The following is a 57,671-nucleotide window of genomic DNA, read 5'->3' as shown; positions in this document are numbered from 1 at the left end:
AGATTGAGAACAAAAGGCACAATTTTCTTTACACCCACCTATACGAGCACTGACGATGGAGCAAAGGTCTACTCGATCTCCTTGATACACTTCTCTAATTTTAGAGGCATAGGCAGAAAGAAAATAGAGATCAGCCCCTTGAACTCTTTCCAAAGCTAAAGCCTCCTCATAATTTATTTGACCTCCGGCTAAAATTTTTTCACCCAACACTGTTATATAATGATGCATAGAATCTCCTCCCAATTACTTCAATTTTTTTCTAAAACCCTACTGTTTTTTTGTCAAGTAGATGCCTTTGTTAACAGTAAATACTGATCTTTGCTATCATGAAAGCTACTTTACTCTTTGAATTGTTAACATTTATGTATTATTTTGGCTATTAATAGTATAGCTAGAGGCTTTATTATTGTCAACTTTATTTATTTTTTAAGTTAACTAATTTCATAAAAAAATTTCACCTTTATTATCAAAATAAACTACAAAACACTTCACACCTGAATCCTTGGCTTGTAGCAATGAAAAAATGTCACTTTCTCCATTTTTGAAAGTGACATTTCTTAAAAACTACTTTTCTTTATTTTTGTTAGCTGAAGCTATAAAGCTACAATAACCATATCTTATCTAACAGGTTTTAGCAACCTTTTAAAATCCTTCAAGCTAGTAAAGGAATATACATTTCTTCTCTTAAGCTTAAATCTATTATCTCCATGTTGTACATTTCCTTCTTCAACAGTGAAGGCCATGTGATAGCCTAACTCTTTTAAAACATCAATCACCTCTTGATTATAGTGTCCATAGGGGTAGGCAAAATAAGGACTTTGCATCATCTCTAAATTGACTCTTAGATCTTCCCTTACAGCTTCTCTACTTTTTGTTAACAAGTAGCCTTCATCGTCTTCTAAATGATGAAAATCATGGGTATGACAACCATACTCAAAAACATCATTAGACTTTTCTAGTTCCTCCCAACTGGCATACTGTAAAATTTCAGGGTTAAAGGCTACAGTCTCATCAGTAATATAGCTAGAAATGATAAAAATAGCTGCTTTTTGATTATATTTTTTTAATATTGGATAGGCATGTACAATATTGCTCTTATATCCATCATCAAAGGTGATCAATACACTTTTTTCCGGCAGCCTGATTTCATTCTTCAGAAAAAGCTCTAGTTCTTTTAAAGTTATCGTATGAAAACCCTCATTATGTAAATACTTCATATGCTTCTCAAATAATTCTACAGAAATAATCATCCCATTGTCTGGATAAGGATTCTCTTCTTCTGTTAATATATGATGGTAAGTTAGTACCGGTATCTCCCTTGCATAAGTCTTAGATCCTTCACTACTATCAGCATAAACCTCATCTATAGGTAGATCACCCCCGTAGCCTTCTCCCACACCCGTATCTCGATATAAACTTACCCTTGCCACATACCCTAAAACCACAACAATGACTATAGCGAATACAACAGAAACGTATTTTCTCATAATTAATGTCTTCATATATGCCCCCTCTAGAATAAAATATTTTTTACAAATCTGCCTGTAAAGTAGTCTTTTTAAGTTTTCTACTCTTGTAATTCTGTGTAAGATTACCTTTTAAAGAAGTATATAATATGGCTAAAGGCACCACTGTTCCATATACAATAATGACATTTAGTAAAAACCTCCTAGTAATAGAAAGCATCCCTGCATTAGTTAAGAACTTTTCAGATAGAAATATCCCTAGTGGGTGGCTTAAATATACATAATATGAAGCTTTTGCAACCTTTTTTAGGGTTTTATTTAAAATGCTGTTTTGTTTATTGGCTATATGATAAGCTACTACATAGTAGAACATGATTGCAATAAAGCAAAAAATAGTCCATGTTAATTCTATAGTAAAACTTTTTATTGGTTTTCCTAAGCCATAGTATTGGTAGAACTGATAGCCATAATAGCTGCTTATACCAATATATCCTGCTGTAATCAGGTACTGGTACTTCAATAGTTTTTCCCGAAGCATGTCTATATTCATAGCTGCATAACAACCTAAACCAAAGAAAAATACATGCCTCGCAAAGAAACGATCCATATAGGGAAAGCGTACATATTTAATCGTTAACAAACTGATGACGAATAAAGTTCCCAAAACAAAATGCGAAGGAAATTTTTTGAAAGCATATAAAAACACACCAAAAAGCAAATAAAACTGTAAAATCGTCAAAATAAAATATAAATGATAACTCATATCCGCTAACAAAATATTTTCTATAAGAAAGCTCCATGAGAAAACGTAATAGCCTTCATGAATAAAGTATTTATAGTATATAAGTGTCCATACGAAATAAGGAATCAAAGTAATAGAAAGTCTCTTTTTTAAAAAGCTAAAATAATGCAACCTTTTATCCTTGTAACTATAAAATAATGTTAACCCACTTAAAAAAATAAATGTTGGTGTGGTAAACTTAACACTACGATTTAATAAAGAAAATATTTTCATATGAATACTGTCACTTTGCAGTGTAGATACAGGAATAGCAGAGATATGTACCATGACTACTGCTAGACAAGCAATTGCTCTTAATATATTTACTTCATCAATTCGTTTTTTCATGTTACCTCTCCTATCTACCTATGTAATTCAATAAATAACTAAGTATTTTGCCGAAACTTGTAATACAACTAATAATTATACTATAAATATTCACCAAGTGAAAGAGCCAAAAAAGCTGACCATTTTACAGTCAGCTTCGATTAGTTGCTTTTATATCTCTTTCATAGGTGTTAACTTAACACAATTATTGCCAGAATTCTCTCGAACTGTCATTTTGCTAACACTAAGACCCTTCGACTCCGCTTTGCTCCCCTCTGGATGACAAATTATGACTTAAGTTAACACTAGTGATATCTCTATTATAATCCCTCAAAAATAACTCTGTTTTCTATTAAGATTTTTTTAACTTTTTCATAGATAATTTCCTTTGGTTCATTTTCTTCTACATGTATATCTATAGGAGGTGTATCCTCTTCTATATCTCCTATCCATACTAGCTTTAGCTGTCTAAAATCCAACACTTTACTTAATACATTGATATCTTCTGTTTGCAGGTGATCTATAACTGTGATCAGAATATTCCCTGCGTTTAACAGCACATTGGCTACTTCAGCAACATGCTTTAAATGTTCTTTACTACTTTCCTCTTGCATACCTTCTCCGAATCTATGAGACAAACTTTCTGTATCAAGATAATAAACATTTCTTCCCTCCGTAAAAAGTCCTCTTTCAAGATATGCTGCAATAGACTTTTTCTTTAAATCTTTTTTACCAGAGATCATAAGCATCATAGGTTTTTGTGCATATCGACTAGCTCTTTCCTGTCTTGTAACAGCCTCTTCTCTCCATGTTACCTTTTCCTGATGGATTTTTTCATCTAACAATCCCTCTTGACTTTTCAAACTATCTACGATAATTCCACCGCCGGATATTTCGTAGTTGTCGATAAGAACAAATCTAGAGGTTTCTGTTGAATTTTCTGCTTTATCAAAAGCAATGGCTTTCTCTAGCTTAAACACTACTTCTGCTACTTCATGCCTTTGCACATATTGTCTCTCTGTTTTAGATAAAGTAGAGGCATCAAGAACCGTTACTACCTCCTGAAGCTCAGCCTTCACCTTCTGTGTTCCCAGCTTCAAGTAATAATCTCTTTTGTTATTTAAATCTTCTTTCCCCAACCAAAATAGCTTTGTTTTAATTTGGGTGGAGACCTCTGGTGGGTTTTCTCCTGCTATACAGGCTAATTCCCCTCTAGTAATATAAATCTGTTCTTCTAGGGTAAATCCAGTGGCACTGCCGGCTATATCCTCATCCATCTTTGCCGCATGAAATCTCTCTACAGATTTTACTTTTGACTTTTTGCCGCTGGGGTAAAAAATCACTTCATCTTCTACAGTTATTTTACCTGTATCAATGGTTCCTGCTATAATCCTTCTATCGTCTCCATTAGCAGTAAATTTATATATGCCTTGTACAGGCATTCTAAACACTTGATCTTTAACATCCTCTTTGTTTTCTAATCCATCTAGCTTTTCTAATACAGTCCTTCCATGATACCAAGGCATTTTATCAGAGCTTGAGGCGATGTTCTCTCCCATGAAACCACTGATGGGAATAAAGGATTCTGCTTCTACGCCAATTTCTGAAAGAAAGGTTTTGTATTCTTCTACAATCTCCTCATATCTTTCCTGTCGATAATCTACAAGGTCCATTTTATTTATGAGAACAACAACTTGTTTGATTCCTAGCATAGATAGTAGATAACCATGTCTTTTTGAGTTTTCTCTTACCCCTTCCTTGGCATCAATCACCAATAAAGCTGCTTCTGCCCTTGCTGCACCAGTAACCATATTTTTTAAAAATTCAATATGTCCAGGGGCATCTATAATAATATATTTTCTTTTTTGTGTTTTAAAAAACACCCTAGCAGCATCTATTGTAATGCCCTGTGCTTGCTCATCCTTTAAAGCATCTAATAAAAAAGCATACTCAAATGGTTTTGCATTCCTTCTACAAGTTTCCTTTACTTGCTCTAACTTCCCTTGTGGCAATGAATTGGTATCAGCTAAAAGTCTGCCTATAATAGTGCTTTTCCCATGATCTACATGCCCTACAATAACAATATTCATATTTTCATTTATATTTACTTGCTGAGGTTTTACCATTGATAGTTGATTCTTGTTCAAGTTATTGTTCATGATCCATCCCATCCCTTGCTATTATTTCCGCTACGCCACTCATATTTATCCCACATCCATGTTGCATTTACATATATCCAGCTTTCCTTAGCTCTTCTAAACCTCCACCGTCTTCTTTATCCTGTGCCCTACCGCTTCTCTCGGCAATATTAGAAAATTTGCCGGTTCTTAGTTCCTCTACAATTTCTTCTACCGTGCTGGCAGTTGACTCTACTGCCAAAGTACATGGTCCACAGCCCAGTGATCTGTATCTTTTTCCTTCCCCTTGGTCAAAATATAAGGAAACCATCGGAATATTTTCCCGTTGAATATATTCCCAAAGATCTAATTCTGTCCAATCAAGAAGAGGATGTATTCTTACATGTGTACCAGGTGCAAAATCTGTTTTATATTGATTCCAAAACTCTGGAGGTTGTTCCCCGATATTCCAATCATTTGTTTGATTTCTAGGAGAAAAATACCGCTCTTTGGATCTAGAACCTTCTTCATCCGAACGTACTCCAACAATCACCCCTGTAAAGGCGGTGGGATTTTTTTCTCGTTCATACTCACCAGTTTCATGATTTAACCTAAATCTTGGACCAGTACCGTTGAGTGTATCCCTTAGGGCTTCTGTTTTTAACAATTTACAGCACTCTAGTCTTGAACAATTTCCATCTGGGAATGTGTTTTTTGCTTGTAAAGCTTCTATGTTTTGTCCATAAATCATATCAAGCTTCCATTTTTTTGCATAGTTATCTCTGTAGGCAATCATCTCTGGAATCTTATAGTTGGTATCTATATGAATGAGTGGAAAGGGTACATGACCAAAGAAAGCTTTTCTCGCAAGGTGTAGAAGTACAGTACTATCTTTCCCAATAGACCAGAGCATACCTAAGTCCTTGAAATTTGCATAGGCTTCTCTTAAAATATGAATGGACTTGTTTTCAAGTTTCGTTAAATGATCCATTTTCATCCCCCTTTAGTAGGCATTAGAATCTTTCTTGTTTATCTTTATGTGATACTTTTTATGATCAGCGCTTACAATATACCACGCCATGCTATCTCCACAATTTTTGCTGTATAAATGACCACCTTTACCGCCTATATCTGCCGCCAAATAATATTTAATCGCTTCTGCTGAACACTCTTTTAGGCAAGCAGTACATCCCCAACATTCTTTTGGATGTTTTATAGAAGCTTTCTTTTCCTCATCTTCAGCAATCAAGTTGCCAGGACAAATGTTTAAACACTTACCACATGAGATGCATTTGGTTTTATCAATTTGTATGCTCATAACTTTTGTCCCCCCCTACTAGCTGCCTAAATAGAATTTTTACATTGCCATCCTCATAAACTGAATTGATATACTTCATCCAGTTTTTATCATCCTTCTGGGGAAAATCAGTGTTTTCTTGATAACATCTCCATCTGGTTTCCTTTCTGGCTTCTAAATGTTTAATTAATACTTTACAAACATATAGACGGTCAATAATTTCAAATATGGCTAACAAATCATGTAAACTATTTGCCTTTAATCTATCTACTATATGAAAGAGTTCTTCAATGCCTTTAGCGGCGACTTCTAGTTTTGCCTTGCTATACATGTAAGCCTTAGATATGCCTCCAGCATACTCATCCATAATTTTTTGCATAGCCACTTCTATTTCTTCAATACTATGTTGAGATGGAGGATGATTAAAAAAGCAAGAAATATGTTGGATTTTTGCACTTATTTCTTGGTGATCCAACTTAATCATTTCTACATTTTCTATGGTCTTTATAATGGATTTGGCAGCTATTTCACCCTCTACCAGACATCCACTTACATATTTTTTAGGACTTCCACCAGCTACATCTCCCACCGCATAAAGATTTTTCAAAGTGGTTTTTCTATCACCATCTATCCAATAACCGCTGGCGGTATGGCCTCCTACAATATAGGGTTCAGTTCCTTCAATTTCAACATTTTCATGGGAGGGTCCCGTATTCCCCTCTAACCACTTCAAGGTCTGAGCTGGTGCCATGTTCAAATAAGCCTTAAACAACTCCTGCTGCTGTTCTTCAGAAATCCCTTCTGTTTTTAAAAAACAAGGGCCATTGCCCTTAAGGTTTTCCATTACTGTAGCATATAGCCTCATATGGGTTGTGGGTTTTCCATACCTCTCTACATATTCCTCACCTTTTGAATTAATCTGCACTGTCTTGACTCCCTGTGCGATAGTGCCGGTGGGGGCTATAGTATCCTTACACCTCAAGGCAATAAATCTCATTTCAAAGGAGGTCATTTCAGCCCCTGCTCTAATCCCCATAGCGTATCCAGCCCCCGTATTAAATGGACTGTACCACATCTTATGTCTAGAAAAGATTGGATTATTGGGTTTATATAAACCTGAAGCACCTCCAGTGGCACATATGGTTTTTTTTGCATAGATTTCATAAATTTTATTTTCCTTTAAAGAAAATCCTATTGCACCAATTACAGCACCCTCTTTAAGTAAATAATCTACAATGTTTACATTGTTTAAAACAGTAATATTGTCTTGATCTGTCACCGCTGCTGCAAGAAGAGGTTTTATATTTTCGCCGTTGATCTTTATACTTCTTTTTCCTCTTTGTACGTACTGACCATTTTCGTCTTTTAAGATGGGTAGACCTAAATCCTCCAGGTGTTTCGTTACTTTATTCAGCCCTTTTGCTATGCTGTAGACCAAATCTTCACGGATAATTCCTTCTGCATCTTTTTTTACATATGCTACAAAGGATTCAGGCGTCTCATCTTTACCAATATAAGCATTGATGGCATTTACCCCTGCTGCTAAACAACCGCTTCTTTTTATATTGGCTTTATCTGTTATAAGAACTTTTAAGTTAGAATTTTCCCTAAGGGTAAGCCCACTAAAACACCCGGCGGTTCCTCCACCGATGATCAGTACATCGGTTTCTAAGGTTTCAACATCAAATTTCAAGGTCACCACCCCTTGTATATCCATTGGTAACCAAATAGCTGATGATTTTATCAGCACATTCCTCTACACCCTCACCGTCTGTAGAAACCGTAATTTCAGGATGAGTAGGCTTTTCATAGGGAGAGTCTATTCCTGTAAAGTTTTTTATTTCCCCTGCTCTAGCTTTTTTATAAAGTCCCTTTGGATCTCTTTCTTCACAGGTTTTTAAAGAGCAATCAACAAATACTTCTATAAATCTATCTCCCAGTAAACTTCTCACCTGATTTCGATCCTCTATAAATGGAGAAATAAAGGCGGTAAGTGTAATGATCCCTGCATCTATAAAGAGCTTGCTTACCTCTGCAATTCTTCTGATATTTTCTATACGATCTTCTGTAGCAAAACCTAAATCTTTGTTTAACCCGTGCCTTATATTGTCACCATCCAACAAGTAAGTAGCTCTACCAGCTTCAAATAATTTTTTCTCTACAGCATTGGCCACTGTAGATTTACCAGAACCAGATAAACCGGTGAACCAAAGTGCTACAGCTTTTTGCTTTAGTAAAGTTTCTCTGTCTTCTTTTTTTATATTGGTGTGGTGCCAAACAACATTATTACTCATCATTGTAACCTCCTAATAGACTCCAATTATACGCCAGTAGGTTAAAGCAAATACAGTAACCACTGCTATAGATAAAATATTTAGAGCAAAACCTATTTTAAGGGTATCACTGGATTTTATGTATCCAGAAGAAAATGCTATGGCATTAGGCGGTGAACTCATAGGGAACATAAAGGCTAATCCTGAAGGTACTGCCACTAAATATACAGCTAAAGTAGCAGGAAGACCTAGGGCTGTTGTTGTTTTTATCACTACCGGAAGTAAGATGACCACCACCGCCGCATTGGAAACCCCTTCAGTAAGAAAGACACTTATTGAAAAGACCACCAGTATAAACCCTAAAGTAGAAAAATTCATCGTGGAAATATAATTTTGATTGATATACTCTAGCAATCCTGTTTCCTCCAGTGCTTTTCCTAAGGCGATTGCCCCGCCATACATAAAAATCGCACCCCAATTGATTTCTTTTTTTGCATCCTCCCAATCAATAACATTAAGCACAAAGAATAAGGCTGCACTAATGAGGGCTATATTAGCGATTTCAAATCTTTTACTTTGAAAAATCCACATATAAATTGTCCCTACTAATATGATTAGTGCTTTGATCTCTTTAAGCTGGATTTTGCTCATTCTTTCTCCAGTCTCTGAGAAAAAATCCTTTAAAATTTCTGTATCCCTTGTTGAGGCACTTACTTGTTTTATAAGATAGATAGAAACCATCATCATAATTAAATAGATAGGTGGTGCTACCGCAATCATCCATTCTAAAAAACCTATCGTCTCTCCCGTAGCTTCCTCTAAAATCCCTATTGCTAAAGGATTCCTTGCACCACCTAAAAAGGTTACAACACCGCCTAAGACACTGCCCCAAGCCAATGCAAAAAACATATATTTTCCTAATATGGAGTTACTGTCTAACTCTAATTTTTTACTTATAGACATCAATATAGGAAAAAGCATAGCTGCCACCGCATGTGCCGGCATAACATGGGCTAAAAAACCAGACAGTAGAAAAATTGAAAGGGTTAGCCTATGGGGTTGATCTCCAAACCTCGATAAAAAGTAGTAGGCAATTCTTTTATTTAACCCAGAAGTAGAAATTCCCGCTGATATGATAAAGGCACCTATAATAAAAAACAAAGCCTTATTGCCAAAGAAAGAATATATTTGTTCATTGGGCAACACATTAAATGTAGCTAAAAGACCCATCACCATAAGGCTCGTAATAGCAAGGGGAATTACATTGGTTATCCATAAAAAGTTTGCAAGCAAAAATATAATCAATGCCTGATATGCTTGGATAGACATATCTTCGGGAATATTAGGATTTGAAATAAACGTAAAAAACACAATAAAGGCAAACAACAATAAAATTGCATTTTTATATTCTATTAAAAATAGTGTGATTAACGGTCTTCTATCTATATAAAAGTTACTTTTTGTTGTGGTCTTCACCAATACATCCTCCTACAATCCACTGGAATTAAAAGACGCATCTATACTTTTAATCATAAGCTTTTGCCTTAAATTGAAGGTTTCTAAAAGCATCTTCATTTTTATTTTATCCGTTAGAGAATATTCAGTCTGCTCTTGATCTAGCAAAGGCACTGATTTTATTGAGTTCCGAGAAATCTTATTAAATTTCTCGTGGGATTTAATAAAGTTCACTAATTTGGCATCTTCTTTCATTAGTATAGGTAGAATATTTAACCCCAATAGTTCTTCTATCATCTCTTCACTATTTCGTGTATTTGCAAAAACCCACCCTCGAGGAAATAATTCAGTGGCGAAAGTCATGATCTCAATATTTTCTTTGGAGTAATGATTTGGATGATCATCAAAATAGATACCATGCACCCCATAAGAGAAATACTCTTCTATATGTCGTTGATGGTCAGGAATAGCTGATTTTAAAATTACAAAGATATCAAAATGCTTTTTTATCACTTCAACAATCCTTTTTCCACTGGCGTTTCCTATATTTTCTTCAAAGGATAGGACTGCATATTTTGTTTGATATTTTGTAATCTCCTCCTCAATAAAAGTCAGTATGGTTTCTATAGAAGTATTTTCTATTACATGTATTGGGTGCATACTCATCCTCCTCGCCTTAACAACCCATAAATCAGTTTTATTTGAAGCTTTATTTCATCTTCTTTAATCATTAAATAAAGTGGTAGAAAGATACCGTTCTCCAGTATCGGGAATGACCGTTAATACTTTTTTACCCTTACCCAATTCTCTGGCTACCTGAAGGGCAGCATAAAGGTTAGCCCCTGCGGAAATACCCGCCAAAATACCTTCTTTTTTACTAAGGCTTCTAGCAGTTTCAAATGCTGCTTGGTTGCTGACTTTTATGATTTCATCATAGACCTTCACATTTAAGGTTTTTGGGATGAATCCTGCACCAATCCCTTGAATCATATGGGGTCCCGGCTGTCTGCCTGATAATACAGCTGAATCCTCAGGCTCAACACCTACAATTCTTAAACCCTCTATATTCTTCTTAAGTATTTCTCCTACGCCTGTGATGGTTCCACCTGTACCGATTCCTGCTACAAATGCATGCAGGTTCTTGCCAAAGTCCTTCAATATTTCCTGGGAAGTTGTTTTTCTATGGGCCTCTGGGTTGGCTAGATTTTCAAACTGTTGCAGCATAAGATAACCTTTTTCTTCCACCAATTCCATGGCTTTTTCGATAGCACCCTTCATACCTAAGGGTGCTTTTGTTAATATAATTTCTGCTCCATATGCCTTTAGTAATTTTCTTCTTTCCAATGACATAGATTCTGGCATTGTGAGAATCAAATGATAGCCTTTGGTGGCGGCTGTAATTGCCAGACCTATGCCTGTATTACCACTGGTGGGTTCTACGATGGTATCTCCTGGCTTAATTAGACCTTTTTCCTCAGCATCTTCAATCATATTCAAAGCGATTCTATCCTTGACAGAGCCTCCAGGGTTAAACATTTCTAACTTTAAATAAACCTCTGCATCACCATCTACTGCCATATTGTTCAATTTTACTGTAGGTGTATTTCCTATGGTTTGAAGAATATTATCATAAAGCATTTCTAAGTCCCCTCTATTTTTTCTTGACAATAAGCAAGTTATATCCCTCATACTTATCATCTATTTTTATAATTTCATGCCCTTCTTCAGCAAGACTTCTAGGAACATTTGCTATAGGGTCTCCATTGTCTAAATAAAAGCCTATGGTCTCGTTGGATGAAATTTTCGCTATTTCTACCTTTGCCTTAACAAAATTGATGGGGCACTTTACACCCTTTAAGTCCACGATCTTTAATGAAGTATCCGTCGTTAACGCCACTACTCCCTCTGCATCTTCTGCACCTTCTGTTTCCTGCTCTTTAGCCAATGTAATTTCTAACTTTGGATTTAAGGATGCATGCATCTGGCTCACCCTGTGAAGCAGGTATTTTACTTCTTCATAATTTTTTTCTAAGCTGTCTAAATCTCCAAGTTTATAATCTAAAAGGTTCTCTATCAGCTTTTTTATACTTTCTTTTACATAACCTGTATCTATAAAATGAGTGGAAAATTCTTTAAGAATCAATCTATCCTTTGTCGTATCTACACCCTTCAGTATTAGGAGTGCCCTTGCTGCTGACACGCTGGCATGATATAGTTTGATGGATTCCTTTGTCTTTTCAAAGTCACTGATATAGCTCTCGGCGTTGGAAATGTCCAGTTGAATAACATCTAACACACCTGCGCTACATTCTCCCGGCCCTCTGCCTTTAAGAGAAAACTTTTCCTCTGAACCAAAATCATAATATAGCTTAGGATTCTCGGTTTCAGACTCTATGCTGGAAAAACTGTCTATCAGTTTAACTACTGCCTCTTTTTCTTTTTTTACAAAGGCTGTAACCTCTGTTATCCCACTCTCTTTTTTGAGGTTAGCTAACTCATATAAAAAGTCTGGGATCTTTTGGGCTGGAATCATGCCATAGTCCTTACCTAAAACAGCCTTACCTACACCTACAGCTCCCCCAAACAACACAGCGTACATAGGTACTAATCCGTCAGCTACCCTTTTGGCTTTACCATATAAACCAACTTCTCCTTTTTGATGTTGCCCACAAGAGTTTTGGCAACCAGAAATAAAAATTCTTGGAAGCTGTGTTTTTATGGTCTCATCTACCTTTGAAAATCTATCTTTTATAGCGGATAAAAGGTTTTGTGATAAACATAAACCCAGTTTACAGGTGGCAGCACCAGCACATGCAACTGAATTATCAATATCAAATGGAGAAGTAAAGCTGCTTACGATTTCCAGTAACTTTTTTATATCATTTCCTATCAAATCCCTTACAAAAAATCCCTGGGTACTGGTTAATCTTATAGAAGCTTGATATTCTAGGGCATCTATAAAATCAATCACTTTGTCAAGATTTTCAACCTCTAGATTGCCATTTTCAGCATGCACATATAAAGCGTAATGTCCTTCGTCCTTTTGCTGTGTTACAAGAGGATGTGAAATATCATTGGGTTTACCTATCTGTTTAGTCGGAATTTCTTCCTTAAAAAAGACCTCCAGCGGCTTCTCTTCTTTAACTTTTTGTAAAATCTCTTGATATTTGGCTTTAAAGCCTTCTTCACCTAAGCGTTGTAGTATATATCTTATACGAGCCTTATGCTTGTTGCTTCTGTCTCCTTCATTTTCAAACAACTCCTTCATGGCTTGAACATGATACAGCACTTCTGAAGCAGGAATGAAATCTTCTAGCTTAATAGCCACATTAGGACTGCCTCCCAATCCCCCAGCACCGTATACCTCGAAGCCTTTTTCTCCGTCTTCTATTTTTGCAACAAAGCCTAAGTCAGCAATGGTTGCATTTCCCGTATCCTCTGGAGAACTGGAATAAGCCATCTTATATTTCCTAGGTAGATTCAGCATGGTAGGATCTTTAAGGGCATATTCGGTTGTGGCTAGAGCATAAGGTGTCACGTCAAATACATCTTCTTGGGACACACCAGACAAGGGAGATGCACCTACATTCCTTGCAGTATTTCCACCTGTACCTCTTGTAACGATGTCTACTTCTAAAAGTCCCTCCATGATGTCTACCGTATCATCCAGTGTAACCTTATGAAATTGAATATCTTGCCTCGTTGTAAAATGGATATAGCCATGTGCATGTTTCTTCGCCAGTTCACTGATTTTTCTTAGTTGTTTTAAACTAACTACGCCCGACGGAATTCTGGTTCTAATCATATAAGTATCATTGTCCCTTTGTTCATATATTCCCATAGAAACTCTGTAGGGTTTAAACCTCTCTGCCTCAATAATACCTTTTTTCAAATCTTCTACTTTATCTCTATAACTTTTTTCTTCCTCAATAACCTGCTGAGGTATCTTGATCATCATATTTCCCCCTTATAATAGTCTAGGCAAATAGCCATTCCAGCTTTTCTATCAATTGATTATCTATAATTCTAAAAAAATTAAGTATCGGTTGTTGGTCTTTTAAAGACAGTATGCCATAAAGCATATTGCCATCATAAGCCAATCGCTTATCCTCCTCTGATGGTCTAGAGGGTGTATAGGGATGGGAATGATAGTTACCCACCAAAACATATCCATCTGCCCTCATCTGTTTTACAGCAGCAAACTGTTCCTTCGGATCCATAGAAAAATGCTCACTGCTTTGATCGATATTGGTAAGGGGATAAGTTTTTTTTATGAAGATTTCATCCTCTGTTTTTATACCTGCCAGTAGCCCACAACATTCTAATGGAAATTCTTCTTTTGCTTGTTTTATGATTTTGTTATAATCTTCTTTTGATATTTTTATGATCACTAGCTATCACCTCTTTAAGCTCTTTAAACCCATTAATTTATATTCCGCAAACAGGAGGTTTATATTCTGCATCTGTCAATTCTTTTATTGTAGGTGCACTACCACATACCCCACATTTAGCATTATGTCTTATTTTTATTTTTCTAAATTCCATTGTGATGGCATCATAGGTTAATAAATATCCAGCTAAACTTTCCCCAATTCCTAAGATGTATTTAATGGCTTCTGTCGCCTGAAGTGTACCAATCACACCTCCCATAACCCCTAACACCCCTGCTTGACTACAGGTAGGGACAGCTCCCTCTGGCGGTGGTTCTTTAAATATACATCGATAACAAGGCGTATTGTTATCTGGAATATAGGTAGTCAGCTGTCCATGAAACCTTATAATACCAGCATGGGAAAAAGGCTTCTTGGCAAGGACACAGGCATCGTTGATTAAAAATTTAGCAGCAAAGTTATCTGTCCCATCAATGATAAAGTCATAATCTTGGTCTTTGATAATATCCAAGATGTTTGAAGTGTTTACAAAAGTATCATAAGTAATGACCTTTACATCTGGATTCATTTCATTAATCGTTTCCTTGCCGGATACCACCTTTAATTTACCAACATCTTTTGTTTGATGGATAATTTGTCTTTGCAAGTTGGATAGGTCTACTCGATCAGCATCTACTAAACCTATGGTACCGATCCCTGCTGCTGCTAAAAACATAGCGGCGGGAGCCCCTAAACCTCCAGTTCCTATCACAAGTACCTTCGCATCCAACAGTTTTTGCTGTCCTTCAACACCTACTTCTGATAAAATAATATGTCTTGAATATCTTTCTATTTGATGATCATTAAAATCCAAAGCCCCCACCCCCCATGAAGTATAAAAGCTCTATCACATCATTTTCTTTAATGAAAATAGTTTCAAAATCATCCCGATCTATTATCTCTCCATTTAATTCTACCGAAACCATCTCCGGCATCTCTACCTGTTGAACTGCTAAGAATTCCAATATATTCATTTCTTTTTCCAGTTGTTTTTCTTCACCATTCATTTTAATTGTCATAATAAGCCCCCTTAAAAATCAATTCTTACTATTCCTATCGGAAATACAGATTTTCTTTTTTAGAATTTATCATACTGTGATTATGTTGTCAATCTTTTTATATAAGATTTTTCAAAAAATTTTGCAAAGATTATTTTAGTTCCTTCTATAAGTTAAAATCCCTTCAGATTATGATTGATAAATCAATCTTCCTCTGAAGGGATTATTATTTATTTCTAATTTGATCCGATGAGGGCAATTGCTTTAACAATATAACATCCTACATGCTATGATTGAAATTATCCTGCTAATCCTTAGGTTTGGTGATGCTTGTATTCCCTATGGTAGAAAGCTCACCAGCTAGCTGCTTTTTGACGTTCTCCACCCTAGCCCTTATAAAATTCACAATAGAAGTTGAAGTGCCCATCATACCACCACCCCGCATATCTCCTTGTGGTCTTTCTGGGCGATCTCCATTTATATCCCCCTGTGGCATTTCAGGTCGCTCTCTCTTCCGATCCCCTTCAGGCCCATCTCCATTCATAAACTCCTGTGATATTTCGGGTCCATCTCCTTTTTGATCTCCTTGAAGCCTTTCAGGCATATTTCCATCCATAAATTCTTGTAGCATTTCAGGTCGATTTCCCGGAGGTATCTGTCTTTGCATTTCCCCTTCTAATTCTGTTCTCATATTTTGTGGAGGCATTGTTATATTTTCGTTGGTTTCAGAATAGGTTATACTCGCCTCAAATTGCTCCATGGTATAAAATTTTGTAGGATCTGCCTCAACATAAGCTCTTATCTTATCCCCTAACTTTGTCACTCTGTCTTCAAAGTCTTCCAAATAATCAAGGAGTTCCTCTAGGTACTTATGATATTTTTCTTTGTACTCCTCTACCGCCAATAGATTATTAATTAGGGGGAAATTTTTTATATCTTCCCTCATGACAGGCTCATCAATTGGAATGGTTGTAAGGTCACCCCCACCAAATCCTGCAATAGACATATTATAGTCCCATGGTAAAATAGTGAATTTTCCATCCTGACCATATAAATAATAATTATGTGACTTATTGCCATGATAGCTATCGTAATTACCCAAAACTGTATTTACTGCAAAATACCTTAATACACTATCTACCTCCAGTACACTCTCAATATCTCCTTTTTCTCCTTCTGGCATCTCATTTAAAATCTTGATAAAGTTTTTAAGATCTGTTTTGCTTTTGTCCTTTCCTGATTTTAATTCTAAAGTATTGTAGTCACTACCTTCTACATACTTGAGATCACTGCCTTGATCTGCTTTGTATAAACTGCCGCCATCATCACCGAAGCTTCTCACTAAGAAGCTGTCTTCAATAGATTCCACCATAAGGTAAAAACCATACAGTTCACCATTGATATAAACATTTGCAAAGTTAGTAAGAGGCACATCCGCCCCAAGTTCTCGTAAAGCTTCATAGCTTAAATATTCTCTAAGATAAGAAGGATCTGAGAAGTTGTTGTTTACAACAAATTCATCCAGCCCTAGAAGCGTTTGTGTCTTAACATATTTGTTAATATTGATTTTGAAGCTATAACGCTCAGAGTCACTTCTTGCAACAGATTTTAAAGAGGAGTTTCCCTTTGTTCGAAAACCTATATTTTCTAAAGTAATTCCATCCACTGTTATCTTTGCAGTTTTATACTCCTCCTCCATTGGTGCTGCAAGAATACTAGCCCAGTCTTCTTCCCCAACCTCTACATGAATATCAACGATGCCATCCTTACTAAATATTGCTTCATAATCTGCAGAAAGTTCCGACTCCGTTGCAAATAATAACCGAGATAATTCTGATAAGTCTGTAGCATGTGTTTCAAAAACAGTGATGGATACAAACAGTAGTATGCCACTTAGTCCAAGTGCTGTTATGCTTTTTAACATATTTAATCTATCCATTACCAATCCCTCCATTTATAAATATCATTCTCTTCCATCAGCAGATAGTGCTAATGTAATATTTAAGTTTCCGTTTCTACAACGCAGTGCATCTAAAAACTCTTTTTGATTTGTCTTATGATGCATCGTTACTGTATAATCCAGCTGATACAGGGTGCCTAGATCAATGGTTCTAACTTTTATAAGTTGATAACTGTCTGTAAACTTTTCAAACACTTCATCAAATGCACCCTCAAAATCTAAATCTTCAGGTATGGTTATTTTTATCAACTTCTGAGAGAAATTTTTCTCACCAATGTTGAAGAAACTTAGCAGCAGCATAAGAATACAAAGAACTGTTGTAAACATAACTGCGTAGCCATAAACCCCTACCCCACAAGCAAGCCCTGCCGCCATGGTAAAAAGAACGTAAGCAATATCCTTAGGGTCCCCAGGGGCACTCCTAAACCTAATAATAGAAAAGGCTCCAGCCAAACTAAAGGCTCTTGCAACATTGCTTCCGATTAAAAGAATAATGATTGCAATTACCATGGGAATCAACACCAGTGTCAGAAAAAAGTTTCTTGAATAACTATTCTTTTCGCAGGTTTTCATATAAGTAAAACTTACAAACCCACCTAAGATAAAAGAAATAACAATTGTCAACATCGCCGTTCCTAAAGGGATCGAGGTGTAAATTGAAGTTGTGTTAAGTATTGATTCAAGCATAATTTTATTTCTCCCTTCCCATTTTTATGATTTAATAGCATCCTCTGGTATTCTGCACCATACTTTGAAAAGCTTGTTTTATACACCTTATTTTCTGAGAGTATTTTTGACAACCATACAGGGATGCTTTTTTCTGCTTTAACCTCCATCAGCCATTGGTCAGCTTTTAATAATTTCTCCCCATAATCGCCAGCTTCCAGCTTTAGATTATACCTTCGTGTTCTTATATTTGTATCAAAAGTAATTCTTAAATCTTTATCTTCTTTACTGAAAAATGCTTTTCTATCGTATGCTAAGTAGAGTCTTGGTTCAAGGTCATATATTTGGAAAACATACTCCAGTTCCTTCAACACCTGTGGGTTCATATAGGGTTTTACTTCAGGTTTTATACCTGTAGCTGCAAAAGCATAGGCTTCCTTTAGTTTTAATTTTGTTCTTCTTTTATTTACCAAGCCATACACCTTCTTTTTAACCTCTAAGTATACTTCCTCATCCTCTCTAGGAATACCGTATGCCCTCAACCGAAACTTTTCCTTGTATTTAGGTTTTCCCAAGGAATTTCTTATTAAATAATCATCCTTTGTATCGTAGTAGATATTGCATATGGTGTAAAATTTCTGAGACTTATTAAATTCATCCATCTCCATATAACTATGTAATTGGTCTTGAAGTTTTTGATAAGTAGCATAATCAACTAAAAACTTGTTTTCATATCTATTAAAGACTTCTTTTGCCATTTTACCCCTCCTTTCTTTACTGATTTTCTTGGATTGATTTCATTTTACAAGTTGAACCTTAAAAAAAGCTTAAAATTTTACATAGATTTAACCATCGATAAGTCCTTTGATTTAAGGTTGGTTTAAGGATCTGTGTGCTATAATATAAGGAAAGAAACCGGAGGTATAGTATGCGAATATTGATTATAGAAGATGAAATTTATCTAGCAGAAGCTTTGGCACAAATATTAAAGAAAAATAATTACACGGTGGATATTTTTCATGATGGAGCGTCTGGATTAGATTACGCTTTAAGTGACATTTACGATGTAATCCTTTTAGACATCATGCTTCCTAAGATGAATGGCCTCAGCATTCTTAAAAACATTCGACAAGAAGGAATCACCACGCCCGTCATTCTTCTTACTGCAAAAGGAGAAATTTCTGATAAAATCGTAGGCTTAGACAGCGGTGCTGATGATTATGTAGCCAAGCCCTTTGCTACAGACGAGTTATTAGCAAGGATAAGAGCTATATCCAGAAGAAAAGGGGAAATCCTTCCCGATAATGCCTTAAAATATGGAGATATTGAATTAAATACCGCAACCCTTAAGCTATCTAGCGGAAATAAAGATGTAAAACTTACTTTAAAAGAAAGTGAACTGTTGGCACTTCTGATTTTACGGAAAAATCTTGTTTCTTCTAAGGAATTAATTATAGAAAAACTCTGGGGATTTGATTCTGAAGTGGAACATAATCATGTAGAGGTTTATATTTCCTTTTTAAGAAAAAAACTTCTGTTTCTTCATTCAGAAGTCGCTATCAATACGCTACGAGGTGTAGGCTATATCTTGGAGGTGAAAAGTTAAGTGTTTCAACAGCTGAGAAATAAATTTCTTATTCTTAATTTAGTCATCATTTCAGTTATGATGATTCTGGCTTTTAGCTCTATCTACTTCATCACCTATAATAATGTTCACAGAAATATTCAGATGGAGCTTCATAGGATATCAGAATTTAACCGTAAAACAAATGACAGATCTCCTCAAGGAGCACGTAACTTTGATGATGGCAGAACATCCCCTGAGTTCAATCCCGGAGAACCGCCCCCGAAACCTTCTGTGTCATTTGTTCTCATCATCGACAATGAAGGTGGGCTATTAGATACTTCCTCTATCTTTACCATGGAGGAAACATTTTTCGAAGCCGCAAAAAGTTCTGCATTGTCCCAAGATAGCAGTACAGGAAGTTTGAAACTTGAGGATAAGTATTGGAGATTTATGATAAAACCTCATTTTAATGATTATAAAATAGTGTTTTTAGATATTACGCCCCAACAGGATTTTCTTACAAATCTTATTTACACCTTTTTCATCGTTGGTTTTATTATGCTGATTGTTATTTTTTTTATTAGTAAATTTTTTGCAAATAAGTCCATACAACCTATTAAAGAAGCCTTTGAACAACAAAAACAGTTTATCGCAGATGCTTCCCATGAACTAAAGACACCACTTGCTGTCATCACCACAAATCTTGATGTCCTCTTATCCAGTGGAGAAGAAGCTGTAAAGAATCAGGCAAAATGGCTTTATTATATTAAATCAGAAACCGAGAGAATGACAAATTTAATTAAAGATCTTTTATATTTAACCCAAGTAGACTATTCAGATATAAAGCTAGTCTTTACAGACTTTAACCTAAGTGAAGCGGTGGAAAATATTATTTTAACAATGGAGGCTGTTATTTTTGAAAACAATATTTCTCTAGACTATGCTATTGAACCTAATCTGATTACACATGGCAATAACCAGCAACTCCAACAAGTAGTGATGATTCTTTTGGATAATGCTATAAAGTATACAGATAACAAAAGTATTATAAATATCTCTTTAAAAAGACACTATAATACCCTTTATTTATCTGTAACCAACAGTTGTGAAGGCATACCTCCAGAACATATAGATAAAATATTTCATAGATTTTATCGTATTGATAAATCTCGATCAAGAAAAAGCGGAGGGCATGGTCTTGGTCTAGCCATTGCTAAAACAATTCTTCAACACCACGGGGGAAGAATCTATGCCAAAAGTATTTTAAGTGAAAGTACGACTTTTATTGCTGAACTGCCTAGTGTTCAAAACTGATACCCTTATCTTTAACAAACCTTAAAAATAAAAACTTCCTTTAGATGTGGGTGGTAATCAAGGACATCTAAAGGAAGTACTACTATCTATTGGAAACTTTATAGGGTCTAATTCAATTGTTTTCTTAAAAAACAATCCCATCCTCCTCCTCCACTTAAATAATATCTTTTTCAAAATGTTGATAGTCTTTAACAGTTTTCCACTGACCTCCCCATACCCATCCTCTAGTAACAAAAGCATTATAACATACATCTCCTTCAGTAATCATGCCTTTTCTAATATCTTTTCGATTAAGATATGTTTTACCTTCCGAAGGTAAAACTTTATTTCCTTTAACATAAGGGTTTTGTATAGGGTTTATATCAATGGCTATACCATAACCATGTTTTGATATTTTTTGACTTCCTTCAATCTTTCTAAAACAAAATGCAGAAGTATTGTTATCCTGCATTGATAAATCATCATCAGCTCCGTATTCATCAATGAGTTTCATTTTTGCAATAGGAAATTCTGCTTCATACAACTCTTGAAAGATCTCTAACATTTCCTCAGCAATTTTTCTATAAACAATGAGTTCTCCTATACACTCTTGTCCATCAAAATTCCAGTAGCTAACGATCAAATAGGACAAGTCACTCAATGCAATAGGTGCCCCTTCTTTCCAAGATACACCACTGATTCTTTGGATAACTTCTTCTGACAAATCTTCTCTTGCAAAAATTGGATTGAGGTTAGTGTTGTTTGCATCTTCCGGTTCCTCATCTTCTATGTAGACTCCCCCCCTTTCATATAACATCTTTTCTTCATCAACAGCTTCCTGATTATGAACTTGTACAGTTGAAGGTAATACTTTTGTAGTTGTTATATTTAGATAAGTTTGATCTAGAGAAAGCACAAAAATCATTACCAGCAAAGTCTTTATTAACCTACTTACTAACTTCATCTGATTTTCTCCTTTTTATAAATTTCATCTATTTTATAACACCTATAGTAATTTTTTTAGCTACGACTCCCTATCTACTCATCATCCTCTATCTCTTCCACTCTTACGTGGTAACTATTTTCTTTTACTTTAATAAGATATTCCTTTACAGAGTGGATCTTCTTAGACATGAAGCGAAATTCCTCTTCTAAGTTTTTTAGCTCTTTTTCTTTTTGTCTAAGCAGCATCTGTGCCTCTTCAACAGTGATGACATCAAACTTTATTGAATCGCCAGGTTTTTTTTGAGCCACCAAGGGGATGTCTATAGAGATCACATTAGCTATTTTTGTATACCCTCCTGTGGTTTGACGGTCAGCCATCATAATAATCGGTACACCTTCTCCAGGTACTTGAATTGCTCCTAGGTTGATCCCCCCTGAAATAATATCTGCTTCAGAGACATGCTGTATTTTCGGTCCTTCTAAACGATACCCCATTCTATCCGATTGATTAGAAACTTGGTACTCACTTCTTTGAAATACCCTTTTCCCTTCTTCAGTAAAAGCGGCATCTTCTGGTCCCATAATTACTCGAATATTTTTTGTATGAAGATCAGGAATCAGAGGTACAGGTACTCTTCTGGTACCTATATATCCTTGATGTTTTTCTTGATTTAGTGGTATTTCATCCCCTGTCATTAGCTTTCTCCCATGAAACCCTCCTATATTTCCTCTCATGTAGGTAGCATAGCTTCCCATTACTTTTTCTATATGAAATCCTCCAGAAATCGCTAAATAAGAACGACTTCCTACTGACACATTGGCAAGCTTTAGTGTATCCCCTTTTTGCAAGTAAATTGTTTGATACATGGGCACCAGCCTATCATTGACGGTAATGCTGATTTCTCCACCTGTAATAGCAACTGTTCTTGTATCATGGAAGAAAATTTCTGGACCCATCAAAGTGATTTCAAGGGCTGCTTCAAATCGTTGATTTCCTACTAGTAAATTGGCCAACTGCAAGGAGTATATATCCATTGCCCCCGCCACCGGCATGCCAAAATGTTGATACCCTGTTCTACCTTGATCTTGAATTGTAGTCATAAGTCCAGGCTTTACAATTGAGATTTTAGACATTATTTCCACTCCTCATATTTAGTTATTTTAGCTTGATATTGATTTTTTTCTACCAGCTGATTTATTTTTTTATAGTCTTTATCATCAATGGCCTCAAAAACTAAATAGTCCCCTACCTTAAGTAACACAGCTGGTTCCCTGGAAGGATCAAATAACTTAGCCGGTGTTCTTCCTATCACCTGCCAACCACCAGGACTGTCAATAGGATAAATACCAGTTTGTTTCCCTGCTATTCCCACAGAACCTGCAGAAATTTTTTGTCTAGGCACCTTAAGCCGAGGTGTTGCAATTTTCTCTGACATCCCTCCTAGATATGGGAAACCGGGGGTGAAGCCAATCATATAGATGAGGTAAGGACGGCTGCTATGGATAGCAATTACCTCTTCTACGGATAAGTCATTATGCTGTGCTACTGCAGCTAAGTCAGGGCCATATTCCTTTCCATATAGTACAGGAATGTGGATAACATGTGGTTCAGGGATTTCTGTTTGAAAAATCTCCTCCTTTGCATGACTTAGCTTGTCTACTAGCTCTTGATAAGTAGATACTAAAGGATTGTACAAAATAAACAAGGTAGTATAAGTGGGAATAATTTCAACAATTTCTTCAAACTTATTTGTGTGAATCTCCAAATAGTATAGAAAGCTTCTTATTTCCCTATTGATTTCTTCGCTGATACACTGACCAAATTCAATAATCAAACCATTATCACCTGCTGCATAGATATTTAATTCTTTCTTCATAATTTATATCCCCTTAAGTAATAGGATTTAGTTTTATACCTTCCTGTAATAATGCTCTATGAAGCTTCTCAGCAAATAAAAGTGCTGACGGATGATCTCCATGAAGACAAATAGTATCTGCCTTGATACGAATTTCTTCTTGGTCCACTGTCATTACACTTTTCTCCTTCACCATTTTTATAACTCGATCAACACACATACCATCATCATGAATGATAGCATCTGGTAAATTTCTAGGTACTAAAGAGCCATCCCCTTGATAGTTTCTATCAGCAAAAACCTCTTCAGCAGTCTTAATTCCCACTTCTTTAGCAGTTTTTATCATCATGGAATTGGCTAATCCCATAAAGATCAGGTCATCATCTATTTCTCTAACAGCCTCTACCAATGCCCTCGCCAATTGGTAATCTTTTGCTGCCATATTGTAAAGGGCCCCATGAGGCTTAACATGATGCAGCTTGCCGCCATGTGCCTTAACAAATCCCTGCAATGCACCAATCTGGTAAATCATATATGCCTTCGCTTCTTCTGGGGATATATGCATATTCCTCCTGCCGAAACCCAACAGGTCTGGAAACCCCGGGTGTGCTCCAATCGCAACACCTTTTTCGATTGCTAAAGCCACTGTCTTGTCCATCACAATAGGGTCCCCTGCATGAAACCCACATGCAATATTGACAGAAGTAACATAGTCTAGTAACTCTCTATCGTATCCGATCTTATAAGCACCAAAACCTTCTCCCATATCACAATTCAAATCAACAGTAATCATTTTTTCTTCCTCCTATTTAACCAGCTGCTAACCCATTGCCAATGTAGGATGATCTAATAGTGCCTCAGAAACAATTTCTCTAAGCTTTTCCAAAATACTTAAATTCACTTCTAAGCTTAATCCATCTACTGTGCAGACAGAGGTTTTACTACATCCATCTACACCACCTACATTTACCATCCCTTCCAGCATGGCTATTTCCTTATCTACATGGTGTAGTAACATTTTGGAATTCATGATGGACAATCCAGCAACGATACCATGTCCCCCCCAATTTGAAACACCAGCTATAATAAGATAGTCCGCCTTACTAACTGCACAGATTTTTTCCCCATGTTTTATGTTTTCTTTAATATGCTCAGCAATCTTGCCCATCCCCATTTCATTGCCCCCATCTCCCACTGCAATGGTCTTAATGCCACTTCTCTTGGCTATAGAAAATAGTGGATCTGTATTGGGGACAAAACTACTCAGATCTTCTCCCCTCATGGAATAGCAACCTCCGTCGGCAGCTCTTCCAGGGCGTTCAATGGCAACTACTAAATCTGGAGCATAATCCTTCATCATTTTTTCACAGTAAAACTCAGCTCCCTCGAAGGGCACTAAGCTTATATCAACATGAATATCCATAACCTCGCAACAGGCAGTTACTAGTTTGTAGGAATAATCATCTGTAATAATAAGGACCTCTTTTCCTAGCTTTTTTAATGCCACAGCAAGAGATACTGCCCCCATAGGACCATCGGTTTCTCCCGTCATCGTATCCTTGATACAAAAGCCTGTCACAATGATCATTCTTTCAGCTTGGTTTAACTCTTCTAAGGCGAGCTTGAAGTCTCCCTTCTTAAGACCTGACCCTAATCCTCTACAGCCCATATCCACGCTGATAATACTTTCAATGCTATCTATATATGTTTGCTTCACAGTCCCGTCAGCTCCTCATCCTTTATATCTGTAATAAACATATGTCCCGGGGAATGAGTAATAGCGATCTCAGGCTTAGTACGCATAACAGCTGCTTGAGGTGTTACACCACATGCCCAAAACACAGGCACTTCCCCTGGCTTAATTGTTACTGCATCTCCAAAGTCAGGATGACTGATATCCACAATACCAATTTCCTCAGGATTACCCACATGCACTGGTGCTCCATGCACCTTTGGATAGCGACCAGTAATTTCAATAGCTTGATCTACCAATTCAGCAGGGATTGGCCTCATGCTTACCACCATAGGTCCGCTAAAAACTCCTGCTGGTTTGCTTTCAATATTCGTAATAAACATGGGTACATTTTTTTCTTCATCAATATGTCTTATAGAAATACCTGCCTCCATTAGAGCCTTCTCAAATGTAAAGCTGCAGCCCAATAAAAAGGTTACTAAATCCTCAGACCAAAGATCAACGATATCCCCTACTTCCTCCTGTAGTATTCCTGCTTTGTAAATCCGATACTTAGGTATATCTCGTCTTACATCTCCAGTAGGTGCTGTCAGTAAAGGCCTATACTGCCCTCCTTCACAGACATCTAATATAGGACAAGACTTTGGATTTCTTTGGCAAAATAAAAAGAAATCAAATGCATATTGTTTCGGCAGAATAACGACATTGGCCTGGGTATAGCCTGGAGCCAGACCAGGTGTTGGTCCCTGCCACATTTTTTTTCTTATTTCTTCTCTTGCTAACTCACCAGCGTTCATAGGTTCTATCTCCTTTTTCATATTATCCATCAACTCTTTAGAATTAAGATTCAACAATTACTGTTGAAATTCCTTTATGCATATTTCGGATAGATTTGTATTATTAGTCAAAAAAATAAATAATTATACGTTTTTTAAGTGTCTTAGTTGACTGAATTTTCTACCATTTGTTTTCTCTTTGTAATTTTATTTATTTTTTGGGTGGTCAAGAAGTAAAAAATATAGTATAATACATTCATATTATCATTTTATTCCTTCGCTTTTCAAGGTCTTTATGTATATTTTGTCGAAATTTCACACTTTACATTTTATAGTGTCAATTGCATCTTCGTTTTTAAAATATTCTATTTTAAGGATTTTTGATTTTGACTTCAAATGTATTTTAAAGCTTGTTAGTGAATAAATAAATAATTATGTTTTTTTAAAAAGTTATTTTTGTGTAAATAACTTTTTATAAATAATAAAAGGGGGAGAAAGAAATGAAAAAATTTAAGTCTATTTCTATGTTATTAGTTTTTTTACTACTAGTAACAGCATTCGTAGTAGGTTGTGGCAGTAATGACGCTACAGGTGGTGAAGGAGATGCTACACCATCTCGTTTAGCAATTGCTACAGGAGGTACTACAGGGGTTTACTATCCATTAGGTGGAGCTTTTGCCAGCATTATTAATGAGAATATTGATGGCGTATCTGCTAATGCAGAATCTACTGGAGCATCTGTTGAAAATGTTAATCTATTAAACTTTGGTGAGGTAGATTTTGCAATGGTTCAAAATGATATTTCTTATTATGCCTTCAATGGAATGGAAATGTTTGATGATCAAGATGCAATGGGAAATCTTAAAGGTTTAGCAACGCTTTATCCAGAAACAATTCAAATCGTAGCAGATGCTTCTGCTGGTATCAATAGTGTTGAGGACTTAAGAGGCAAGCGTGTTGCAGTAGGGGCTCCAGGAAGTGGTACTGAAGCTAATGCTCGTCAAATTTTAGCAGCTTATGGTCTTACTTATGATGATATCCAAGCTGACTATTTATCATTTGGTGAAGCTGCTGACAACTTAAAAGATGGACATGTTCAAGCAGCCTTTGTTACTGCTGGTACACCAACAGCAGCCATTACTGACTTGGCTACAACTCATAGCATCAACTTAGTATCTGTTTCCTCTGACGTAGCTCAAGCATTGATTGCTGACTACCCATACTACGCTGAAGTAGTGATTCCTGCGGGAACTTATAGAAATCAAGACGAAGATGTTAGTGCTGTAGCAGTTATGGCTATGCTGGCAGTAAGAGCTGACTTATCTGAGGATTTAGTATATGACATCACAAAGGCATTATTTGAAAACTTAGGTACTTTATCAGCGGCTCATGCTAGAGGTGGAGATGTAAAGCTAGATACAGCCTTAGATGGTATGTCTTTAGAAGTTCATCCAGGAGCACAACGTTACTTTGATGAAGCTGGTAACTAATCAAGTTGGAAACGGGTATCGATCATTTCGATACCCGACCCTTTTGATTTCTTCTGTTTTTATATCAACTCTATTATTGATTTACCTAATTTGGCCTGCCTATGCTATTGAAATTTCCACTAATGATGTTATATTAAAAACATTTATCGTAGCTTCCACCAGTGAAATCTATATAGATTATACACACTCGGTTGAAAAAACATCTGTAAGGGATGTTTTTGAGGTTAGAAGAAATCATACTTTTTTATTAACACGAACAGAGTATAGTTCCTTTGGAGCAGGACTACCTACAGACAGTTTCGGTGAATTTAAAGTTGTTGATGGTACTTTTATCAACAGTGGAATAAATCAAGAATTAGCAAGTATTTCTTTACGGGTTGGAAGAATAGCGAACCATAGTCTAGTCTTAGAGGACGGCAGACATATATCTTTAAAAGACTATGTAGAAGGTGGTAGTTTGGTTATTATAAAACCTGTAAAAACAACAAGGTTCCAGGCTTTCTTTATTGAAAAGGAGGATTAGCAGTGAAGAAAAAACTAAAAAACATTCAAGACAGTATAGAAGAAAAAATCGATGTGGATGAAACGTTAGCTGAGTTTGATACATCATCCAATATACGTAATTTAAAAGGACTACTAGGAAAAGTTGTTACAGTTATTGCAATATTTATGTCTATTTTTCATTTATATACAGCAGGCTTTGGAACGCTTTTGGCAATGAAACAACGTACGGTGCATTTATTATTTGTGTTTATTTTGGGTTTTTTATTGTATCCTATTCGCAAAAGGTCTAATAAAACCAAAGTTCCTTTTTATGATTGGATATTTACAGCAGGTGGTGTGATGGTTACTTCTTATATCATCTTCTTTTATGAAGATCTGGTAAGACGGGGGGGCAGACTTACTGACCTAGATCTTTTTATGGGGATTCTTGCCATACTTCTTGTGCTGGAAGTTACCCGTCGTAGTATAGGTCCAGAACTTCCAATTATTGCAATTTTAGCGATTTCCTATGCATTTTTAGGACCTTATTTACCTGGTGCCTTAGGTCATAGGGGTTATAATCTAGTTAGGATTGTTAATCAGCTTTATATGACCACTGAAGGTATATTTGGTACACCGCTAGGTGTGTCTGCAACCTTCGTTTTTATGTTTATATTGTTCGGAGCCTTTTTAGAAGTAACTGGTGTAGGGCAGTTCTTCATAGATGTAGCCTTTGCTATGGCAGGACATAGAAAAGGCGGACCTGCGAAGGCAGCGGTAATAGCTAGTGGCTTCATGGGTTCTATCTCCGGTAGTTCTATTGCTAATACTGTTACTACAGGGGCCTTCACCATTCCTCTTATGAAAAAAGTAGGATATAAACCTAACTTTGCCGGTGCAGTAGAAGCAGCAGCCTCTACTGGAGGACAAATCCTGCCACCCGTTATGGGGGCAGCCGCTTTCATTATGTCAGAGTTTACTAATATACCTTATATCACTATTGTAGTTAGTGCTGTTATTCCAGCTTTATTGTATTATTTAGGTGTAATTATCATGGTACACCTTCAAGCATCTAAGCAAAATCTTCAAGGTATACCTAAGGAAGAACTTCCAGACTTTAAAAAGACCTTTAAGATGGGCTTCCACCTTTTGCTTCCTTTAGTAGGGGTTGTTGTATTCTTAATTAGATATTCTCCTTTAAGAGCTGCTCTTTTAAGTATCATTGTAGCTTTAGGTGTCAGTCTGATTCGATCTCATACTAGAATCAAACCAATAGACCTTTTCATTGCCTTAGAGGATGGGGCAAAGAAAGCAGTAAGTGTTGCTGCAGCCTGCGCTTGTGCCGGGATCATTGTGGGAATTGTTACTTTGACTGGCTTAGGGCTTACATTTGCCAATCTAATTATAAGCTTAGCTGGAGGAATGCTTTTACCTACTTTATTCCTAACTATGGTGGCTTCTATCATATTAGGAATGGGGCTCCCCACTACAGCAAAATACATTGTACTTGCAACGATGGCAGCACCTGCTTTAGTGGAGTTAGGTGTACCAGTTATAGCAGCCCACTTATTTATTTTATATTTTGGTGTAATTGCAGACGTAACACCACCAGTGGCATTAGCAGCCTATGCCGGTGCAGGTATAGCTGGCGGTGACTCCTTTAAAACAGGTATCCATGCTTTAAAATTAGGATCTGCGGGGTTCATCATTCCCTATATATTTGCAATGAGTCCTGCACTTCTATTGATTGATGTAACTCCAGTGCAGGCAGTTGTTTCCACTGCTACAGCATGTTTAGGGGTTGTGGGCTTTGCCAGTGGCGTACAGGGTTATTTCTTAACCTTCACGAAATTCCATGAGCGCGCTATGTTTCTATTGGCTGCTTTATTCTTGATTCATCCAAATATAATGATCGACTTCATAGGTCTAGTACTACTTGTAGTTCCAGCTGTACTACAATATTCTAGATACAAAAGCGAAAAACTTCAAAATGATTCTATGAATATTAGAGAATAATTATAATTAGAACAAAGTCATCCTTTGGAAGATTTAAAGGATGACTTTGTTGAAACCAATAACGAAAATTATAACTTATCCATAATTTATAGAGTTTATAATTTCCTATTGGTTAAGAAACTGGAGGAATGATTACTCCAGTTTTTTTATGAAATATTTAGTAGATAGTTCCCCTCGCTTTTATAAGACAGGTATTTACCACCTATTTGTAGTCTCTAATAAGCTTGGTTTTTCTATCAGTATCCCTTTACTTAGCATAATGATCCTCAACCGCTGCTTTATACTATCATCAACATTATCACTGATCTTAATTAGTTGATAGCCAGCCTTTAAGGTATTCCAATATACTTTTCTATTGGGAATCTCTATATTATAAACAAACTGCATATAGTCCAGTGCCTTATCATTATCTAAGTCTATATTTAAGTTAAATGTAGCCTCTTTTATTTCTTTGCCAATCTGATGACTTTTCCACCAGAAGTAAACAACTCCCACTCCCGATAGTACAATGATTATTAACATCAACCTAAGCGTTATTGTATAAATATATGTAACCACCCTACTCCCTCCCCTATTTTCATCTATCCTATTACTTCTGCAAACTTAAGGAAAATCCTGTTAAAATTCTAAAAACATCTTCATAAAAAGGAAACCGTGGACCCTTATATTAAAATCATTAGCCTTAACTTCAACCATAATTTGTCATCTTGAGGAGAGCAAAGCAGAGTCGAAGGATCTTAGTACTAACTAACAAAATGACTGTTGGAGAGAATTTTGCTAATAATTATGTTAGGTTAATGCCTATAATATTAAAATATAAGTTTAAAGAGGTATATCTACAGGTATAATTCCTATATAAAGCTTTTAAATAATTAAAAACGGGGTGAAAATATGAGCAAAAAAATAATTAAAATAGAGGATTTTAAATTCCGAGAGGATGTGGGAGATCCTTTTATTGCAAGAATGCACCATCTTGACTATTATCCTAAAGGTAATGAAAGAATGGGCGTTCCTAGTTTAGATTTAGAGGGAAAAAAATTAGGAGAAGACTTTGACTTAAGCAGTCCTTGGAAAATGTATTATGGAAAAGAGGTTCCAGGCTTTCCTGTTCATCCCCATAGAGGTTTTGAAACTGTCACCATCGTATTACAGGGTTATGTAGATCATTCTGATTCTAATGGGGCAGCAGGAAGATACGGTGCTGGTGACGTACAGTGGATGACAGCGGGAAGCGGAATGCAGCATGCAGAAATGTTTCCTTTAATCTATGAGGATAAAGAAAACACATTGGAATTGTTCCAGGTATGGTTAAATCTCCCTGCTAAAGATAAGTTCGTAGATCCCTACTATAAAATGTTATGGGCTGAAGATATTCCCGTAGTTATAGAGGAAGGCCCAGCAGGGGCTAAAGCCAAAATAAATGTAATTGCGGGGTCTTATAAAGGTACTAAAAGTTTAGATCCAAATCCTAATTCATGGGCTAATAATAGAGACAATCATGTAGGTATTTGGACTATTCAATTAGAACCTGATGCTAGCTTTATTTTACCAAAGGTCTCCCCTACTCTCAATAGAAACCTATATTACTATAAGGGCTCCACTATAACAATAGATCATACTAAGATCCAATCGAACAGTAGCATTAAATTATCTGGAGATGAAGAAATTAAAGTCATCAATGGTGATAAATATAGTTATTTACTATTATTGGAAGGAGAGCCTATCAATGAACCTGTAGTAAATTATGGGCCTTTTGTAATGAATAGCATGGATGAAATCCAGCAGGCGTATCAAGATTATAATACTACTCAATTTGGCGGCTGGCCATGGGATAGAAAAGATCCTATCAGTGCTAAAGGCATGGGTAGATTTGCAAAGTATGACGATACACATACTGAAATTCCATAGGATTTCATGGTGAAAAGCCTCCCTACCTTAACTATACTGTATAAAGTAGGGAGGTTCTTCTTATGTTTTTTACCGAAATACTGTAAAGTTTACCCAATATCAAGAATATTTTAAAGATATCCTGCGTAGAATTATTTACTCAGTTAAAAAAATTCAAAAATTAGCTGTAGATTGTAACTTTTTTCGTCAAAATTGTATATATTCTGACAACATGTAAATAATTCATTCTATTGAGGTGATCATATTGGTTTTAAACAAACTATCTATATCTTCTATTAAAAAATATCTTGCACATAAACGCCAACAGAAGCTTTTAGAAAAATTGGCTAAACAAATTGAACATATGTACTCTAAATGTAGTAGGTAGTATCTTTTACAAGTTATCTCTATGAATTTTAATATACTGAAATCTAAATTTACATATCGGCCTTACTTAGTTTTTTGCTTAAAAAGAAACCTTAGATGTAATATCTTTAATTTCCGCTAAAAATTCCTAACTTCTCTATCACATTCTTTCTAAATTAAAACCTTCCTTTTTTACATATCAGATGTTAAGCTGCATTAGAGACCATTCTCAACCATGAGACTCATAACAAACTAATTGCCAGTCATCAAAATATATGAAGGTATTTTTATTCATAGCAAAAATTAATATATCCTACTTATTTTTTTCTCTTTGGACTTTTTATTTATATTTTACATAAAATTTAAGAAAAATTTTACAAAAAGTCATAGAAATCCCAATGCTTTTATGGTAAACTATCTATGTCTTATAAGTAAGTCTATAGCTTAATTTATCAATTATTTAAAACTAAACATTCTTAAAATAGAATAAGTCCTGCTTAGATAAAAGTGAAAATGCATCATATACTTGATAGTGTTACACAAAAATTCTCCACCCTAGAAGAAAAAATATTTTTGCATAATAAACAATCTTCACTGTATATTCTTACAATTGTAGAAAAGAGATACCTTGTTAATGATTCTAGTAAAACTTACTAACTATACAAAAAGGAGACATAAAACAAATGAGTAAGGATCAAATAATTTATACTGTCAGAGAAAATTGTGTAGGATGCAACAAATGTATCAATGGATGTCCAGTAGTATATGCCAATTTATCCCGTATTGTAGATGAAGAAAACAAGATTGATGTAGATTCAGAAAAGTGTATTGTTTGTGGCCATTGTATTGATGCATGTGATCATGAGGCTAGACAGTATTATGATGATATAGATCAATTTATGGAGGATCTAAATAAAGGACAGAGTATTTCTTTACTTGTGGCCCCCGCTGTTCGATCGAATTTTCATAACTATAAGAAGCTCCTTAGCTACCTAAAGTCTATTGGTATAAAACTTATCTATGATGTTTCCTTAGGAGCAGACATAACGACTTGGGCATACTTAAAAAAAATCAAAGAAGAAAAACTCACTTCAGTAATAGCACAACCATGCCCAGCTATTGTTGAGTATATTGAAAAGTTTAGTCCAGAATTAATTGCAAAGTTATCTCCTATTCACTCTCCGATGATAAACACGGCTATATATTTAAAAAAATATGAGCACTGTAATGATACACTGGCCTTTTTATCTCCCTGTATTGCTAAAATTAACGAAATCAGAGATGGAAATACAGAAAATCTTATTAAGTACAATGTGACCTTTAAGAAGCTGGCAGAATATATAGAGACAAAAAAGATTGACTTAGATGCCTATCCAGAGGTAGACTATGACGATATGGGTTGTTCTATCGGTTTACTATATAGTAGACCTGGTGGATTAAGAGAGAATGTAGAGGCTAGAATAAAAGGTGCTTGGGTACGTCAGACCGAAGGGCAAAATCATGCCTATAACTATTTAGACGAATATAAAAAGCGTTTAAGTAAGAATAAGCCTTTACCGCTGCTCCTCGACATACTAAATTGTCCCTTTGGTTGTAATATAGGTACAGGCACTACAAAGGAAGTAGAAGTCGATGATATTGATTTCTTATTTAATGCCATGAAAAAAGAAAAATTAAGTGCAAAGGGCAAACTACCTTTATCTAAAAAAATCGATCAAATGTATAAACTGTTCGATTCAAAGTTAAATATAAATGATTTTGTGAGAAAATATCGAAATCAATCCAACAGCATACAAAAATGGAAAGAACCTTCTCAAGAAGAGCATCAGAGCATATTATTGCAACTACATAAAGAATCTGTAAAAGAACAAAAAACAAACTGCTTTGCCTGTGGATATGGAAATTGTGAAACCATGATAAAAGCAATCTATAATGGGGCCAACCACTTAGAGAACTGTATCCATTTCAATAAAAAAGAAGTATTGATTGAAAAAAATGAGATCAATGAAAAAAATGATGAGCTTGAAAAAATTCTTAACCAAGTAAATGATATGAACGAAGAAAGGCTTAACCAAGTAGAAAATCTTAAAAACGTTGTAAATGCAGTGATAAACTCAATCAATGAAGTAAATGCTGGTAGTGCAGAAGTATCAACTAGTATTGAAAGCATCGCACACGAAGCGAAAGATACGCTTAATGCATCAAATGAGTTAAAATCAAGTATACAGTTGGTTAAAGAGAAGATTAATAAATTTTCAAAAGCTACTGGTGAGCTGATCAATATCTCTGAACAAACAAACCTACTAGCTCTAAATGCAAGTATAGAAAGTGCAAGGGCAGGAGAACATGGTAGAGGTTTTGCGGTGGTAGCAGAAGAAGTCAGGAAATTAGCTGAAAGTTCAAGAAGCATAGCTGAGTCTACTAAAAACGATGAGCATGACGTGTTGAATTCAATACTTCAAATTGTAGAACAATCTACAAGCGTTGAAAGCAAGATGGACAAAATCAGTGATGCAATCAATGCTATCTCTGCCAGCCTAGAGGAAATTACAGCTACAAGTCAATCTATAGCTGAATCAGTAGTCCATATAATAGAATAAAAGTCATACCCTCATAGTGAAAAAGATACTCCTATGGAAAAAGTTTCAAATCTTTTCCATAAGAAGTATCTCCTTTCACTAAGTCCTCTGTGTTTTTTCTAGTGCTACTTCTTCCAAGCCTGTACTTGTTACTGGGGAAAACTGGTAAGTCTATGGTAAATTCAGTTCCATCACCATAGACACTATCCACAGTAATACTTCCACCGTGCATCTCTATTCGTGTCTTTCACTTACTCCACTTTCTGGATAGATGCCTGCTGCAGCATAATCAAGAGCCTGTTTATTAACAAATGTATTTTTAGCAAGACCAGTATTATATCAAAGTTTTCATTTGAAATCATCTTCTATAACCAAGCTTCAACACTATAGCTAGTAACATTTCTTCCAGTGAATCTACAATTAGATATCCCCAAAACCCAGATTTTATGAGATAATTATAGTTAAGGGTTTATTCCCAATAATAATACATAATAAAAAGGGGAGAATAGTGATGTTAAACAAGGGTTCAAAAAATGATGTTAAAGAAAAAATGATGTACTTTATTCTACAGGATAAAGAAACTGGAGACATATGGACAGATTCAAAATGCTTCAACGATATGGAGTCCAGATATAACCCGACAGGATGGAATTATGATGATGTAAAAGGGGAAAAGGGACGTCTTATGTTTGAAACTATATCAAAATCAGAATTTGAAAAGAAAGTAAAAGAACTGACAAAAATACCTCTTGGTTTTAAAATAGACCAGGAGATAAAAGATAGCCTAGAGGAAATAGCAAAAAATAAAAACAAATCCCTTATTGACGTAACAACAGAAGCTCTTCAGGAGTATATAAAAAATTATAAGTAAAGTTCATATCTTCAGAGGCTACTAGCCTCTGTTTTGTTCTTTATAAGAGTAAAGGAGCTATCCCTAAGCTAAAAACAGCAGATAACTCCTATTCATTTCTTTCTTATTTGCTTGAGTTGCTCAATCATTTAAGTTGAGATAATTTTCTACAAATTTATGTCTTCTATAGAATCTAACCATTTTGTAATAGCAGGGATGATAGACTTTATGCAATCATCTTCAAAAGGATTTCTCAGGCTAGCAAGTTCTACCAACTCTAAAAAAGATTTACTGCCTCCCGCCTTACAAAGGTTTAAATAGTCTTCCCAGACTTTTTCTTTATTTTCTTGGGCTTTTACCCAAAACTGAAAAGCACAGACTTGTGCTAAGGTATAATCGATATAGTAAAAAGGATTTCCAAAGATATGACCTTGTCTAAACCAGAATCCACCTCTATGTAGAAAATCATTTTCTTCATAGTCTCGATGCGGCAAATATTTTTTTTCAATTTCCCTCCACGTTGCTTTTCTTGCAGCAGGGGTTGCTTCTGGATTTTCGTATACCCAATGTTGGAATTCATCTACTAAAACACCATAGGGGATAAACAGCAAGGCACCACTTAAATGACTAAACTTATATTTTGTCACATCTTCTTTAAAGAATAAATCCATCCAAGGCCATGCAAAAAATTCCATGCTCATAGAGTGGATTTCACAAGCTTCCAATGTAGGCCATATATATTCTGGAACCTCATAATTTCTACTGCTATATACCTGAAAAGCATGACCCGCCTCATGAGTTAGTACGTCTACATCCCCTGATGTTCCGTTAAAGTTGGAAAATATAAAAGGTGACTTATATTTACTTAGGTAAGTACAGTAACCTCCACCTGCTTTTCCCTTCTTTGCTACTAAATCTAATAATTCTTTCTCCAGCATATAGGTAAAAAACTCGTCGGTTTGAGGTGATAGTTCCCGATACATCCTCTTCCCCTGCTGAATAATCCAATCAGGATCTCCCTTTGGAAAGGCATTCCCTGTTAAAAACTCCAGCGACTCGTCATAATACTTTAAAGTATCCAGCTGAAGTCTCTTCGCCTGTCTTTCCTTTAGCTTTGTCGCCACTGGCACAAGGTCCGCTAATACCTGTTTTCTATAATTGGCCACCATTTTTGCATCGTAATCAGATCTTGTAAGTCTTGCATAGCCCAAAGCTACAAAGTTTTCATAACCCAATTTTTTAGCAATATTAGTACGGACCTTTACTAATCCATCATAAATTTCATCAAATTCCTCTTCCTTCTCCACAAAAAAGTCACTAACTGCCTCCTGAGCTAATTTCCTTACAGCTCTATCCTTTGACTCCATAAAAGGGATCATTTGAGACAGGTTTCTTTCTTCTCCTTCAAACATAATTTTTGCTGAAGCCCTTAATTTTGTATATTGGCTTGTAAGTTTATTTTCCTGCTGAAGATCTTGAATAACTTCATCTGAAAAAGTTTTTAGCTGAATTTCTGCTATTCTAAAAAGCTGTTGGCCCCACTTATCTTCAAGTTGGTTTTTATATTTAGAAGTAGTTAATGATTGATAATATTTATTAATTAAACCTTCATAGATGGGTTTTACTTCGTCAATAAAATCATTTTCCTTCTCATAATATTCATTTGTAGTATCAATAGTATGCCTTATATGTACTAATGCTTCCATCGTTTCAAATTGACTTCTTAATACGTTAATTTCCTTCATAATACAGTCTTGAATGGAAAATGAACTGGCACTATCAAATTCATTCAATAGACTTTCAAATTCCTTCTGCAATTTCTCCATATCTGGTCTTTTGTATTGATAATCCTTAAAGGTTAGCATTTATTATCCTCCTTCATTTATACTAACAACTTCATTTTTGAAGAGAAGAAACGGAATTGACAATTTTTTCTACTACACCCTCCACAATCATGGTTTCTTAAAGTCAAAGGTAGATTTTTATCAGCTCCATACATAAAGGTCATAGACTTTAAAGGGTCCAGCATAAAGCCTTCTGTAATTTTTACTTCGATAAGATTTTCTTCTCCTTCATTTAACTTCATGATAATTTCTTTTTGCAGCCTTAGGGGGATATCCCTTTGTCCCGGTTCTATCTTATAGGTCAATCCATGCAATCTTTCCTTTGCTTCAGAAAACACATGATTTGTTACCTCCTCACTGATAGAAAACAGCATTTCATCCGCCATAGCATCTAGTACCGTTGCTTTTAGATAACTTCCTATTTCAAAGTAATGCTGTATTCTATCACTTACTTCTTTACCTATAGACACAAAACAGTAAACAACATAGCTACAATTGTCTATTCCTTCATTAGAATCTTCCACTCCTCTTTTTTTATACTTATATATTCCTAGAGGATCTGCCATCTTCTTTAATTCCTTTAATAAAGCCTGATAGTGTTGATCTACAACAGTATAGCCTGGGCTACTAGGTTTGCAACTTATCCTATGAAAAACCTTATCCTTATCTATATTCCATTGAGGTACCTTCATTATCTGCATCATTCCTCTACTGGTATCTTTGGTCCTTTAAGATCTAGTTGATAAAAAACCAAATTAAGCCATTTACCAAATTTATATCCCGCTCGTTCTATAGTACCGGAATATTTAAATCCTAGTTTTTCATGTATTTTTATACTTTGCTCGTTAGCACCATCGATACCTGCTACTAAAGTAGCAAACCCTCTTTCATCAGCAGTTTTAATAATTTCCTGCATTAAAGCTGTTCCGATGCCTTTGTTTCTACCGCTTCTATCAACATATACAGAATGTTCAATGGTATACTTATAAGCTGGTCTTTCTCTAAATGGCCCAAAGGTAGCAAACCCTAGAATTTTCCCTTCCTCTTCAAACACTAGCACAGGATATCCCTTCTCCATCTTCTTATTGTACCAAACTTTTCTATCCTCTAAAGAGTAGGCTTTGTATTCATAAACTGCCGTAGTATTTATGATGGCATCATTATATATTTCTAAAATCCATTTTAAATCCTCTTCAGTTGCCTGTCTTATCATTTTTTTCCTCCTTGTCTAATTAAAATATCATAGGCGTTAACTTAAACCATAATTTATCATCCTGAGGGAGCAGAGCGGAGTCGAAGGATGACATTGAGAGAGAATTTTAGTAATAATTGTGTTAAGTTAACCCTCATGGTTAAAATATATAAGTAAAGTATATCAAAATGCGTTGGTTGAGGATACCTCAACCAACGCATTAAATATTTTTATATAGTTATAACAAATTTAAGCTAAGTTGCCAATATCCTTTACCACATCTACCAACTGATTGATTTCAGGTTTGGTAATTTGTGCATCAGCCCCAACACTTAAGCCCTTATGCTTTAAATCATTGCTGATAATAGAAGAAAATAATACTACTGGTATGTCCTTTAATTTTGGATTGCTCTTTATGTTTTTAGTCAAGGTCAGACCATCCATGATTGGCATCTCAATATCAGTGATCACACAATATATTTCATTTTGAGGAACTTGCTCTAAGTATTCCAATGCATCCCTACCATTAGTGAATTTCTCTACAGTTGCTCCTGCTTTAGTAAAAGACTCATATACTATTTTTATTAAAAAGCTAGAGTCTTCTGCCACCACTAGTTTTTTTCCTTCTAAACCATCTATAGCCTTTGACTCTTTTAATGCCAAAGATGCGTCTATATCTGCTAATATCTTCTCGAAGTCCAGTATTAGTACAAGCTTATCTTCTTCAGCTTTAACAATTCCTGTGATAGGTGTTTCATTTTCTCCTACAAGGATCGATGAAGGAATTTCAATATCTTCCCACGAAAGTCTTCTAATACCTACTACTGAACTCACCTCAATAGCAAAGTCGCTATTATTAATATGTATTAAGATAAAAAGCCTTTCATTTGAGGTTTTTTCACATTCCTTTTTCAAAGACTTAATCAAATCTATTACCGGTATGACTCTATTTCTATAATTAATGATTCCCTTTACATTTTTATGAGCATTTGGGATTTTTGTAGTAGGCTGAGATGCGATGATACATTCTACCTTGGCAACGTTAATTCCCAACAAACTGTCTCCTACTTTAAAAATAACAATTTCTAATTCGTTAATACCGCTCTCTAAAAGTATCTCTTGTTTCAATTTAAAACCTCCTTTTCCATAAATGATTTATTATAATAATTTTCATGACAAATTTGTTACTGCCTAGTGTGCAGCTACCATATTACTTTATTTGTAGAGGATTCTTTTGTATTATTCTGCTGTTTACCCAAAGAACCTTATTTACAATCATGAATTATTCTTCATATCAGTTTATTTATATTCTAATCTTTCTTATATCTTCTATTTTTACTCAGTCGACGATCTGATTAAATATCTATTTGGGTTTAGTAAGCTATATTCGACATATTTCTCTAAAAACCTTTTTATTGGAAGAGAAATTTTCTATTATGCTAGGTTCATTAAGCATCAGATTCTACACAACCTACGTATTATAGATACGCCGCTTCTAAAACCAAACTTTAATATAGACCATCTACAATTTCGCCCTAAAATTGTGGACTGCAAATGTAGTCCTTATTATCACTAAAGTTTAGATCCTACACCTGATAAGTATATAACAAAAGCTGCTTTATGAAAAACATCCCTCCAAAGACCTATTTACTTATGAAAATCTTGTAAGAATATGACAGATTTTGTAATATTTAATTGAAACATGCCTTTGTAGGTGATATACTTGTAAATACAGGAGTCAGTTTATACTAGAGCAGATTATAAGAAGTAAACGAGGTTTGAAATTTTATTTTAAATTCCCATGAATGGAGGCATTGTTGTATGATAAAAAAATTAACCGTAAAAACAAACAGTTTGTTTAGTAAGATTTTTTTGACATCAATTCTATGTGTTATTGTACCTATGCTGGTTAGTTTGATCTACGCTAGCACTTCTTCTACCCAGTCTCTAGAGGAAGAAGCAATCAATACCCTCTCTGCTTTAACCTCAGAAAGGAGAGGTCAAATTGAAATTGCTTTACAGGGTGAGGTAAAATTAATTGAATCTATGGGAAATGAACCCTTTACCGTAGATATATACCAAGAATTTCTAGAAATAAAGCAATTGGATGCTACAAAATCAGATAGAGTTTCTAGTATTATCGAAACAAGACGAAAAGCTTCAGGGGGACTATATGAAAATATCTTCTATACCTGGTATGAAAACGCTGAAATTTCAGTACTAATGGACTCGCTAGGTGGAGACTCTGTGGGCAGAGTATTGGACACTTCCCAAAACAGTTGGCGGTATCATTTTCTGCAAAATCCAAAGGCAGGTCTAGGAGGTCATCATCTTTCTCCTGTAACAGGTAGACCAGTTTTTTTAGTAGCTGCTCCTGTGTTTAGCAAAAACTCTCAAGAACTTTTAGGAACTGTGGAGAAAGCCTTGGACTTAGAAGCAATGACTGAAAACATCATTAAAGGAAACACTAATCACAATGTAAAAACACTCTTAATAAATTCATCAGGACTTGTTGTTTCATCTGAAGATCAATCACAGGTCCTTAACCTTGACCTTAGTCAAGAAGAAGGAGACATTCAAGAGTTTTATCAGGAATTAGTGGTAAATCACTCCGGTATTGGTTTCTTTACGATGGAGGGCGTTAGAAATATAGCCTCCTATGAGAAAAGTGATTATTTAAATATGCATGTTATAAGTTTTATGCCTACAACACAATATATTTCAAAAATTAACCAACTTAGAGTAGGTTTAAGTATAGTGGCAATCATCAGTATTATTTTATCTGCATTACTAATTATGTTACTTACATCTAGAATCACAAAACCTATTAAAAGAGCTGTGACACACATACAGACTATAGCAACTGGGGACTTCTCACAGGATATACCAGAAAAATATATGCAAGCCAAAGATGAAACAGGTGTTTTAATGACTTCGATGGATATGATGCGAAAATCTATTAGAGGCATGATTAAGACAGTAGTAGAAGAGTCTGAAAATCTAGAAGACTTCGTTACTAGAACCAATATGCAATTATTAGAATTAAATTCTCAGGTAGAAGACGTATCAGCAACTACAGAAGAAATGTCTGCTGGGATGGAGGAAACTGCAGCATCAGCAGAAGAAATGAACGCTTCTTCAAATGAACTTGAAAAAGCAGTAGAATCTATTGCTGAGAAAGCACAAGAAGGTGCTGTAACATCCAGCGAAATAAGTAAAAGGGCAGAAAATCTTAAGGAAAACGCTATTATTTCTCAACAGAAGGCAGACGATCTACGTAGAAGTGTAGATACTGGTTTAAGAACAGCTATAGAACAGTCAAAAGCAGTAGACACCATCAATTTGCTGGCAGAGTCCATCTTACAAATTACTGCACAGACTAATCTTCTTGCCTTAAACGCCGCCATTGAAGCGGCTAGAGCAGGCGAAGCTGGTAAAGGTTTTGCTGTAGTTGCTGATGAAATCAGAAAGTTAGCAGAAGATTCTAAGAAGACGGTTAATGAGATTCAAGAAGTCACAAAAACTGTAATCACTTTGGTGAAGGACCTAACCCAAAACTCCGAGAAGGCATTGGATTTTATTGAAGTAACAGTGCTAAATGATTATAGGACAATGGTTAACACTGGAGAACTTTATTCTAAAGATGCTAGCTCCATCGAAGATTTAGTTACGGATTTTAGTGGCACTGCACAAGAACTAAATGCTTCTATACAAAACATGGGCCGAATCATTAATGAGATATCGATTGCGAATAATGAATCAGCGGCAGGTTCTGAAAACATAGCAGAAAGAGCATCTATCATTTCTCAAAAGACCAGTGAGGTTACAGTCGTTGCAGATAAGTTAAAAGAAAGCTCTCAACGATTAAAAAGTGTCGTAGACACCTTTAAGATATAAGCAAAGTCATCAGAGGGATCCTTGTCCCTCTGATGACTTTTTTATGATCATAAAGTGTTTTTAACTATATACTTTTTACAGCTCATTTCTAGATTCATGAATCATTCTAAGATAAGACTTTCTAAAACCCATTTTTTCATATAATTTAATCGCTCTATTATTGTTTTGTTCCACATGTAAAGATATGTTGCCATTTGATACCTCTATTGCTTTACTGAGAAGCCGTGTAGCAATGCCCCTGCCCTTAATGTTTCTTTTAGTAGCAATATAGCCTAAGTGATAGGTAGGGATAAAATTTTCGAACCCTGTATGAACAATAACAGCAACCCCAGCTAGCTTATTATTATAATATGCCATTAACACAAAGCCTTTATCAAAGGCTGATTGTAGTGCCTCTTTTATCTCATAAATAGGGTCTGTATACTCCATTAGCCACTCATTCATAAGGCCAACGATTTCATCAATAGACATATCAGTATCTATTTTTTGAACTCTCCTGACATCTAGGTCTACACGACCATCGTCCAGTAGAATTACATGATTTCCCTCTTGCAGATTTCCTTTTCTTGCTTCTTTTATAAATCCTGCTATGGCATAACCATTTTCTGTACTAAACTTAATTTTTTCAATCCCTTTAAATTCATTTGTATATTTTATTAGCTCTTCTTCACTGATTCCTGTAATTTTACCATTAGCGTCATAAATTGAATCAAGTGCGTCTTGGGCTATCGAACTGTTAAAATTCAATAAATGCCTGTTATATTTAGTAATTTTGATTTTTTCAGTAGGCAGAGAAATAATTTTACTACTACCTTTTTTAAAGGATTCATAAATTACATTGCCCTCATTAATTGTACAGCTATATAGCTTAGGAAGCTTTTTAATGCTATCATTAATCCATAGTTGTCTAAAACCTAAGTTAAGAGCAGATACTGAAAAACCGTAGCTCATTAGAGAAAAGACACTGTCTATTTCCCCCTTCACCTGCTGATGTAACTCCTCTGCTATAAAGGATAAGGAAGTCATATTCAAAATATTATTCTCCATACCTAGGCTGGCATTATACCACCTATTTTCCTCACACAATTTTTTACTATAGTTAATGGCATCAAATTGCGTTTTTCCATATTCAATTACTTTAATATTTTCTTTATTAAAGGCTTCATGTTTTGCTACCTTCCTGTTGGCAGGAAAAACAAAAACACATTGAATATCATAGTACTGGGATATTAGTGCCAATGACTTAGACAATGCACCATAAGTCCCTACACATAGTGTTCTTTTGTTGATTGCTATAGCATCTTTGATTAATAGGTAAGCTAGTCGATCTATCCTTTGCCCCGAAGGATTATTTCCTTCAAGCTTTAGATAAATTTTTGAAATACCTAGTTCCTTTTCAAGGTTTTCTGCCCTTACCAAAGGTGTTTTCCCCACCATGTTGATAATTGTATTTTTATTCATTGCTACCTCCTCTTTATTAACAAGCAAGAGAACAGTTGTATTGCTTTGTACTCTTCATAAAAGATTAGACAAAGGACTATCACTCTTGCAACTTCTAACATCATTCCTTCCTAAAATATATTTTACCTATTTCTACTTCATAATATAGCAGTATACATTCCCTTTTCACTCTTTTTCTGCTTTAAGGGTTTGATATGACTTATCCCATATTATACCATAGCATGAAATCTGAAGCAATTTTGCCTGTAGATATGTATCTATAACATTTGTACATCTATAATTTGATGTCCAACACATAGCTGTTAACTTAATGCAATTATTACCAAAATCCTCTCGAACTGTCATCCTGAGGGTAGCGAAGGATCTTAGAATAACAAGGATAACAAATTATGGATTAGGTTAACGCTAATCATGTTCAATAAAATATATTTCTCTTTGATAGAAACTAAAATAAGTATAAGATTCACCTAAGGCATGGTATAATAAACCATATCAAATATAGCTAAGGAGTTTATTCAAAATGAGAAGAAGAAAAAAACCTGGATCGAAGGAAAAATTATTAAGTTATGAAGATTATCTATGCAAAGAACCAGAAAAATATAAAGGTCGTTGGAAGGATTACTTTCATGAAGAAAAACTCATTCATGTAGAGCTAGGAACGGGACGAGGTCAATTTATCACCACCCTGGCAGAAATGAATCCTCATATTTGCTACATAGGTATTGAAATAAAAGAAGAAGTTCTGTTAAGAGCTGTGGAAAAAGCAGTGGATAAGGGACTAAAAAATATCTGCTTTCTTTGGTGCGATATCAATAAAATTCATGATATATTCGATAAAAATGAACTAAGTAGAATTTATATTAATTTTTGCGACCCCTGGCCTAAAAAACGTTGGGTACAACGACGCCTTACCCATAGAAACTTTTTAGAGAAATATAAATATATTTTAGGAGAAAATGGAGATGTGCATTTCAAAACAGATAACGAGAAACTTTTTGAGTTCTCCTTAAATGAGCTTTCTTATGAAAATTTTCGTTTAAATAACATCACCTTTGACTTGCACCATAGTGAAACAAATGATGGTATTACTACAGAGTATGAAGATAAATTTTCTGCCCTAGGAATGAAAATCTATCGCTGTGAGGGAGTAAAAAGAAATTGACATTTTTAACTATCTATTGTTAAATATAGTTATGCACTAGACTGTCAACTGCTTCCATAATGGCATGGAAGAGATGAATAAGGAAAATGAGGTGGAATTATGAGCCGAGTAGGAGACAGAATTAGAGAAGAGAGAACGAAAAAAGGGGTTAGTCCCAAGCAACTAGGAAAAAAATGTGGCGTAACAGAGTCCTTCATTTTAGACATTGAAAGTGGTAGAAAGATTGTCAATGAAAAGCTTCTATCACAAATCTCCAAAGCATTGGGCTCTAATTTAGAGGAAAGTATGGTTTTGGAAGCATCTACTGAGGACAAAAAGGAAAAGGACGTTATTGGAAACAAGCCTCAAAAGCTAATGCCCTCAACGCCTGTAAAAAGAAAAGAAGTAGAGCCTTTAGCCCAATGGGAAGAAGCATTATCCAATATTATTAAAAAAGTACCTATTTATGATATGCAAATGACAGCAATAAAAGATTATAAAAGCTTTCCCATTATTGATAAAAAGGTAGAAGGTTTTCACCCGGACAAATTGATTTATATAGAGCTATCGGATGACCTTCTCACGCAATATAGAATGAAAAAAGGAGACCGCTGCCTGATTTATTTAAATCAAGAATTTATCAATGGTGCTTTTCAACTCATCGAATATGATGATAAAAGATATTTAAGAAAGTTAAAGAAGACAGAAGGCAATAAGGTGCAACTAATTGAAGGAACTGGAGATGGCAAAGCACTTGTAAAAAACATCAAAGACATTAAAATATTAGGTAGACTAATTCGAGTAGAAATTGACTTTAAATAGAAATGTGGTTCCATGATATAAACCCCTATCGCTAGCGATAGGGGTTATTCTCATGAAAGATTAAGCATTTGAAGTCTTGTAACTGATTAACGCTAAGACACAGCTAAGACATAGCTAAAAAATTGCACAAATCAAGTTACAATAACTTAAACGATTAGGTTAGTTATCTATAATACTAAAGACAGGATAAAGTTAAATAACGCATCTTCGTATTTTTGTACTTTAGGTGCCATAGCTGCTTCTAGTGCCTCATTAATTTCAGGACAAGCCGCTTTGTACTCTTCCCAAGTTTTATAATATTTTGAATCCATCTTCATCTCTCCTTTAATTAATACTTTCCTTTTTCATCAACATATTCTAGTACAGCCTTTAAGTTTTCAACGTTAACACTGTCTACAGTAATAGCAACTTTATCTAAATCAAAATAATACTTTCCTCCAGGTGCTAAGATATCTAAAAGCTCTTTTGCTTTATCTATACATTCTTCTTTTGTTCCACTCTTAAGTAAAGAAAGAGGATAAAAACCACTGATGATATGTTTTTTTCCTAACTTTTCTTTTACTAGCTTTGGATCACCATATTCAAACCTCATTCTTGTATTTTCAGGTAGTTCATACAAATAATCTAAATATCTCATCCAATCATGCTCAACAAATAGGTAAACTCCCTGTCCTTTGGCTGCAAGTGCTTCTACTGTTCTTTTAAATGTAGGCCAATAAAACTTCTCAAAATCTTTTTGTCTCATGTAAGGTGCCATATGTAATGGTATTACTGTTTCTCCATCCATCGAAGGAACCGGTGGTGTACCTTTTTTAATCATCAAAGGTGTTACCGCCTCACAAGCTTCTAGAACCTTTTGAGGGTATCTTCTTACATCGTTAGAAATCCCTTTAAACCCTCTAATGATATCAGCAATAAAGTCATAGGGGGCTTCACAGAAGGTTGTGGAAGCTGGTGGCAAAACTGCATAACCATATTTTTGAATCATTTTTGCCTTTATGGCCCCAAAATTTGCAAATTCATCATAGAAAGCCTTCATGCCCTTTGCCAAAGTCAGTGCCTTGGTATTTGGATCTGCATCAAGCTTGGTATATAATCTTGGCAGCACTCTCTCTACAATACAATCATAAGGTGCCTGAATAAATTCATCGTACTCTTCTGGTTCCAAACCATGAAGTTCTGGATGCTGTATAAAACCACCAGAACCCATCACGAAGGTTTTAGCCCCCAATAATTCATAAAAAGAAATAAATCGATTTGCAGAGATGGGTGCTACATCTGAAACAAAGTCTTTACATACTTTATCAAAAGCTTCTTCAAGCTTCTCAGTATTCCATTGGACCTCTATTAAATCCATATTTGCATATTGCATACAAAATTCAGGATAAAATTTTACCCCTATTGGAACTTTTTTAGGTATTTTTCCTCTATAAAGATCTTTAAACAACTGAGTTCTCTCTTGAGATAAAACTACTGTATTCTCCATGTTAGCACATCCATCCTTGACAAATTTTTACACCTTCTGCTGCATTAGTAGTAAAGGCGTCTGCTCCAACATGTTCACAAGCCTCTTTTGTTACAGGGTTACCGCCGATGATTATTTTTAAATCATTTTTTAATCCTTCCTGCTGTAATCCATCAACTACGTTTTTCATGGCGTCGATAGCTAAAGTAAGAACACCACTCATACCAAGAATTTGAGGTTTAACTTCTTTAATTTTGTCAATAAACGCACTCACCGATTGATCTATTCCTATATCATAAACTTCAAAGCCAGCAGCCTCTGCCATGCTTCTAAATATGTTCTTACCAATGTCATGTAAATCCCCTTCTACTGTACCAAGTACAATCGTACCTACTTTTTCTGTACTTCCAGAGCCTATCACTGGTTTTAATGCTTCAATAGCACTTGAAAGCAATTCACCAGCAAATATTAAGTCTCCTACAAAATACTCACCCTTATCAAATAAATCTCCTACAACTGCCATCCCTTGTTGGCATGCATTTACAACCTTTTGTGCCTCTTCTTCTGTTGGATTGGTTGCCACAAAATCCTCTAACATTTCTAACACTTTGTCTTCATCAAGTTCTCCCACTGCTTCAGTTAATACTTTTAAGTCCATTGCCATTATAAACTCCCCCTTGTAATAATATATATTCCCCTTAACCATTTATATATTGAAACTTTAGTTAAAGTATTGCAAGCGTAATAATTATAACTATTTTCAACACCTATTCGGACAACGTTTTCTTTTTTTATTTGATTGGTCCTATTTTATTTTTTCTATAGGCAGTATTGTACTTTCTACAATGCTTGTCTTTTTCTAGTAATGCTTCTGTCGCAAGCAGCGTTGCTAACATATCTCTATTGCATGGATCTATGATGGCTGAATCCATTCCTACAAAGGCAGCTATCGTTAAAAATCCTTGATTTACTACTTTTCTTAAAGGCATACCAAAGGAAATATTACTCAATCCTGATGTTACTTTGATGGTAGGATACATTTCTTTTATAGTTCTTGTCGTTTCTACAAAACTCATTAAGGATGTATTGTCTGTAGAAAGTGCCATAACTAAAGGATCGATATGTATTCTATCTGGTGTAATATCATACTTCTGTGCCTTCTCTACCAGTATTTTTGTGATATCTACTCTAGTTTTCACATCACTAGGAATCCCCTTATTATCACATGTCAAACCAATTACTTGCCACTGAGTGCCTTGAATCATAGGATAAATTACTTCACACTTATTTCCCTCTTCAGATACAGAGTTGATTAGACCTGGTAGCTTCGCATATTTGAATACTGCTTCAATGGTCTTTGCGTTTGGACTGTCAATACATAGTGGCTTATCTACTGCATCCTGCACAATATCCATCAACCACTTTAAGGTTTCTACCTCAACTTCAGGAGCTGTACTTGCACAAACATCAATATAGTCTGCTCCTGCATCCACTTGATGAATCGCAAGGTTTCTGATGAATTCTTCATCCCTAGCTTCGATAGCCTTTTTTACACTAGGAATCGTCCCATTAACTTTTTCTCCAATAATAATCATCTTAATCCCACCTTTATTTATAATTTTGTAATGTTATGTACCCGTAGTTCAAGTAAATCTATAGGTACTTACATCAAAATTTTCGTCTACAATAACACATTGTTTCTAAGGCAGTTTATTGTGCAATTATTTAATGTAGTGTTGAAGGTCAAATATATATTCTCCTTTGGATATGCACAAATTTTTTAATTTTCTTTTTAATGTATTAAAGTTTGTACCCTATAACTGTACTTGTAAAATATTGTCGTTTTAGTAAATATTATTTATTTACTATTATATTAACCATAAAGATCTTATAAGTCAATAAAAAATAGCAAAAAAGTAAAATTTACTAATTTTGATTAATTTATATTCTTATGTTATAATCAAGCTATCTTGGAAAAGGATTGATGACGATGCAAAAAACAAAGGGAGAAATTACGAAGCAAAAAATTTACGATACTGCTAAAGAAATGTTTTATACTAAGGGTTATAATAACACTACGATGAAGGATATCACTACAGATCTTGGTATCTCCTTAGGTAATTTAACCTATTACTTTAAGACCAAAGATGCTATTGTAATCAATATTTTTGTCGATTATCTAGATAACATCTATGAATTCATCAAAGATAAAGTAGATGATGGTGCAAATTCCTATTACAAGCACTTCTTTGTCTCAATCATATTTTATAAGGTTATTTTATCTGATTCTAATAACAAAAGGTTTTTTGGAGAAATTATGGCTAAGAAATCTTTCTATAGGTTATTGTCCGATAGAATTAGCATTATTTATCAAGATTTTATTAAAGACTATCATTTGACAATTTCTCAGTCAGAGTATGAAGGAACTGTAATAGCAGACTTTGGTGCTAGAAGAGAAGTTATGTTAAATTATTTGTCAGGTCAGATCAAAATGTCTATTGAAGAGTTAACGATCTTTTTATTGGCTAATACAAGTAAACTTTTAGGCATGAAAGAAAAAGACATCCATACAACAGCTCTCGATGCCTACACCTTAAGCCAAAAATATGATTATTCTCAGATAAAATTACTTACTTAGTTTAGAACAAAGTCATCCTTTGGAAGATTTAAAGGATGACTTTGTTGAAACCAATAACGGAAATTATAACTTATCCATAATTTATAAAATTTATAATTTTCTATTGCTTATAAAAAACCATGAAGACTAACAATTCTGTTGCTTGCAACTTTGTTAGTCTTCATGGTTTGATTATAAGTAAATATATTTTTTAAAATGGAGATTTAAACAGCTTGTTTTTTCATGCCTACCTCTAAGGCTGTGGCTAACTGATCAGGACAAGATGTACCTTTTCCTCCACAGTTAATACCTCTTAACTTGACAATTGCTTCTCCTACCTGCATACCTTCAACTAATCGACTAATCCCCTGCAAATTGCCAGAGCACCCCCCATAGAAAGCTACATTCTCTACTACGCCATCATTGATGGAAAAAATAATTTGTTGTGCACATACTCCGTTAGGTGTAAACGAATACATAAAGAAACCCCTTTCCCTCGATTTACTTATTAACAACTGCTGTAGATTTCTCAAGATCTTCTAAGTATGAATATGCCTCTTTTGCAGTCTTACCACACATTTCATTAGAAGGTTTGAGATTCATACATACAGCTGGTCTATCTTCTTTTTCAAACAACTTACACTTATTATCACTTGTTAGTTGAATGCATCTAACCCCAGCAGGTTTACCTTCTGGCATGCCTGGTATTGCAGAAGATATTGATGGTGCAATACAACAAGCTGCACATCCAAGTCTACATTCCATAAGTTCTCCTCTCAAACGCAGAAATGATAACGCTGTAATATCATTCTATTTTAGCATAACCTATTAGGCCTAACAAGACCAAGGTAGCCTTGTCTTCATTTGGCGGTCTAGGATTTCCCCCAAAACCATGGGCTATAAATAAAAAAACAAGTGAACCGAAATGCAACTACACTTCCAGTGCACCACTTGCAGGAGGTTTCTGTTTACAATAGCAAGATTGTTGGATTTAACTAGTAGATTTTTAGCACAATCTGTCCTTCTCTTAACATCTAAACAGCACGCTTTCTTTAAAGAGACATAGTATATTATCGAAAAAGAGAGAGGAGGTGAAAGCTATGGCTGAAATTGTAAATACCAATAGAGGATACACGCTAGACTTCATTTTGCTACCAAGCCAGCATATAGGCGAATTCAATGACTTTATGATGCAGTATGGCGATAAATCAGACTATGATATTTTCAAAGAAATAGCAGAGGTAAAAGGGAAAGTTTCTCAGGATCTATTAAAGCAGCATACTGCAAATCTTAATGCATTGTCCCAAATGAATGGCTTTGTCACTGACATGACACAAGAAAGAATAGAAGTAATCAAGGAAATATTGGCTGAAGATACGGGTTCATCTAACAATGTTTCTAATATTGATAGTCAATTTTTCTTTGGCGGCTCCAGCTTACTACTATGGTTTCTTATCCTAGCTGGCATATGGCGTAGACCGTTTTGGGGATTTTCTAGGGGATTCTTTTAAGGATCAGCAATGTAGTATTTTCTCTAATAATAGAAATACAAAATTGATTTGAAATTTATATAATCAACAGCATCATTCAATTTCTGCGATAACTATGAAAACTTCACCTATATATAGTAGGTGAAGTTTTCATAGTTATCGTGGCTTATAAGGTTTATGGTGGTTACCATAATTTGGTCGGTTTTTAGTTTGAAGTAAAAAGCCTGCGGCAGATTTAGACATACGGATACTTATACTAGAGGAGTTTTGAATGTATTAAATAAGAAGCAATTTTTTTAAAATTTTTCACGTGCATCCTAGATTTACATACCTCTTTTTTTATATTCTTTATATAGGTATGCTTCATTATGCCCTCAAAAAAACTTTTCGCATATTCTACAATATCAATATTATCTATTTCAGTGTACGGTATGTTATTAATATATTTATAGATATAATCGGCATTTCTCCTATAGCTGTAAGCTACATTATTAATAATACTGCTTTTATGAGAAATATGATTTATTATTGCTTTCATTGTCTTTTTACTATAGGGTATTTCAAAGGTTTCACATTTTAAGTCTACTAAAGGTATTAGTCTTTTATTGCTTGCTTTTTTAAAAATTATTTTTTCTTCAATAAAGCCAATGTCAAAATAACATTTCACCATCTTATTGTATATCAATGAGATATTTCCTTTGGTATTCATCCCAAGTTCATTGAACTTTAACAAAATTTGTTTGGCACTATTTATCTTAGTGGGCATAAAATCATGGACAAGAAAAATTTTTTCTCCTATATAAAATATTTCACTTTTCATATAAGCAGTATTTATATCAGCATTCACAAATACATAATCATAAATGGAGCTAATTTTCTCTATAGATTCACAAAATATTCTTTCCTCTTTACTATTTATTAAACTTTTATAATTGCAAGTATAGACATCTACTACTTCTTCCCTATTATCTTTTATCCTTTCTTTAATAAAACTCTCTTGAAGGTTCGCCCCTAAAAGTGAATAAATATTTGTAAAGTAATTGATCAACTTATTATTCTCAGTAAGATCTATTAATGCTACCGTATGTCCTTTTTCATTGCACAGCTCACTTAAAGCAGAGATTAATGATGTTTTACCTGTATTACCTGCACCTGTAAAAAAGAAAGTATTTTTTAGTTTTTTTATCCATAAACTCACTTTTTTTTCTTTTGGCAATTCTAATGATTTGTGAATTATTTCCAGTTTGATTAATTTATGTTTATTAAGACGATTAAGTAAAATCATACATTGCTCTATATCATCATTACATAGTGTGACATTGTATATCAGTTTCACATGGATGTCAACGTCTAAAGACAAGAGATAGTTTAAAACTTCAAAAACAATTTCCTTCACATTATTGTCACAAAAATCTATCACTACTTTGTAATCATCAACCTTAGCAATACTTTTGATACTGCTTATTCCCATATAATTATATAATGACGAATTACTTTCTATAAAAGGCTGCATATACTCATTATAATAATTCAATGAGGATACGCCTGTTGTTATTATACAACTTTGCAAGTCGCCTTTATGCTTATTGGTCCTAACATCCATAACTCTTCCTCCTTACATATATATCTAAAAATATCACTTCTTTTTTGAAATTTCAACATTTTTAGACAAATTGCTACCATAGGCCTATAGGATACTTAGCCTTTTTTGCGGTATATTTGACATAAGATGCCACTTTTTTTGCAAATGATGTTGGGAGGTAAAATGATGAAAAACAAGATTCGTATTTATGTTGATGGTGGTAATAGGTTAACAAAAGTCATGGAAGAAGCCAAGAAGCCCTTTAGTTTTCCTACCATTGTATCGGAGCCTGGAATGGAATTGGATTATGGAACGAGTTTTGATTTATTTGATTTACACTTAGAACCGCAGGAAGTTGATCTTGATCATATGTTAGTAGAAATCATTAAGGACGGAGAATCTTTGGGTAAGAAACTTGTAGGAAAAGCTGCTGAAAATAAAGGAGTTTTGATACGAGATCGGAACAGATATGAAAAAAAATATAATGATCAAGTAATTAAGTTCTGTATCTTGTCGGGAATTGCATCAAACTTTGTTAAGTATGAGAAGAATCAACAGTCAGTAGATATCACTATTAATCAACCTTTAGTAGAGTATGTCTCTAACAAAAAAGATTTTTCTAATAGTCATGGAGAAGCACTAAAGGGGAATGTTAAGGTGTTGTATTATAATCCCAATAATACTTCGGAAATTATCAAAGAAATCGTCTTTGATATTGAAAATGTTACCTTCTGTCCTGAAGGCATAGCTACTTTTTTTCATTATTCAGTGAATGAAAGCGGAAGCATAAAAGATGAGTATATGAAAAACAAAAAAACGATTGTTTTTGATGTTGGTTCAGGTCAAATAAATGTTGCTGCCTTTAACGGCGTTAAAACAGTAGGGGTAAATACCTTTGAAAAAGGTATGTTAGACTGTTATGAAAAGATCTCTATGATACTATACAACAACTTTAGGGAAAAATTAGACAGGAAACCTTATACATATGATATAGATAATATGATTCGATATAATGAAAAAATGCTTAAAGTAAAAAAAGGCAAAACTATTGATGCAACTGCTATCGTACATGATGTATTTGATGGTTTTGCCTATGAACTTAATAAAGATTTTAGAGAATTTGTTAGAACAAAATTTATTGGAAACTGTGATCAGGTGATTTTTTCTGGTGGAGGTAGTGAATTGCTCTTTGATTACTTAAGCAATTATCTTGGTAATGATTTTTATTGTGTTAAGCCAGACACTGCTGAATACCATAATATCATTGGTAGCATGTATTACAGAATATATAAAGATGCGGCAAATAACTTATAAAAAGTAGGTGAGTAGTTTGGTAATTAAGATTACGGAAAAACCTGTTATTTCAATAGCTACTGGTAAAGTTTTGGGAGCTTTAAAGGGATTAATCTATAAAGACAATAAAGTAACTTCTTTATATTGTGAGTTTGAGGATAGCTATTTTTATATCCCTATTGAAAATGCATACATCGGCTCAGATGCTGTCATGCTAAAAGTCACCAAAGATATAAAGATGTTCCATACTGAAGTGGCAAAAAAGGTATATACTGAAAATGGTGCAGAGGTAGGTACAGTTACTTCTATTGAAATGAATGACTTCTTTGATATCACTGGCATTATCGTAAATAATCTATTTATTGAAATAGATAAGATACTATGTATGGAAAATACAATCATTGTAAAAATGGAGAAAAAGGATATGGAGGACTCTATTCTAGAATCCACCAATAAAATTGTTGATACTGACATAAAGGATGTGTCAGATAACCAAGATACAGAGATTGCAGAAGCGTTAAGTGAAGGTGAAATCGATGCTAAGGACATCGGAGAGGATATGACTATTGAAATTGACCAAAGGTACAATCATCTATGCGGAAAAAAACTTTTAGAAGATATTACGATTATTAAAGAAACCTATGAAAAAGGTACCCTCATTGATGCTCCTTTAATTCAATTTGCTATCACCAATAATGCTATAGTAAAGTTGATCATGAATACCGAAGATTAAAATAATCACAGGAGCTAGGCTATTTTATTCTAGCATCCTGTGATTATTTTAATCTTTTTTAATTTGTACCTTATAAACTTTTGTTGTTGTATAACTTCATAGTGAATATTTTGAAAAGTAAGTAAAGCATCTTCTAATCTACTATTTTCTCCTTGCATTTGTTTTAGGATTTTTTCTGTTTTCTGATGTTTTTTTACTACGTATAATTTCTTCAACATCTGTAATCTTTCCATTCAAAATACTGATAGGTTTGACATCTATATTTAAACCCTTCATCATTTTATACATGATGAACTTTTCTCGATCCCTTACAATATTGTAGACTACCCCTTCTTTATTCATTCTACCTGTACGACCGGCTCTATGGAGGTAATCAACTGGATTTAGAGGTAAATCCATATTGAATATATGGGATACATTTCTAAAGTCCATTCCTCTAGTAAATATATCTGTTGTAACTAGAACCTTAAGTTCACCCTTATTAAAAGTAGTTAAGATATGTTGACGATCTTGATTCTTGGTTCTTGTTTGTATGCCTGCAACAGATAAGCCAAGAGATTTTAATTCCTTTACAAATCTATCGACGTTTTCATTTTTGTTGATAAAAACCAAAGACTTGACTGGTTTTATTACTTCTATAAGCTCTGCCAGCGTCCCTGTTTTCTTTAATTCCTTACTTACTATATATAAGTGTTTAATTTTTGATGGCACAGGCTTAGTCTTATCTAAAGAGATGTATTGAGGCTTTTTCATTAGTGATTGAAGAATACTTACGGCATTCTTTGAAAGGGTGGCAGAAAAGCTCACCAACTGTCTATCCCTCAAAGTAGTATCAATCACCGCCTGCACCTTTTCTTGTAACCCTTTCTCCAACATTTGATCCACCTCGTCTAAGGCGATCATCTTTACCCCATGCATCTTTATCTTTTTTAAACCAATAATATGTACTAGTCTTCCAGGAGTAGCTATAATAAGCTGAGGCTTGCTTTTTAATTTGTCCAGCTGACGATTAATATCCATACCTTCCACTAAGGGCATTGCAGATATATTTGTATTTTTAATGACATACTCTGCTTCTCTATGGATTTGAAGGCTAAGCTCTCTACTTGGAGCCAGTACCAGCATTTGAAGTTCCTTCTTCTCAGGATCGATTTTTTCTATCATTGGTATTAAATAAGCCAAGGTTTTTCCTGTGCCGGTTTTGGCTTTACCTATCACGTCCTTCCCCTCTAGAATATGGGGAATAGCATCGGCTTGTATCTCAGTAGGGTTCTTAATACTCTCTTTTTCAAGATTTTCTAGTATAAATTGTTTAAGATTAAATTCTTCAAAATTTTTATTCACAGTTGTTATTCTCCTTTTAACAGGTCTGCTAAACCATTACTTTTTCGTATTATCTCCCTATCTATTAGGGGAAATTCTATAGAGTTAGAGTTGGAAGATTCTTATATCTTGTCCAAATTTTTTTATCTATTTATATATATTACCATAAATTGTATCAAATAAAACCATTACGCTTTAATACTTTTGCAGTATTCGATATGTTTGTTGATACCACCATCGAAACAGTCACGTAAATATAAAGCAAATGTTTCTTTTAACAGCCCATAGTTGTTAATATATCTTCCTTTTTTTCTGCAGTTTCATGGGGTAAGAAGCTTTTGTTTCCCAAATTTAACAGGGCAAGCTAATGAGAAAAATAAATCTCATTAGCTGCCCTGTTTAATTTCTTTCAGTCAATTCCCTTAACTTTTTAAATGTTTTTCTAGTACCTTAAACAATTTATTTGTGTTGCATAAAACTAAATTCTATTTTCCCAAAGTTGGAGATCTTCTGGTGAAACTTCCTGTGGAACAAGTGGAGCTTGAAGGATCATCATTCTGCCGCCATCTGCATATTCATTTTCAACTACCGTAGCAGGTGACCACATTGCTCCCTCCTCCTCTATGGTTTCACCTATATTTGGAATTTCAACACCATTGAAGACATCATTCATATATCGAACTGCCTTTTCAGCACTAACTAAAGCTGGCTGTTCCACAACCGCATAAAGCTTGCCTTGTTTAACTAAGTCAAGACCTTCTTTCCCTAAACAGATGCCAGAGATGAAATAATCCCCAGGATTCTTTCCTGCATTTTCTACAGCAGCCACAACGCCAGCCCCCATGATATCTGGTGTATGGACATAGATTCCCACAACCTCATCCCCATAGCGAGTAAGTAAGTCACTGGCACGATTGTAAGAATCATCATTATTCCAGTTACCCTCACCTTGCACAAGTGTCAACTGTGGATATTGTTTCATGATATTGGTAAAACCAGTATGACATTCGGCAGCAAACATGTCCACCAATGACCCAGTGATTTCCATAACAATACCCGCTGGCACTACGCCTCCATTGGCTTCCTTCATCCCTTGAATCATCTGCTCTGCAGCTTTTTCACTAGATTTTACTATATCGAAAGTAATAAACATATCAACATACCCACCCTCAGGTGAAGTATCCAAAGCAAACACTGGGATACCTTCCTCATTAAGCTTTTCAATACCTGGAACCAATGC

55 protein-coding genes (2 of these 55 only partly in view) are annotated in these 57,671 nt (G+C 34.9%); 15 read left to right on the top strand and 40 right to left on the bottom strand.

What is annotated here, in order from left to right; genetic code table 11:
* The 18 genes from bioB to CACET_RS06515 form a co-directional block, all read right to left on the bottom strand.
* A protein-coding gene (gene bioB, locus CACET_RS06600; protein WP_044823593.1) for a biotin synthase BioB crosses the window boundary here: on the bottom strand, positions 1-228 show its beginning. Its footprint begins 783 nt before the window's first position; the window shows 228 of its 1,011 coding nt (coding positions 1-228); the start codon lies at positions 226-228; its stop codon lies off the left edge, out of view.
* A gap of 389 nt (positions 229-617) precedes the next feature.
* Entirely contained in the window at positions 618-1,502 is an 885-nt protein-coding gene (locus CACET_RS06595) for a polysaccharide deacetylase family protein (RefSeq protein WP_052661245.1), read from the bottom strand.
* Positions 1,503-1,530: 28 nt separating this feature from the next.
* The gene (locus tag CACET_RS06590; RefSeq protein ID WP_044823592.1) at positions 1,531-2,595 is read right to left on the bottom strand and encodes an acyltransferase; all 1,065 of its coding nucleotides are present in this window, start codon (positions 2,593-2,595) and stop codon (positions 1,531-1,533) included.
* Positions 2,596-2,894: 299 nt separating this feature from the next.
* Positions 2,895-4,733: a GTP-binding protein gene (locus CACET_RS06585; protein ID WP_242846881.1), complete on the bottom strand. Its 1,839-nt coding sequence runs from the start codon at positions 4,731-4,733 to the stop codon at positions 2,895-2,897.
* A gap of 67 nt (positions 4,734-4,800) precedes the next feature.
* Positions 4,801-5,682, bottom strand: a complete 882-nt coding sequence (gene cysD, locus CACET_RS06580) for a sulfate adenylyltransferase subunit CysD (protein WP_044823591.1) — start codon at positions 5,680-5,682, stop codon at positions 4,801-4,803.
* Between the two features lie 12 nt (positions 5,683-5,694).
* Complete coding sequence (locus tag CACET_RS06575) at positions 5,695-6,009, bottom strand: 4Fe-4S dicluster domain-containing protein (protein WP_044823590.1); 315 nt, start codon at positions 6,007-6,009, stop codon at positions 5,695-5,697.
* Positions 5,993-7,738, bottom strand: coding sequence for an adenylyl-sulfate reductase subunit alpha (locus tag CACET_RS06570; protein ID WP_479722656.1), 1,746 nt, complete (start codon positions 7,736-7,738; stop codon positions 5,993-5,995). Before CACET_RS06570 ends, CACET_RS06575 begins: the two co-directional genes overlap by 17 nt.
* On the bottom strand, positions 7,671-8,282 hold the full coding sequence (gene cysC / locus CACET_RS06565; RefSeq protein ID WP_044823588.1) for an adenylyl-sulfate kinase: 612 nt from the start codon (positions 8,280-8,282) through the stop codon (positions 7,671-7,673). The genes CACET_RS06570 and cysC overlap by 68 nt, the downstream gene beginning before the upstream one ends.
* A 12-nt stretch (positions 8,283-8,294) precedes the next feature.
* Positions 8,295-9,737, bottom strand: coding sequence for a DASS family sodium-coupled anion symporter (locus tag CACET_RS06560; protein ID WP_044823587.1), 1,443 nt, complete (start codon positions 9,735-9,737; stop codon positions 8,295-8,297).
* A 12-nt stretch (positions 9,738-9,749) separates the two neighbouring features.
* Positions 9,750-10,382 (bottom strand): hypothetical protein, encoded by a 633-nt coding sequence (locus CACET_RS06555; RefSeq protein ID WP_144414733.1) that lies wholly within the window; start codon positions 10,380-10,382, stop codon positions 9,750-9,752.
* Positions 10,383-10,439: 57 nt separating this feature from the next.
* Entirely contained in the window at positions 10,440-11,354 is a 915-nt protein-coding gene (gene cysK / locus CACET_RS06550) for a cysteine synthase A (RefSeq protein ID WP_044823585.1), read from the bottom strand.
* Positions 11,355-11,367: 13 nt separating this feature from the next.
* Entirely contained in the window at positions 11,368-13,671 is a 2,304-nt protein-coding gene (locus tag CACET_RS06545; protein ID WP_044823584.1) for a sulfurtransferase TusA family protein, read from the bottom strand.
* A gap of 22 nt (positions 13,672-13,693) precedes the next feature.
* Entirely contained in the window at positions 13,694-14,107 is a 414-nt protein-coding gene (locus tag CACET_RS06540) for a M67 family metallopeptidase (protein WP_479722655.1), read from the bottom strand.
* 37 nt (positions 14,108-14,144) lie between these two features.
* Complete coding sequence (locus CACET_RS06535) at positions 14,145-14,969, bottom strand: HesA/MoeB/ThiF family protein (protein WP_479722654.1); 825 nt, start codon at positions 14,967-14,969, stop codon at positions 14,145-14,147.
* Positions 14,950-15,165 carry a sulfur carrier protein ThiS gene (gene thiS / locus CACET_RS06530; protein ID WP_044823582.1) on the bottom strand — a complete coding sequence of 72 codons (216 nt, stop codon included), beginning with the start codon at positions 15,163-15,165 and terminating at the stop codon, positions 14,950-14,952. Before thiS ends, CACET_RS06535 begins: the two co-directional genes overlap by 20 nt.
* A gap of 286 nt (positions 15,166-15,451) precedes the next feature.
* Positions 15,452-17,083 (bottom strand): CotH kinase family protein, encoded by a 1,632-nt coding sequence (locus tag CACET_RS06525; RefSeq protein WP_044823581.1) that lies wholly within the window; start codon positions 17,081-17,083, stop codon positions 15,452-15,454.
* A gap of 24 nt (positions 17,084-17,107) precedes the next feature.
* Positions 17,108-17,791, bottom strand: a complete 684-nt coding sequence (locus CACET_RS06520; RefSeq protein WP_044823580.1) for a DUF4956 domain-containing protein — start codon at positions 17,789-17,791, stop codon at positions 17,108-17,110.
* Positions 17,740-18,528, bottom strand: a complete 789-nt coding sequence (locus CACET_RS06515) for a polyphosphate polymerase domain-containing protein (RefSeq protein WP_044823579.1) — start codon at positions 18,526-18,528, stop codon at positions 17,740-17,742. Before CACET_RS06515 ends, CACET_RS06520 begins: the two co-directional genes overlap by 52 nt.
* A 170-nt stretch (positions 18,529-18,698) precedes the next feature.
* Here CACET_RS06515 and CACET_RS06510 point away from each other — a divergent pair, with 170 nt between their 5' ends.
* Both CACET_RS06510 and CACET_RS06505 read left to right on the top strand, forming a co-directional pair.
* Positions 18,699-19,376, top strand: coding sequence for a response regulator transcription factor (locus CACET_RS06510; RefSeq protein ID WP_044823578.1), 678 nt, complete (start codon positions 18,699-18,701; stop codon positions 19,374-19,376).
* Positions 19,377-20,651, top strand: coding sequence for a sensor histidine kinase (locus CACET_RS06505; RefSeq protein ID WP_044823577.1), 1,275 nt, complete (start codon positions 19,377-19,379; stop codon positions 20,649-20,651).
* A 154-nt stretch (positions 20,652-20,805) separates the two neighbouring features.
* Here the strand turns inward: CACET_RS06505 and CACET_RS06500 are convergent, their stop codons facing one another.
* From CACET_RS06500 to CACET_RS06475, 6 genes are all read right to left on the bottom strand, one after another.
* On the bottom strand, positions 20,806-21,594 hold the full coding sequence (locus CACET_RS06500) for a M15 family metallopeptidase (RefSeq protein WP_052661244.1): 789 nt from the start codon (positions 21,592-21,594) through the stop codon (positions 20,806-20,808).
* A 74-nt stretch (positions 21,595-21,668) separates the two neighbouring features.
* Positions 21,669-22,709: a 5-oxoprolinase subunit C family protein gene (locus tag CACET_RS06495; RefSeq protein ID WP_044823576.1), complete on the bottom strand. Its 1,041-nt coding sequence runs from the start codon at positions 22,707-22,709 to the stop codon at positions 21,669-21,671.
* Positions 22,709-23,452 (bottom strand): 5-oxoprolinase subunit PxpB, encoded by a 744-nt coding sequence (pxpB, locus tag CACET_RS06490; RefSeq protein WP_044823575.1) that lies wholly within the window; start codon positions 23,450-23,452, stop codon positions 22,709-22,711. The genes CACET_RS06495 and pxpB overlap by 1 nt, the downstream gene beginning before the upstream one ends.
* A 13-nt stretch (positions 23,453-23,465) precedes the next feature.
* Positions 23,466-24,224, bottom strand: a complete 759-nt coding sequence (locus CACET_RS06485) for a LamB/YcsF family protein (protein ID WP_044823574.1) — start codon at positions 24,222-24,224, stop codon at positions 23,466-23,468.
* 27 nt (positions 24,225-24,251) lie between these two features.
* Positions 24,252-25,148: a DUF4392 domain-containing protein gene (locus CACET_RS06480; protein WP_052661243.1), complete on the bottom strand. Its 897-nt coding sequence runs from the start codon at positions 25,146-25,148 to the stop codon at positions 24,252-24,254.
* Positions 25,145-25,951, bottom strand: a complete 807-nt coding sequence (locus tag CACET_RS06475; RefSeq protein WP_201774904.1) for a putative hydro-lyase — start codon at positions 25,949-25,951, stop codon at positions 25,145-25,147. The genes CACET_RS06480 and CACET_RS06475 overlap by 4 nt, the downstream gene beginning before the upstream one ends.
* 449 nt (positions 25,952-26,400) lie before the next feature.
* Here CACET_RS06475 and CACET_RS06470 point away from each other — a divergent pair, with 449 nt between their 5' ends.
* The 3 genes from CACET_RS06470 (at position 26,401) to CACET_RS06460 (ending at position 29,889) form a co-directional block, all read left to right on the top strand.
* Positions 26,401-27,390: a TAXI family TRAP transporter solute-binding subunit gene (locus CACET_RS06470; RefSeq protein ID WP_044823572.1), complete on the top strand. Its 990-nt coding sequence runs from the start codon at positions 26,401-26,403 to the stop codon at positions 27,388-27,390.
* A gap of 76 nt (positions 27,391-27,466) precedes the next feature.
* Positions 27,467-27,913 (top strand): DUF1850 domain-containing protein, encoded by a 447-nt coding sequence (locus tag CACET_RS19385; protein ID WP_158385987.1) that lies wholly within the window; start codon positions 27,467-27,469, stop codon positions 27,911-27,913.
* 2 nt (positions 27,914-27,915) lie between these two features.
* Positions 27,916-29,889, top strand: coding sequence for a TRAP transporter permease (locus tag CACET_RS06460; RefSeq protein WP_044823571.1), 1,974 nt, complete (start codon positions 27,916-27,918; stop codon positions 29,887-29,889).
* Between the two features lie 195 nt (positions 29,890-30,084).
* Here the strand turns inward: CACET_RS06460 and CACET_RS06455 are convergent, their stop codons facing one another.
* Positions 30,085-30,447 carry a hypothetical protein gene (locus tag CACET_RS06455; protein ID WP_044823570.1) on the bottom strand — a complete coding sequence of 121 codons (363 nt, stop codon included), beginning with the start codon at positions 30,445-30,447 and terminating at the stop codon, positions 30,085-30,087.
* 333 nt (positions 30,448-30,780) lie between these two features.
* On the opposite strand from CACET_RS06455, the gene CACET_RS06450 reads away from it, so the two are divergent.
* Together CACET_RS06450 and CACET_RS06445 are read left to right on the top strand one after the other, a co-directional pair.
* Positions 30,781-31,797 (top strand): pirin family protein, encoded by a 1,017-nt coding sequence (locus CACET_RS06450; protein WP_044823569.1) that lies wholly within the window; start codon positions 30,781-30,783, stop codon positions 31,795-31,797.
* A 1,028-nt stretch (positions 31,798-32,825) separates the two neighbouring features.
* A complete protein-coding gene (locus tag CACET_RS06445; protein WP_044823568.1) occupies positions 32,826-34,742 on the top strand; it encodes a [Fe-Fe] hydrogenase large subunit C-terminal domain-containing protein in 1,917 nt (638 codons plus the stop codon).
* A 31-nt stretch (positions 34,743-34,773) separates the two neighbouring features.
* Here CACET_RS06445 and CACET_RS20385 read toward each other — a convergent pair whose 3' ends face one another.
* On the bottom strand, positions 34,774-34,953 hold the full coding sequence (locus CACET_RS20385) for a hypothetical protein (protein WP_158385985.1): 180 nt from the start codon (positions 34,951-34,953) through the stop codon (positions 34,774-34,776).
* 279 nt (positions 34,954-35,232) lie between these two features.
* On the opposite strand from CACET_RS20385, the gene CACET_RS06440 reads away from it, so the two are divergent.
* Entirely contained in the window at positions 35,233-35,592 is a 360-nt protein-coding gene (locus tag CACET_RS06440; RefSeq protein ID WP_044823567.1) for a ribbon-helix-helix domain-containing protein, read from the top strand.
* Between the two features lie 146 nt (positions 35,593-35,738).
* Here CACET_RS06440 and CACET_RS06435 read toward each other — a convergent pair whose 3' ends face one another.
* The 4 genes from CACET_RS06435 to CACET_RS06420 all read right to left on the bottom strand — a co-directional run bounded on the left by CACET_RS06435 (position 35,739) and on the right by CACET_RS06420 (position 39,735).
* Positions 35,739-37,436 carry a M3 family oligoendopeptidase gene (locus tag CACET_RS06435; RefSeq protein WP_044823566.1) on the bottom strand — a complete coding sequence of 566 codons (1,698 nt, stop codon included), beginning with the start codon at positions 37,434-37,436 and terminating at the stop codon, positions 35,739-35,741.
* 17 nt (positions 37,437-37,453) lie between these two features.
* The gene (locus CACET_RS06430; RefSeq protein WP_152639998.1) at positions 37,454-38,107 is read right to left on the bottom strand and encodes a hypothetical protein; all 654 of its coding nucleotides are present in this window, start codon (positions 38,105-38,107) and stop codon (positions 37,454-37,456) included.
* A gap of 8 nt (positions 38,108-38,115) precedes the next feature.
* Positions 38,116-38,628, bottom strand: a complete 513-nt coding sequence (locus tag CACET_RS06425; protein ID WP_044823564.1) for a GNAT family N-acetyltransferase — start codon at positions 38,626-38,628, stop codon at positions 38,116-38,118.
* Positions 38,629-38,856: 228 nt separating this feature from the next.
* Positions 38,857-39,735, bottom strand: coding sequence for a chemotaxis protein (locus tag CACET_RS06420; protein WP_044823563.1), 879 nt, complete (start codon positions 39,733-39,735; stop codon positions 38,857-38,859).
* A 693-nt stretch (positions 39,736-40,428) separates the two neighbouring features.
* Here CACET_RS06420 and CACET_RS06415 point away from each other — a divergent pair.
* Positions 40,429-42,504 (top strand): methyl-accepting chemotaxis protein, encoded by a 2,076-nt coding sequence (locus CACET_RS06415; protein WP_052661241.1) that lies wholly within the window; start codon positions 40,429-40,431, stop codon positions 42,502-42,504.
* Positions 42,505-42,579: 75 nt separating this feature from the next.
* Here the strand turns inward: CACET_RS06415 and CACET_RS06410 are convergent, their stop codons facing one another.
* The gene (locus tag CACET_RS06410; protein ID WP_044823562.1) at positions 42,580-43,965 is read right to left on the bottom strand and encodes a pyridoxal-phosphate dependent enzyme; all 1,386 of its coding nucleotides are present in this window, start codon (positions 43,963-43,965) and stop codon (positions 42,580-42,582) included.
* 520 nt (positions 43,966-44,485) lie between these two features.
* Here CACET_RS06410 and trmB point away from each other — a divergent pair.
* Together trmB and CACET_RS06400 are read left to right on the top strand one after the other, a co-directional pair.
* Positions 44,486-45,127 carry a tRNA (guanosine(46)-N7)-methyltransferase TrmB gene (gene trmB / locus CACET_RS06405; RefSeq protein WP_044823561.1) on the top strand — a complete coding sequence of 214 codons (642 nt, stop codon included), beginning with the start codon at positions 44,486-44,488 and terminating at the stop codon, positions 45,125-45,127.
* 99 nt (positions 45,128-45,226) lie between these two features.
* Entirely contained in the window at positions 45,227-45,928 is a 702-nt protein-coding gene (locus CACET_RS06400) for a helix-turn-helix domain-containing protein (RefSeq protein WP_044823560.1), read from the top strand.
* A gap of 167 nt (positions 45,929-46,095) precedes the next feature.
* Here the strand turns inward: CACET_RS06400 and CACET_RS20685 are convergent, their stop codons facing one another.
* From CACET_RS20685 to CACET_RS06385, 4 genes are all read right to left on the bottom strand, one after another.
* Complete coding sequence (locus tag CACET_RS20685) at positions 46,096-46,239, bottom strand: hypothetical protein (RefSeq protein WP_169747282.1); 144 nt, start codon at positions 46,237-46,239, stop codon at positions 46,096-46,098.
* Positions 46,240-46,256: 17 nt separating this feature from the next.
* Positions 46,257-47,414: a uroporphyrinogen decarboxylase family protein gene (locus CACET_RS06395; RefSeq protein ID WP_044823559.1), complete on the bottom strand. Its 1,158-nt coding sequence runs from the start codon at positions 47,412-47,414 to the stop codon at positions 46,257-46,259.
* A 1-nt stretch (position 47,415) separates the two neighbouring features.
* Positions 47,416-48,057, bottom strand: coding sequence for a cobalamin B12-binding domain-containing protein (locus CACET_RS06390; protein WP_044823558.1), 642 nt, complete (start codon positions 48,055-48,057; stop codon positions 47,416-47,418).
* A 127-nt stretch (positions 48,058-48,184) separates the two neighbouring features.
* Positions 48,185-48,988 carry a methyltetrahydrofolate cobalamin methyltransferase gene (locus CACET_RS06385; protein ID WP_044823557.1) on the bottom strand — a complete coding sequence of 268 codons (804 nt, stop codon included), beginning with the start codon at positions 48,986-48,988 and terminating at the stop codon, positions 48,185-48,187.
* A 395-nt stretch (positions 48,989-49,383) separates the two neighbouring features.
* Here CACET_RS06385 and CACET_RS06380 point away from each other — a divergent pair, with 395 nt between their 5' ends.
* The gene (locus CACET_RS06380) at positions 49,384-50,031 is read left to right on the top strand and encodes a TetR/AcrR family transcriptional regulator (protein ID WP_044823556.1); all 648 of its coding nucleotides are present in this window, start codon (positions 49,384-49,386) and stop codon (positions 50,029-50,031) included.
* A 203-nt stretch (positions 50,032-50,234) separates the two neighbouring features.
* On the opposite strand, the gene CACET_RS06375 is transcribed toward CACET_RS06380, so the two are convergent.
* Positions 50,235-50,489: a TIGR03905 family TSCPD domain-containing protein gene (locus tag CACET_RS06375; protein ID WP_044823555.1), complete on the bottom strand. Its 255-nt coding sequence runs from the start codon at positions 50,487-50,489 to the stop codon at positions 50,235-50,237.
* Positions 50,490-50,511: 22 nt separating this feature from the next.
* On the bottom strand, positions 50,512-50,775 hold the full coding sequence (locus CACET_RS06370; protein WP_044823554.1) for a YkgJ family cysteine cluster protein: 264 nt from the start codon (positions 50,773-50,775) through the stop codon (positions 50,512-50,514).
* 335 nt (positions 50,776-51,110) lie between these two features.
* Between CACET_RS06370 and CACET_RS06365 the strand changes: the two genes are divergently transcribed.
* Positions 51,111-51,521: a hypothetical protein gene (locus tag CACET_RS06365; RefSeq protein WP_044823553.1), complete on the top strand. Its 411-nt coding sequence runs from the start codon at positions 51,111-51,113 to the stop codon at positions 51,519-51,521.
* Between the two features lie 235 nt (positions 51,522-51,756).
* On the opposite strand, the gene CACET_RS06360 is transcribed toward CACET_RS06365, so the two are convergent.
* Complete coding sequence (locus CACET_RS06360; RefSeq protein WP_158385983.1) at positions 51,757-52,896, bottom strand: hypothetical protein; 1,140 nt, start codon at positions 52,894-52,896, stop codon at positions 51,757-51,759.
* Between the two features lie 372 nt (positions 52,897-53,268).
* Here CACET_RS06360 and CACET_RS06355 point away from each other — a divergent pair, with 372 nt between their 5' ends.
* Both CACET_RS06355 and CACET_RS06350 read left to right on the top strand, forming a co-directional pair.
* A complete protein-coding gene (locus tag CACET_RS06355) occupies positions 53,269-54,396 on the top strand; it encodes a ParM/StbA family protein (protein WP_044823551.1) in 1,128 nt (375 codons plus the stop codon).
* Between the two features lie 16 nt (positions 54,397-54,412).
* Positions 54,413-55,108 (top strand): hypothetical protein, encoded by a 696-nt coding sequence (locus CACET_RS06350; protein ID WP_044823550.1) that lies wholly within the window; start codon positions 54,413-54,415, stop codon positions 55,106-55,108.
* A 141-nt stretch (positions 55,109-55,249) separates the two neighbouring features.
* On the opposite strand, the gene CACET_RS06345 is transcribed toward CACET_RS06350, so the two are convergent.
* Positions 55,250-56,452 (bottom strand): DEAD/DEAH box helicase, encoded by a 1,203-nt coding sequence (locus CACET_RS06345; RefSeq protein WP_052661240.1) that lies wholly within the window; start codon positions 56,450-56,452, stop codon positions 55,250-55,252.
* 457 nt (positions 56,453-56,909) lie between these two features.
* A protein-coding gene (locus CACET_RS06340) for a sugar ABC transporter substrate-binding protein (RefSeq protein ID WP_044823549.1) crosses the window boundary here: on the bottom strand, positions 56,910-57,671 show its 3' portion. The gene runs 351 nt beyond the window's last position; only the last 762 of its 1,113 coding nucleotides appear in the window; its start codon lies beyond the right edge, outside the window; its stop codon occupies positions 56,910-56,912.

Origin of the sequence: Clostridium aceticum, assembly GCF_001042715.1 — a bacterium.
In the GTDB taxonomy this organism is placed as follows: domain Bacteria; phylum Bacillota; class Clostridia; order Peptostreptococcales; family Natronincolaceae; genus Andreesenella; species Andreesenella acetica.
This window is presented reverse-complemented; position numbering and strand designations above follow the sequence as displayed.

What these genes read in the sequence shown, in the direction of transcription:
- CACET_RS06590 (WP_044823592.1), bottom strand. Translation starts at nt 2,595, where the DNA reads ATGAAAAAACGAATTGATGAAGTAAATATATTAAGAGCAATTGCTTGT.
- CACET_RS06445 (WP_044823568.1), top strand. Translation starts at nt 32,826, where the DNA reads ATGAGTAAGGATCAAATAATTTATACTGTCAGAGAAAATTGTGTAGGA.
- CACET_RS06575 (WP_044823590.1), bottom strand. Translation starts at nt 6,009, where the DNA reads ATGAGCATACAAATTGATAAAACCAAATGCATCTCATGTGGTAAGTGT.
- CACET_RS06370 (WP_044823554.1), bottom strand. Translation starts at nt 50,775, where the DNA reads ATGGAATGTAGACTTGGATGTGCAGCTTGTTGTATTGCACCATCAATA.
- CACET_RS06390 (WP_044823558.1), bottom strand. Translation starts at nt 48,057, where the DNA reads ATGGCAATGGACTTAAAAGTATTAACTGAAGCAGTGGGAGAACTTGAT.
- CACET_RS20385 (WP_158385985.1), bottom strand. Translation starts at nt 34,953, where the DNA reads ATGCACGGTGGAAGTATTACTGTGGATAGTGTCTATGGTGATGGAACT.
- CACET_RS06485 (WP_044823574.1), bottom strand. Translation starts at nt 24,224, where the DNA reads ATGATTACTGTTGATTTGAATTGTGATATGGGAGAAGGTTTTGGTGCT.
- CACET_RS06515 (WP_044823579.1), bottom strand. Translation starts at nt 18,528, where the DNA reads ATGGCAAAAGAAGTCTTTAATAGATATGAAAACAAGTTTTTAGTTGAT.
- CACET_RS06400 (WP_044823560.1), top strand. Translation starts at nt 45,227, where the DNA reads ATGAGCCGAGTAGGAGACAGAATTAGAGAAGAGAGAACGAAAAAAGGG.
- CACET_RS06500 (WP_052661244.1), bottom strand. Translation starts at nt 21,594, where the DNA reads ATGAAGTTAGTAAGTAGGTTAATAAAGACTTTGCTGGTAATGATTTTT.
- CACET_RS06525 (WP_044823581.1), bottom strand. Translation starts at nt 17,083, where the DNA reads ATGGATAGATTAAATATGTTAAAAAGCATAACAGCACTTGGACTAAGT.
- CACET_RS06385 (WP_044823557.1), bottom strand. Translation starts at nt 48,988, where the DNA reads ATGATTATTATTGGAGAAAAAGTTAATGGGACGATTCCTAGTGTAAAA.
- CACET_RS06435 (WP_044823566.1), bottom strand. Translation starts at nt 37,436, where the DNA reads ATGCTAACCTTTAAGGATTATCAATACAAAAGACCAGATATGGAGAAA.
- CACET_RS06380 (WP_044823556.1), top strand. Translation starts at nt 49,384, where the DNA reads ATGCAAAAAACAAAGGGAGAAATTACGAAGCAAAAAATTTACGATACT.
- CACET_RS06470 (WP_044823572.1), top strand. Translation starts at nt 26,401, where the DNA reads ATGAAAAAATTTAAGTCTATTTCTATGTTATTAGTTTTTTTACTACTA.
- CACET_RS06495 (WP_044823576.1), bottom strand. Translation starts at nt 22,709, where the DNA reads ATGTCTAAAATCTCAATTGTAAAGCCTGGACTTATGACTACAATTCAA.
- CACET_RS06595 (WP_052661245.1), bottom strand. Translation starts at nt 1,502, where the DNA reads ATGAAGACATTAATTATGAGAAAATACGTTTCTGTTGTATTCGCTATA.
- trmB (WP_044823561.1), top strand. Translation starts at nt 44,486, where the DNA reads ATGAGAAGAAGAAAAAAACCTGGATCGAAGGAAAAATTATTAAGTTAT.
- CACET_RS06375 (WP_044823555.1), bottom strand. Translation starts at nt 50,489, where the DNA reads ATGTATTCGTTTACACCTAACGGAGTATGTGCACAACAAATTATTTTT.
- CACET_RS06410 (WP_044823562.1), bottom strand. Translation starts at nt 43,965, where the DNA reads ATGAATAAAAATACAATTATCAACATGGTGGGGAAAACACCTTTGGTA.
- cysD (WP_044823591.1), bottom strand. Translation starts at nt 5,682, where the DNA reads ATGGATCATTTAACGAAACTTGAAAACAAGTCCATTCATATTTTAAGA.
- CACET_RS20685 (WP_169747282.1), bottom strand. Translation starts at nt 46,239, where the DNA reads ATGGATTCAAAATATTATAAAACTTGGGAAGAGTACAAAGCGGCTTGT.
- CACET_RS06585 (WP_242846881.1), bottom strand. Translation starts at nt 4,733, where the DNA reads ATGAACAATAACTTGAACAAGAATCAACTATCAATGGTAAAACCTCAG.
- CACET_RS06520 (WP_044823580.1), bottom strand. Translation starts at nt 17,791, where the DNA reads ATGCTTGAATCAATACTTAACACAACTTCAATTTACACCTCGATCCCT.
- CACET_RS06440 (WP_044823567.1), top strand. Translation starts at nt 35,233, where the DNA reads ATGTTAAACAAGGGTTCAAAAAATGATGTTAAAGAAAAAATGATGTAC.
- CACET_RS06510 (WP_044823578.1), top strand. Translation starts at nt 18,699, where the DNA reads ATGCGAATATTGATTATAGAAGATGAAATTTATCTAGCAGAAGCTTTG.
- CACET_RS06475 (WP_201774904.1), bottom strand. Translation starts at nt 25,951, where the DNA reads ATGGATAATATGAAAAAGGAGATAGAACCTATGAACGCTGGTGAGTTA.
- CACET_RS06415 (WP_052661241.1), top strand. Translation starts at nt 40,429, where the DNA reads ATGATAAAAAAATTAACCGTAAAAACAAACAGTTTGTTTAGTAAGATT.
- CACET_RS06425 (WP_044823564.1), bottom strand. Translation starts at nt 38,628, where the DNA reads ATGATAAGACAGGCAACTGAAGAGGATTTAAAATGGATTTTAGAAATA.
- CACET_RS06555 (WP_144414733.1), bottom strand. Translation starts at nt 10,382, where the DNA reads ATGAGTATGCACCCAATACATGTAATAGAAAATACTTCTATAGAAACC.
- CACET_RS06395 (WP_044823559.1), bottom strand. Translation starts at nt 47,414, where the DNA reads ATGGAGAATACAGTAGTTTTATCTCAAGAGAGAACTCAGTTGTTTAAA.
- CACET_RS06365 (WP_044823553.1), top strand. Translation starts at nt 51,111, where the DNA reads ATGGCTGAAATTGTAAATACCAATAGAGGATACACGCTAGACTTCATT.
- CACET_RS06545 (WP_044823584.1), bottom strand. Translation starts at nt 13,671, where the DNA reads ATGATCAAGATACCTCAGCAGGTTATTGAGGAAGAAAAAAGTTATAGA.
- thiS (WP_044823582.1), bottom strand. Translation starts at nt 15,165, where the DNA reads ATGACAATTAAAATGAATGGTGAAGAAAAACAACTGGAAAAAGAAATG.
- cysC (WP_044823588.1), bottom strand. Translation starts at nt 8,282, where the DNA reads ATGAGTAATAATGTTGTTTGGCACCACACCAATATAAAAAAAGAAGAC.
- cysK (WP_044823585.1), bottom strand. Translation starts at nt 11,354, where the DNA reads ATGCTTTATGATAATATTCTTCAAACCATAGGAAATACACCTACAGTA.
- pxpB (WP_044823575.1), bottom strand. Translation starts at nt 23,452, where the DNA reads ATGAAGAAAGAATTAAATATCTATGCAGCAGGTGATAATGGTTTGATT.
- CACET_RS06355 (WP_044823551.1), top strand. Translation starts at nt 53,269, where the DNA reads ATGAAAAACAAGATTCGTATTTATGTTGATGGTGGTAATAGGTTAACA.
- CACET_RS06430 (WP_152639998.1), bottom strand. Translation starts at nt 38,107, where the DNA reads ATGAAGGTACCTCAATGGAATATAGATAAGGATAAGGTTTTTCATAGG.
- CACET_RS06450 (WP_044823569.1), top strand. Translation starts at nt 30,781, where the DNA reads ATGAGCAAAAAAATAATTAAAATAGAGGATTTTAAATTCCGAGAGGAT.